Consider the following 57,671-nt stretch of genomic DNA (forward strand, 5'->3'; position numbering starts at 1 on the left):
ATCGGCTGTTAAATTGTTAAAGAGCGTGTTGGCAAAGTAAACCACCCCTGCCGGTCCTACTAAAAACGACTTGATAATGCCGCCTCTGAAACCTGAACCGCTGCCCTAAAAACCGGGGCGCTGTGTTCAGCACAGAAGCGAGATTATGAAGCAGTTTTAAAAGCTTGTCAACTCGGTGTGGGCGCTGGCGAAAACCGAAGTTTTTACCGCTGCCCGCTTCGAACCGTGCCCCGGCGCTACGCACCTGCCAAACACCCTTCAAAGACCGACCTAAACAACTGCTGCAATTTCTACGCAGAGCCAAGAAGTTTAACACAAAATCTTGAACACTGCAACTCGAAGCTGCCATCACCTCACCGAGAACCTGACCCCCTGGCACCGGACTAAACGCCCTAACTGCCTAAGTGGCGGCCCTCACACTGCGGGAAAACCCTAGGTGTTTGTGCTGCGAAGAACGAGACTATAGCAAGCCGTTTTAAACCACGCAAATCGATTTACCCCAAAAACGCCCTGGACTGCCTCTGTAGATCACCTGTTTAACCACCAAGCCCATGAAAGATAAAGGGAATAAATAAATTAGAAATAAATGAAATTAATTGGGAAAAGAATGAAATTTGCGCTCAGGGCGTGGGGTTTACGGGAATATCTTGGGATTTTGAGCTTGTGTAGGATAGGTATTCGCTGGGTGTTCGCTGGGTGTTCGCTGGGTGTTCGCTGGGTATTGGCTGGGTATTGGCTGGGTATTGGCTGGGTATTGGCTAGGTATTGGCTAGGTATTGGCTAGGTATTGGCTGGGTATTGGCTAGGTATTGGCTAGGTATTGGCTAGGTATTGGCTAGGTATCGCCTGGGAATTGCCTAAGTATCGCTGGGGTTTCGTCGGGAATCAGGAGGTAGCACGCGGCAGTAACGCAGATTGTGGGAGTGTCAGAAGTTTTGTGTTTAAGCAGTTAGGTACGCACGACGCACTCACAGGGGCCTCACGGAGCGCCGAGCAGGCACTGACTGGGCATTTGCTAGGCATCCAATAAACATTACATAGCATTCACTAGGATCTTTCTGGGTTTCCTAACGATTCCAGGCGGATTTTAGCGCCTGGCAAGACGTGGAATTGTCGTATTGCATCGTGGGTAGCTCAGGGTTTCAGCCTCAGTGCTTTCTATTTAGGCTGTCAGATTTAGGAAGAGTCTCCACAGAGCCGCATGCAGCGCCTCGTATCAGCGACTACGTATAACCCCAGGCGGTTACACAGAATTATTTACACCCTCGATCGCTATGGTGCTATTCACCTTCGTAGCAACACTATGACAATGAGCACGGCGGGGCCCAGGTGTTTCTGAGCAAGCTCGGCAATTTCGTTTTATATACTCGCCATCAGCAGGATCATCGTCTGCGGTTGGCCTGTTTCTAATCTTTGATTGCTATATATAAGCGCATGAGCTGTATCTAGAGAGCTTCGCCCATACTTATACAGCTTTGCCCGTATTTATAGAACTTCGCCTGTGTCGATATAGCCTCGTCGCCATCTATAGAACTCCGGTTGAGTTTATATCGCTTCGCCCGAACCTATAAAACCCCATCTAGGCCCATATCGCCCCGGCCGCATCGACGGGGCTTCATTTGTAGCCATGGAAGCTTGCCTGTATCTATATAACTTCACTCTTATGTATAGATCAGAATAAAAGACTGTCTGCAATCCAGCGTGGAAACCATCTGAAAGTGGATGAGTCCAAGTGCGGCCTAGCCAGGGCCGAGTAGAACAAGCCTTACACGGGAAAGACTGTTGTCTGTTTTATGTGCTGCAACGCAAAACTGGATCGCATGTCGACAACAGCGGGATGCTGCATCAGCACATCCATGGCGAATGCTGAAAACTGTGTCAGGTCTTTTACCTGCACGCGCAGCAGGTAATCCATATCACCAGACAATGCACAACATTCAATCACTTCCGGCCAGCTCTGCACATCACGTGCGAAATCAGAGACGGTGCCCGGGCTACGATGGGTTTTGTTAAGCCTTATCGATACATAGGCCAGCAGCTTGAGCCCTATTTTTTCAGGATCAACCAGCGCCACATAATTTTTTATATAGCCTTCGTCTTCGAGACGTCGCACGCGCCTGAGGCAGGGGCTGGGCGAAAGTGCCACCTGCTCCGCCAGGTCTTGATTACTAAGACGTCCGTTGGCCTGCAATAGCTCAAGAATGCGCCTATCGGTTCGATCGAGTAGATCTTTTGACATAAAATTAACTCTAACATTAATTTCTAGCAATTAAATAGCGTATAGCACGCATTATCAAGCTATTTTCGCAATCGCCTGCCAGCGGGTTTTATTTAGAATTCAACTATGGGCACGCCACGTGCCGCTAATCTAAATAATCACATCTGGAGACCCACCATGAGTGTCACCTTTGAACCCTGGGACAACCCCATGGGTACGGCTGGATTCGAGTTCGTTGAATACACAGCACCTGATCCAGTCGCACTCGGCAAGGTGTTCGAAACAATGGGGTTCAAGGCCATCGCCCGACATCGAACCAAAAATGTCACGCTGTACCGCCAGGGCGGCATCAACTTTCTGATCAACGCTGAGCCCGACTCGTTCGCCCAGCGTTTTGCGCGACTTCACGGTCCATCTATCTGCGCCATCGCATTTCGTGTCAATGATGCGGCACTCGCATACAAACGCGCCATCGAATTGGGTGCGTGGGGGTTTGACTCTGGTAGCGGGCCGATGGAGTTAAATATTCCGGCCATCAAAGGCATTGGCGACTCTCTTATTTACCTGGTTGATCGCTGGCACGGTAAGCAAGAGCACGGGGGTATCGGCGACATCAGTATTTACGACGTTGACTTCGAGCCGGTTGATCCCTCTTCGGCACGGGCAGATCTAGAGCACAAGGGCGCCGGGCTGACCCTCGTTGACCACCTTACACACAATGTGCACAAGGGTCGCATGGATGAGTGGGCTGAGTTTTATGAACGCCTGTTTAATTTCCGGCAAGTTCGTTACTTTGATATTGAAGGCAAGTTGACCGGTGTGAAATCAAAGGCCATGACGTCGCCTTGCGGGCATATCAGAATCCCGATTAATGAGGAAGGCACCGAAGAAAAGGGTCAGATACAAGAGTACCTGGATCTGTATCGAGGGGAAGGTATACAGCATATCGCACTGGGCACTGATGACATTTATGGAACAGTCGAGGCGTTGCGTGCACGCGGGCTGAAGCTTCTCGATACGCCCGATACGTATTATGAGTTGCTCGACCAACGCCTGCCGGGCCATGGTGAAGATGCAGACCGTCTGCGGCACAATCGCATTTTGCTGGATGGCGCCCCCGACGGCGGGCTGTTGCTGCAAATATTTACAGAAAACCAGATTGGCCCCATTTTCTTTGAGATTATTCAGCGCAAGGGAAATGAGGGGTTTGGCGAAGGCAATTTCAAGGCGCTATTCGAGTCCATTGAGCTCGATCAGATGCGCCGTGGCGTGCTTAAGACGGTCAAGTAGCGCAACAGGTATACCTGCAATGAGCGGCTCGAGTGCCGGCAGCTCTGCGGCACTCAGGCACAGCATTTCATCGGGCCTGATTCGTATCAGTAGATTCTTACGGCGAACGACATGACTGTTCAGTAGATTTCACAAGCAAGTCAGGCTTGTGTCACACTGCAATTGGGCTGTGGCCTGTGTCTCGCGTCCTGTGTAACGTGTCCTGTGATCTGTGATCTGTGATGTAACTCATGATTCGTATCTCTTGTCTCTTGACTCTTGACTCCTAGCGTATAGCTTGGCGGCGCACAGCACTTATAATCGCCCTATTCCCATAAGAAGTGGCCCTGCAAGCTTCAGCAGGCTGTGCTTTCGGCAACAGCCCGTTATCTTCTGCACACGCACCATAACGGGTCACTACACATACATTGCTCCGGAGACAAGATTGTTGACGTATGCCCTCACCCTGCTGCGCCGCAGTTGGCGCATGTTTATTACGATCGCCCGGATCATGCTGCCTGTGATGGTGATCGTGAAAGTGGCACAAGAGTTTGGCCTGGTTGATCTGGTGGGCCGACTCATCACTCCAGCCATGGGTTTGTTGAACCTGCCTCCTGAAGCTGGGCTTATTTGGGCAACCACCGTGCTTATAGGCATGTTTGGCGGCATTGCCACGCTGAGCACGCTCGCTACATCAATAGACATGACGGTTGGGCAAATGAGTGCTCTGGGCGCCATGATGCTGTTTGCGCATAGCCTGCCAGTAGAGCAGGCTATTGTTCGACGCGCCGGGGCGAGTTTCTGGCTAACGGCAGCGCTACGCCTTGGTACGGCTATCGTTTACGGTGCGGCAGTCGGGTGGGCGTGTCATTTTACAGGCGCACTATCAGAGCCCGTCTCTTTTGCATGGCTAAGCGGCTCTTCGTTCACGCAAGGGGCCAGCGGCTATCTCGGTTGGATGCAGGCTACCGCCTACTCACTGGGCATTGCTCTGTTGATTATTATTGTGCTGGTGGCCGTACTTGACGCATTTGAACGCGTGGGCATTACGCGGCGCATTACATCAACAATTACCCCATTACTGCGTATATCAGGGCTTAGTGCGGAAGTGGCGCCAGTAACCACAGTAGGCGTATTGCTGGGTTTGTCGTATGGCGGCGCCTTGATTATCGACGAGTCTGAAAAGAAAAACTTCTCCCGACGCACGCGGTTTCTGGCGTTGTCGTGGCTGTGTTTGTCTCATTCGCTGATCGAAGACACGTTGCTGATCATGGCGCTAGGCGCAAACCTGTGGGTGGTGTTGGTCGGCCGGGTTGCCATCACGCTAGCGATTATCTCGCTGCTGGCGTGGCTGACCGACCGAGGCAACTGGCGCACGGCGGGCATCCAGACCCAGCAGAGCTAATCGATTAGACGACACACTTTACGCAGCGATGAGGCTAGCGTAGCGCTTGCGAAACTTGGCCATCTTGGGTGATATAACCACATGACAATAGCCCTGAGCAGGATTACGCGCGTAGTAATCATGGTGATATTGCTCGGCAGGCCAGAAAGGCTCTTTGCCCAGTAACCGCGTTACGACGGGCTCACTCAGATCAGCCTGTACTTCGTCTATAACTTTTTGCGCAGTGTCTTTTTGCTGTGTGGTCTGACAAAAAATTGCCGACGCATATTGCGACCCCACATCATTGCCCTGGCGATCAAGCGTCGTTGGGTCATGCGTCGCAAAAAATACCTGCAACAGGGTCTCATAGCTGATGACGGTGGGATCAAATGTTACCTGCACCAATTCGATATGCCCGGTGGTTGTCGAGCATACTTGTTCGTAGGTGGGGTTTTGAACATGCCCTCCGGCATAGCCGGGGATCACGGCGGATACGCCGCGCAATGATTTAAATACAGGTTCAAGACACCAGAAGCAACCGCCTCCGAGAATTGCTGTTTCAGACATGACGCACTCCTTTGAATTCAGGACGACAGTTGATGATGGCAACGAGAAGTACATGTACTTGAAGGTCGGCCACCCTGCCCTGCAGTGTATATACCTATTCTTAACGTAAAGCGTTGCTCTGGCCGCTTCGCCGCCCCATGGGCCGCTGTTACTGCTTGGCTTGCTTTGTATCTGGTGAAGTAAGCGACAGAACCCACGCAGCCAGCAATTGCGCGTCAGCCGCGCTTACTTGAGGCTGAGCGGGCATGGGGACTGCTCCCCAGCGCCCGCGGCTACCATTGCGTATGGTGTCGGCAAGATAGGCCTGTGCGCCTTCAGATGTAGCAAACCGCTGCGCAATGGCGGTAAACGGCGGACCAACCCGCTTTTTATCTATTTGGTGGCAAGCCAGACAGCTACTGGCCTTGGCCAGGGCCTCACCGGAAAGCTGCTGGGCCATAGAGGCTGGCACCACAACAAATAGCGCGGCAATTCCTGCCAACGCAAAAGACCAAGTTGAATACATAGTACTGCACTCGATATATTGATTGATGTTGAACCGTGGGACCTTACCCGATAAACAAAGGCCTGCCCCATATCGCGGTATTATCGACGAAATTCAAACAGGATGACACCAAGCATGCTTCAGTACCCCAATATTGACCCCATCGCCTTGCAGATAGGCCCGATTGCCGTCCACTGGTACGGCTTGATGTATCTCATTGGCTTTGCATTGGTATGGCTGCTGGGGCGATGGCGCATTAATCAGGGAAAAACTGATCTCACGCTGCGCGACCTCGAAGACATCATTTTTTACAGCGTTTTGGGTGTGGTCATCGGTGGCCGCCTCGGATACGTATTCTTTTATAAGCCAGACGAGTACCTCGCTCACCCGATTGAAATCCTTTATCTGTGGCAGGGGGGCATGTCTTTTCATGGCGGGCTTATTGGCGTTCTCGTGGTGCTGTTTCTGTTCGCCCGCAAGCGTCAAAAAACCTTTCTGGAAATTGGCGATTTCATAGCGCCTTTGATTCCCTTGGGTCTTGCTGCGGGGCGTATGGGCAACTTCATTAACGGCGAGCTCTGGGGCCGCCCCACTACCTTGCCTTGGGGCATGGTGTTTCCGCAAACCGGTGACGGTATTCCACGACACCCCTCACAGCTTTATGAAATGGGCCTGGAAGGTTTTGCATTGTTCGCCCTGCTGTGGTGGTTCGCGCGCAAACCCCGGCCAATCGGTCAGATCAGTGCCGTGTTTTTGATGGGGTATGGAACGTTCAGGTTCTTGGTGGAATTTACCCGCGCGCCGGATTATTTTCTTGGCCTGCTCGCGGGAGGGCTATCAATGGGGCAGCTGTTGTCGCTGCCCATGATTGCCATTGGCGCTGTTATTTTTTATTGGAGTGCAAAAAAATCGAGCCATGCACCGTCACCGTAATGCGCTCAGTGCCCGGCTCAAGCGGCACTGCGACCTTGCTGTCGGCAGACATAGCCATCATGCGCGGCGCTGACTCAAAGCGAACCCCCGCACCTCCGAGATCAATCTGTTTGATCGCGTAGCTTTGATAGCCGAACGCAGTAACCAAGGCTTGGGCACGATCACGAAATGCCTGCGCGGCCTGTGCTAACAGTGTGTCTTCTTGCTCCGCCCGAAGTTTGGGCGACACTGAGAATGCCAACCCATCGATAGGCATGCGATCGCTCAACTCTGAAGCAAGACGTGAAGCTTCGGCAAAGTCGTTAGATTCAAGGATAATCTCGGCGCGACCACGCCAGTCGCTGATCTTGCCGTCTTTATCGTTCATGGGCCAAACACGGTAATCGCCCGAAAACGCCTTGACCTTGGCATTGCCCTTGGCCTGTTTCATAACCTTGTCGAGTGTCTGGGTAAGCGCCTGCGCCACCGCTGCCTGTGTCGCCTCACTGACTTCTGTCGCCAAGGTAATGCGCACGGTATCGTGAGCAACTTCGCTCGCCGCCTCAGCCTGCAAGGTTGCCTGGGGCCACTTGTGATCGCGGGCATTGTCTGCCGAGGCCGCTTCTTGCGAGCCAGAAGCACTTACGTTCTGCTGCGCGCCGACTGGGGCAGCCACGGCCCAAATACTGGTGGCCAGAACAGCCGATAACACTGCATTACATTTATATCGTGACAGGTACATGTGTGGCTCCTGATCGGGATAAGAGACAGCCATTGTAGACTGCCCCTCAGCACCCGGCACGCGGATCTGCATCGGTTAGCGGCTGATTTCACGGCCAAACCGCTTGAGCGTCGCCTTGGCTTTGAGTGGCACTGCGACCCAAACGACTTAAGCGCGGCTTGGGCTTGACTGGCCCCGCCATGCCGCTGCACTTCACTGCACTGACGGTATTCAACTTGCAGATGGGCTTACTGCCTTAAGGGCGCGCTTAGGTTGAGCCCGCATCGAGAGTAGAGTGAAGAGTTACCCCCTTAGCCCTCTCACACCACTGTACGTGCGGTTCGGGCGAGTAAGGGACTTGCACCCTCTAGTGGGTGCGCCCTGCCGGGCGGACTAATGGAAAAAGCTCGTCCGAAGACGAGCTTTTTAAAAAATGCCCCGCATGTGCCGTCTAGGCCGGCACCCTGGAACCGGAGGTTCACGGTGGTCGCCTTCAGTCAAGCTTCGGGTTCGCCAATTAAGGAGAGCACTCCAGCTTGTCAATCCAGCAACCTTATGCCAAAAGACATTGGTTCAAGGTTTATAAAGCCAAGTCACGAACACTGCAGGGACAATCGGTTAGGTGCTCTGCTTTAGCAGCGCACCCAGAATTTGGTACTGTGCAGGGGATTTTAACGCAGAAGAACTACCTTGGTAGAACTACCGCAGCTGAATTACCGCTGCTGAACGGAATTTATGGAGACCTCATCAAGCGTCGCGTTCATGTCATCAATTCTACGCTTGAAATCGCCAAGTGCAACGCCCCCCAATGGGCCGTCTGGCGCACGCATGGATAAAAGCTCGACCGCAATCTGGATTGCAGCCATGACAGCAATGCGCTCATTACTCGATACTTTACCAGAACCTTTGACGCCTAGCATGCGTTGGTCAACATGGCGTACCGCAGCAAGCAAAGCATCTTTTTGCTCTGGTGGGCAGGCCAGCGAATAATCGCGGCCGAGTATGGAGACGTCGATACGTTCCATGGGTTACTCCTGAGGCGCGCCGGGCAGGCGCACAAGAATGGAATCAATCTGCGTGCGGGCTTTGTCAGCAACCTGGCGCAGCCGGGATGTGTCGGCCTGGCTGGCTTCGAGTTGGCGACGGGCCTCTTCGCAGTCAGCTTTGTACCGTGCCACCTCAGCCTGCAATTGGGCATGGCTGGCCTGGGTTTCGGCCTGCAGCGATTGAATCTGCGCCTCATGCGTGGCATTGCGCTCGGTGACGACGGAGAACTCGTCTTCACGACGCTGCAGCTGTTGGCGAAAGGCTTCGCAGTCTTGCTCCAGCGTTTTCAGACGAGTTTGCATAGCAGCCCGCTCGTCCTGCAACTGGCGAGTGAACTGCACGAGTTGCCCGATACGGGCGGCGAGAGAGTCGAGATCTTGCAACATGGGCGTTATCGTAAACCATCCAACCCTTTCATGGGTAGGGAAAAGTTAAAGCCAGACTATAACCTTTCACGCGTCTTTCCAGAACCTTTCAATTGTCTTTCAATCTGTGTACAAAAGCACACACAACACGCAGAACGTATGTAACAAGGCCAACATTTCGGGGTAAACCCTAGAGATTTACGGGGAAATCAGGGTATCCACAGCGTAAACCGTCCTTTACCATTTCTCACCTTTTTGGGGTGTTTCCAACTTGCTTGCCTGTTCAGGCGAGAAAAATTAGAACCAGCCCCTTTTATCTGCTGTGAGGGAGAAATCATCAACATGCGGCTCAAAAATCGACAGAACTTCTGGTCAGGAATCATGTTCGTCGTCATAGGCGCTGGATTCGCGTTGGGCGCGACCAGCTACTCCATGGGAACAGCAGCCCGCATGGGGCCAGGATACTTTCCATTCTGGCTGGGAGTAATTCTCGCGCTGCTGGGCGCCATCGTAGCCATAAGCGCGCTGTCTGAGAAGGCAGAAGAAACCGAACTGGAACACTTTGACTGGAAGATTGCCATTGTCATCATCGGCTCGGTAGCGCTCAGTGGTGTTCTGCTCAATTACCTTGGCGTGTACATCACCGTATTTCTTCTGGTCGTGCTCAGCAGTTTTGCCAGCCACGAATTCAGCTGGAAGGTTGCCATCCTGACGGGACTGTTCCTCGTTCTGTTCGTATGGCTGGCCTTTATTAAAGGCCTGGGTCTGATCTTCCCGCTCTGGCCCACCTTTTTAGGCAATTGAGGAGCATCGACAATGGAATTATTCGAACATCTTGCGCTGGGCTTCTCTGTTGCACTCACAGCACAAAACATCGCTTACTGCCTTCTGGGCTGCCTGCTGGGCACCCTGATTGGCGTGCTGCCCGGCATTGGGCCTGTGCCCACGATTGCGATGCTGCTGCCTATTACCTATGTACTGCCGCCCGTGGCGGGGCTGATCATGCTGGCGGGTATTTATTACGGTGCCCAGTACGGTGGATCAACGACGGCTATTCTGGTGGCTCTTCCGGGTGAAACATCTGCCGTGGTGACGGTGCTCGACGGGCACCAGATGGCGCGTAATGGTCGTGCCGGTGCGGCACTTGCCATTGCCGCCCTCGGTTCTTTCTTTGCCGGTTGTTTTGCCACAGTGCTGCTTGCCGGCTTCGCTCCTCCTCTTGCCGAGGTCGCCTTCAAGTTTGGGCCGGCGGAGTATTTTTCGCTTATGGTGCTGGGTCTGATCGGCGCGGTGGTGTTGGCGTCGGGCTCACTGCCTAAAGCTGTCTGCATGATCCTGCTTGGTCTGTTGCTGGGCATGGTCGGCACCGACGTAAACTCGGGCGTTGCACGTTACGACTTTGGCATCCCCGAGTTGCAGGATGGCATCGACTTTGCTGCAGTTGCCATGGGTGTGTTTGGTTTTGCTGAAATCATGAGCAATCTAGAACTACGTGATCAGCGCGTCGATATCACTGACAAAGTAGGTTCACTGTATCCAAACAAGCAGGAGTTCAAAGAGGCCTGGCCTGCTTGCGTGCGTGGCACGGCTTTGGGTTCGTGCCTGGGTATTTTGCCGGGTGGTGGCGCGGTGCTTTCTTCGTTTGCGTCGTACACGCTTGAAAAGAAAATATCCAAAAACCCCGAGCGCTTCGGTAAAGGCCATCCTGCAGGTTTGGCCGGCCCCGAGTCAGCCAACAATGCGGCCGCACAGACGTCATTTATTCCTTTGCTGACGCTCGGTATTCCGGGTAACGCTGTCACGGCGCTGATGATCGGTGCGATGATGATTCACAACATCCAGCCTGGCCCACAGGTGATGACTAGTCATCCCGACTTATTCTGGGGCCTGATTGTATCGATGTGGGTGGGCAACCTGATGCTGGTCATTTTGAACCTGCCGCTGGTAGGGTTGTGGGTCAAGTTACTGCGCGTTCCATACCGCATCCTGTTTCCAGCCATTCTCGTATTTTGCACGATTGGTGTGTATTCGCTGAACTACAACGTATTCGACATTTGGATGACTGCCGCGTTTGGCCTCATTGGCTATATCTGGGCCAAGCTCAAATGCGAAGGTGCGCCGTTGCTGCTGGGGCTGGTTCTGGGCCCCATGATGGAAGAAAACTTTCGGCGGGCACTGTTGCTGGCTCGCGGTGATTACACCACGTTTGTCACCCGCCCCCTGTCCATGTCGCTGCTGATTGCAGCGCTGGTGTTGGTGGTTATCGTGGCCCTGCCGTCCATACGCAAGAAACGCAAAGAAACCTTTGTAGAGGAAGAATAACGGTCGTTGGTCAAGAGGCGATAAAAGGCCGCTGAGCCAGAACCACACCCCACGGATTGGACACCCGTCCGATCTGTGGGGGAAGAGGGCTCAATCTTCTGGAAACGAAGTTAAGAGAGAACGTTTAATTTCGCAGGGCTTCAAACTGATTTGGGCCGATCTAACCCAAAGGGGAATGAAGCCTTTTTTCATTGTTGTTGGAGAAGTGACGACGAGCGTGAAGGGCCTGGCAACAACGGCAAAACACATGAGCGAATCGTGTGCTGATGAAGACGCGAGCACATGGGTTAATCTATTACGGCATGCCATAAACCCTGTTTTCAACGGAGTCCAAACCTATGTCTTCCATCAGTGCCAGAAGTTATGAGCCACAAAGCACGACACGCGTCGCATTTCTTGGTCTGGGTGTCATGGGCCTGCCCATGGCAGGTCATTTAGCCGCTGCAGGCCATGAGGTAACGGTCTACAACCGCACATTCAGCAAAGCTGAAGCCTGGGCCAGTGAGTTTGGCGGCAAAGCTGCGCGTACGCCACGCGAGGCAGCTCAAGGCGCTGCCATAGTGTTTTGCTGCGTGGGCAACGACGACGATTTGCGCAGCGTTGTCCTGGGCGAAGACGGCGCCTTGGCTGGTATGCAGCCGGGTACTATTTTTGTAGACCACACAACAGCATCCGCCGAAGTGGCGCGCGAGCTATACCAGCAGGCAAAGGCCAAAGGCATTGGCTTTGTCGATGCTCCTGTATCCGGGGGCCAGGGGGGCGCCGTTAACGGCAAACTCACCGTCATGTGTGGAGGCGAGCAAGCGCATTTTGACGCCATCCGACCGTTGGCGTTGAACTTCGCCCAGGCAGTCACATTGCTGGGCGAATCGGGCGCCGGGCAGCTATGCAAAATGGTCAACCAGATATGCATTGCCGGACTGGTTCAGGGCCTGTCAGAAGCCATTGCCTTCGGCGAAGCCGCCAAGCTCGACATGAAGCAGGTGTTGGCGGTCATCAGCAAAGGGGCGGCCCAAAGCTGGCAAATGGAAAACCGTGGCACAACCATGGTCGAGGGAAAATTTGATCATGGTTTTGCCGTCGACTGGATGCGCAAAGACCTGGGCCTGGTGCTCGACGAAGCAAAACGCAATGGCGCACGGGTACCTGTTACCGCCTTGGTGGATCAGTTTTATGCGGATGTACAGAACATGGGCGGCAGGCGCTGGGACACGTCCAGCCTAATCAAGCGCCTGCGCTAGTAAGGTTTGGCCAGCCAAAGCAGACAGAAACTGGCTAGCCGTGTAGTGCTTTTTACGCTTGCCAGAGCGGCAGCCACAATATGGCACACAGGCCGCAACCGCCATCAGACGAGGCGTCACCGTCACGCAGTTCTATGGTGCCGCGGTTGCGCTCGGCATAGGCCAGGGCAATGGCAAGCCCTAACCCTGATCCTTCGCCGCGATCGGTGGCACTGCCACGGTTAAAACGGGCAAATACGCTATCGCGCAAAGAGCGGTCAAGGCCTACACCGTTATCACGTACGCTGACCCAGGCTCGCCCCCCTTCCACTCCGGCAGACACCGTAATAGAGCTGGCAGTGCCAGCATGGTTAATGGCGTTGTGCACCAGGTTGGCAATAGCTTCATGCAACTCGGCCTCGCTTCCCAGTATGAGTACGGTGGCTGGGCTTTCACTGCTGTCTGCCCAGCCAAGGTCTTGGTTCTTTTCACGCGCAAGTGGCAAATACTGCAGCACAATATCGCGCGCCAGTGCATTCAAATCAACCTTGCCCTGCGGGGCTGCGATTTTGCCGCTGGCATGCGCCAGTGACAACAGTTGCTCTGTGAGACGTGAGGTTTGCCCAAGCTGGCGCACAATTGCATCGAGGCTCTCGCGCACCTGCAGAATATCCGGCTCGCGTCGGGCGTACTGTGCCTGCGTCAACATAATAGCCAGCGGTGTACGCAACTGATGTGAGGCATCTGCCAGAAACTGCGCCTCTTTATCAAGCACCTGTCGATACAACCCAATATGATGGTTCACGGCCGTAACCAGTGGCACGATCTCACGTGGCACCTCGTCGATTTCAAGCGGCATCAGGTTCTCGACTTCACGCGCCCTTATCTCGCGGCGTAAACGCCCCAACGGCTGCAAGGCCCATTCAACACTGAACCAGACCAGTAGCACGGCCACGATTAGCATGCGCGCGTCACGAAACAACCCCTGACGCCATGCCTCTTGTTGCGTAGCTAGCCGCAGGCTGAGGCTCTCGCCTACCAGCACAAGAATTTGCCTGTGCCCGCCGTCGTAATGCAGATCACGCCAGAGGCCGACCATGCGTACTTCGTCGTTGCGATACATACCGTTGTAGTAAACCGGCACACCCTCTTTCTGCGGCAAGGCGTCAGGCTTGGGCAGCCCCTCCATGCCGAGCAAGGTCTTGTTTTCGAGGCCAAGTGCTGAAATACCACCTAGCTTTGGCACGGGCGGATAGATTTCTTCAACCCTAAAATATTTTCGATTGCCCGCCTTTGACTCAAGCATGACCTGAGCATAAAAAGGAGGATCGATGCGCAGCGTGCCATCAGAATTAAACTCAATACTGGTTTCGAGCACCTTGGCTGGCTCAAGCAACGCAGTGTCGTACACCTCTCGGGTAAGCCTGCTGACCACCTGGTAGTCGCTCCAGCTGTCGACGAGCAATAAAATTATGGTGCCAGGGATAAGCAGCACCAGTAACCAGAAATGCATGCTGCCGCGCGGCTGACGGGTGTGCCAGGCCATAGCGCTAGTGGCTACCGTTTATGCTCTCGAGCATGTAGCCCAGACCACGTACGGTGACAATATGCACATCGCTGCCAGCAAGTTTTTTTCGCAGTCGGTGCAGCACAACCTCGATCGCATCAAGGTTTGTCTCACTGTCGTGATCAAAAACGCGTATGAATAACTGGTTTTTTTCAACAGGCGCCCCGCTGCGCGTAATAAGTACCGCTAATGCGGCATGTTCACGCGGCGTAAGATGCAGCAGAACGCTATCCAGCATAAAGGCGCGGCTGTCGCTGTCATAGAGCAGAGACCCACACTGTACACGCTGAGCCTGGCGTCCGCGGCTGCGCCTGACCAGTGCGGCGACCCGAGCTTCGAGCTCTTCAAGTGCAAATGGCTTGGTAAGAAAGTCGTCAGCGCCCAGGTTGAGGCCACGCACCCTATCTTGCAATGCCCCCTGTGCGGTAAGAATCAACACCGGCGTGATGTCGCCACGATTACGCATCTCGCGCAACAAGACCAGCCCGTGTTTGTCGGGCAGGCGCAAGTCCATGATGACAGCATCGTAGTCATTGATCGCAAGCAGACGCTCAGCTGAAGCGGCGTCTGGCGCATGCTCGGGCAAAAACCCGCTTTGCGCCAGCGCACGCTCAAGCCAAGCAGCCATTTCGCGTTCATCTTCAACTAATAGTACGCGCATGCCCTTTTCCGTTAGACTGCCCAAGCGCACGGTGGTTGTGAACGCGCTGACGCAGATAACGCGAATCGTGGCCACGTTTGAACAACACCATGGAAAGCTCGTTGAGCGCCAGGGTGTAGACCTCACGTTTGAACTCGATGACAGCATCAAGCGGAACCCAGTACGGGCTCCAGCGCCAGGCATCGAACTCGGGCTTGTCGGTTGCACGCAAGCTGACGTCACAGTCGCGACCAAGCATACGCAGCAAAAACCATATCTGTTTTTGCCCTTTGTAGTGCCCACGCGAATCACGTCGGATAAAGTTGTTCGGCACGCTATACCGCAGCCAATCGCGGGTCCGGCCTAATATTCGGACGTGTTCGGGCAGCAACCCCACTTCCTCGTGAAGCTCTCGGTACATGGCCTGTACTGGACTTTCGCCGTACTTGATGCCCCCTTGGGGGAATTGCCATGCATGCTCCCGGATACGTTTGCCCCAAAAAACCTCGTTCTTTTGATTTACGAGGATAATGCCGACATTAGGACGGTAGCCTTCACGGTCTAACATAGGCCACCTCAAATCGAATTTACAATTATCATTGATTATACGTATCCGCAGAGATCCTCACCATGTATGCAAGCAAGTACCACATAAACACCCTGAAAGAAGCCCCCTCCGAAGCCGAAGTTGTGAGCCACCAGCTTATGACTCGCGCCGGTATGATCCGCAAGGCCGCGGGCGGCATTTACACCTATATGCCTCTGGGCCTGCGGGTAATCCAAAAAATTGAAGCCATTGTGCGCGACGAGATGAATCGTGCTGGCGCCATAGAATTGCTGATGCCGGTGGTTCAGCCCGCCGAGCTCTGGGTCGAATCGGGTCGATGGGAACAATATGGCCCTGAACTGCTACGCATCAAAGACAGGCATCAGCGCGACTTTGTATTGCAGCCCACCTCTGAAGAGGTCATTACCGATATCGCCCGCAATGAAATTCACAGCTGGCGGCAACTGCCCCTGAACTTCTATCACATTCAGACCAAGTTTCGCGACGAACGCCGACCGCGCTTCGGCCTGATGCGGGGCCGCGAATTTACCATGAAGGATGCTTATTCATTTGACCGTGACGAAGCTTCAGCCCAAGCCAGCTACGACGCCATGTACGACGCCTATATGCGTATTTTTACGCGCATGGGTCTTGAGTTCAGAGCCGTGGCAGCTGACACGGGATCAATTGGCGGCTCGCGCAGCCATGAGTTTCAGGTTATTGCCGATACCGGTGAAGACCTCATCGTATTCAACCCGCAATCGCAATACGCGGCCAACATTGAGCTGGCAGAAGCGCCGTGCCTGGTGGCCACACGCGGGCAGGCAAACGAAACGCTGAACAAAACAGCCACCCCCAATGCGCCCAAATGCGAGCTGGTGGCAGAGCAGCTTCAGCGCCCGCTCACCGACACCGTAAAGTCGGTAGTACTGGCCACTGAAAACGCTGAAGACAAGGCAGTGGTAAAAATCTGGCTGTTGCTGGTGCGTGGTGACCATGACCTGAACGACATCAAAGTGGCCAAACTGCCTGGTCTGGAAGGCTTTCGTCTGGCCAGTGAGGCCGAGATACTCGACACCTTCGGCTGCGTGCCAGGTTATCTGGGGCCTATTAACCCCCTCAAACCCGTTACTGTCATCGCTGACCGCACGGTCGCCAACATGAGCGACTTCATCTGTGGCGCCAACGAAGAGGGCTATCACTATACGGGAGTCAATTGGGGCCGCGACCTGCCTGAGCCTCAGGTTGCCGACCTGCGCAACGTGCGGGCGGGTGACCCTGACCCTAACGGTGGGACATTGGCCATACAACGCGGTATTGAGGTGGGGCATGTGTTCTTCCTGGGCGATAAATACTCCCGGGCGCTCACTGCCACATTTCTCGAAACCGACGGCAAACCCGCCATGCTGCAGATGGGTTGCTATGGCATAGGAATCAGCCGTATTGCCGCTGCCGCCATTGAACAACACCACGATGCAAAAGGTATTGTCTGGCCTCGCGCACTCGCTCCTTATGAGGTGGTAATTTGCCCAATGGGCTGGAATAAAAGTGAAACAGTCCGCAACACAGCCGTCGAGATCTATGAGGCTCTGCGAGGCCACGGCATCGATGTTATTCTCGACGACCGCGATACTCGACCGGGCATCATGTTCGCCGACTGGGAGCTCATCGGTGTGCCATTGCGCATAACCGTGGGCGACCGGGGCCTGAAAGATGGCATTGTCGAAGTGCAACCACGCCGCGCCGAGGCCGCCGACAAGGTTGCGGTGTCGAGCGCAGTCGCGCACGTGCTTCAGCAGCTAGAGTCACTTTAATTAACCGCCAGCGTCGGCTGGTCCGGCCTTCTGCTTACCGAAGGCCGGAAAGATGATGACACACCACTTAACGAAAGTCATGACAAGTGAAACACTCGATACGCCCCACCAGATAGATATTCGCGTATATTACGAAGACACCGACACGGGCGGCGTTGTGTACTATGCCAACTATCTTAAGTTCTTTGAGCGTGCCAGAACCGAATGGCTGCGTCGCCTCGGGGTAAATCAGTCAGAACTTGCCACAAGGGAAAATCTCATATTTGTTGTCAAGGACGTCGAGCTAAACTATCGCAAGCCGGCCAGGCTAGATGATTTGCTCAGAATTAACAGCACTGTCACACGCCTTGGCGCTGCCTCGATGCGTTTCTGGCAAACTGCCATGCGCGACGGGCAACTTTTGTGTGAAAGCAGCATCCAGGTATGCTGCATTGATGGTCGCAGTTACCGCCCTGCGCCCTTTACTCCCGAACTCAAAAACCTATTGGAAAAGGCCAAGAACTAACCATGCAAGCCCCTAGCGACCTATCGTTGCTCTCACTGCTGACAGATGCCAGCATCCCCGTCCAGATCGTCATGCTGGTGCTGCTGGCGATCTCCGTTTTGTCCTGGACATACATCTTCAGCAAGCACATGGCCCTCAAACGCGCCAATGAGCAAACCCGCCGTTTTGAAGACGATTTCTGGGCCGGTGGCGACCTGTCGGTATTGCAACAGGCGGTCAGTACCCGCCGGGCCGAGCACGGTGCGCTGGCACGTGTTTTTGATGCGGGCATGACCGAGTTTTTAAAGGCACGGCGCAACGCCAGCGCCCCCGACGCCATACTTGACGGACCTCGTCGCGCCATGCGGGCAGCCTACCAACGCGAAATGGACAGCCTTGAGTCACGCCTTAACTTCCTGGCCACGGCGGGCTCCGTCAGCCCGTATATCGGCCTGCTCGGCACTGTGTGGGGCATTATGCACGCCTTCATCGGTCTGTCTTCAATGCAGCAAGCTACGCTGTCCGCTGTCGCTCCAGGCATTGCCGAGGCGCTCATCGCGACCGCCATTGGTCTTTTTGCGGCCATTCCTGCGGTCATTGCGTACAACCGCTATACCAACGAAATAGACCGGTTAGCCATACGTTTTGACAGCTTCGTCGACGAATTTCTCAACATTCTTCAACGTCAGGTGCGTTAATGTCACTGCGCAGCAGCCTGCGGCGCGAGCGCCGCTTGAAAAATGAAATCAACGTCGTGCCATATATCGACGTTATGTTAGTGCTGCTGGTTATTTTCATGGTCACGGCCCCCATGATCACGCCAGGTCTGATCGAATTGCCTACCGTGGGGCAAGCATCCGAAGTCCAGGCACAGCCTGTCGAGGTTCAGCTCGACCATAACGGTGATATTTCGCTGCGTGTTCGTGACGCGGGCGCAGAGTTCGAACCCATCAGCCCCGATCGCCTCGTTATTGAAGTCCGTTCACGCATGACGGCCGACACGCCTGTTGTCATTGCCGCAGACGGTCGGGTGCCTTATGAAACAGTTATGAAGGTTATGGATCAACTGCGTACCAGTGGCATCAGCAGGTTAGGCCTGTTGGTTGATCAAAGCGGCGCCGGCGAAGCGGTTTCGACGAGTCCTGACCGCAGCACCACCGCTGGCGCATCTGCCCGGCAAAATGCCGGCACCAATAAGAACTAATCTGACTGCCAGTAGGTGTCGCCCGTAATGCAGCCAGGCTTAAAGACCGAATGAAGCACATAAAGAAAACAGAAGGCACACACTACAGAACTCCGGAGCAGCGGGAAGAGCGCCGGGCGCTGGGCTATGCGTTCGGCATCCATGCGCTGCTCATTGTGTTTATGTTGGTTGGCTTTGTTTCAGCGCCAAAAACACCCAACCCGGTGCAGGTTGAATTATGGGCCGATGGTGTCGCGCCCAACGCCTCGGAGCCCGAAACTGACCCGCAGGCTGACAAGGCAGAAGCGCCGCCCCAGCCACAAGCCGAGCCTGAACCTGCTCCTGAGCCTGAGGCTAAGCCAGAACCAGAACCAGAACCTGAGCCAGAACCCGAGCCGCAGCCTGCGCCGCAGCCCGAACCACAGCCCCAGCCAGAACCAGAGCCACCACCTCCCGCTGTGCAGCCAGACGTCGCAAAGCCGGCACCCGAGATAGATCCTGATATCGCGCTTGAAAAAGCACGCAAAGAACGCGAACAGCAAGAACGCGCTGCGGCGGAAAAGGCGGCAGTAGAAAAGGCGGCTGCTGAGAAAGCTGCAGCCGAGAAGGCGGCCAAGGAAAAAGCTGCGGTCGAGAAGGCGGCAGCTGAAAAGGCAGCCGCCGAGAAAGCCGCTGCTGAGAAAGCGGCCAAGGAAAAAGCAGCCAAGGAAAAAGCCGCTGCTGAAATGGCAGCCGCCGAGAAAGCGGCTGCCGAAAAGGCCGCTAAAGACGAAGCTGCCAAGGAAAAGGCCGCCGCTGAAAAGGCTGCTGCAGATAAGGCCGCTGCCGAGAAAGCAGCCAAAGACAAGGCCGCCAAGGAAAAAGCTGCCGCCGAGAAGGCCGCTGCAGACAAGGCTGCTGCCGAGAAAGCAGCCAAGGACAAGGCTGCCAAGGAAAAAGCCGCCGCTGAAAAGGCCGCTGCAGACAAGGCCGCCAAAGAGGCCGCTGAGAAAAAGGCGGCTGCTGAAAAGGCGGAGAAAGAAGCCGCTGCCAAAAAAGCTGCCGCAGACAAAGCCGCAGCAGCCAAACGTGCCGCGCTACGCGAGGCTATGCGCGGCGACGTGCTTGGCGCAGCTGGCATGCCGGGCGGATCTGCCGATCGCAACCAAGCTGGTGGTGGCGGCGGGGATGGCGGGTACGCATCCAAGGTAAGGTCATGCGTACGCCGAGGGGTTATCTATAACGTGCCGCCTCAGCGCGGATCTCGTAACCCAACAGTACAATACACTGTCCAGCTCAATCCGGATGGTACGCCGAACAATGTAAGCATACGGGGGTCAGGTGACGCACGCTTTGACGAGGCTGTCCGCAAGGGCATCCTGGGTTGCTCGCCTTTCCCCAAACCACCATCAGGCAAGTACCCGTCGTCCATCACGGGTGACTACCGCATGTACGACTAACAGGAGATAGTAGATATGACAGCTGTCACTCCAGTAAAACTCGCTGCGCTAACGCGCGACTGGCGCACATGGGCAAGTGGGCTTCTCGTGGTTATGGCGGGTGCCGCCGTAACGCCGGCCCACGCCCAACTGCGCGTTGACATTTCAGGCGTAGGCGCCACGCAATACCCCATTGCCATTGCCGATTTCGCAGGTGACGCCAAAGGCGATGCAGTTGCCGAAGTTATTCGTGCCGACCTCACCCGCTCGGGCCAGTTTCAACTTGTCAATGCGACAGGCGCTAATCTGGACGTAAACAGCTCTATTGATTACGACCAGTGGCGTAACCGCGGTGCTGACTACCTTGCCTATGGGTCTATCACCCAGTCGGGGGGGCAGTACAGCGTCAGCTACAAACTGGTCGACTCACAGGGCAGGCAACAGATGGACGGTGTTGCATTTTCGGGCACCGAGAAAGAGCTGCGTCGGGTATCGCACCAGATTGCTGACCGCATCTATGAAAAGATCACCGGTGTTCGTGGTGTTTTCTCCACACGTATTGCCTATGTGTTGCAAACAGGCAACACATACGAGTTACAGATTGCTGATGCCGATGGCCAAAATCCACAGGTCATGTTGCGTTCAAAACAGTCAATTATTTCACCTTCGTGGTCACCTGACGGCAAGCGTTTGGCGTACGTAAGTTTCGAGCTAAACAAGCCTGTCGTATACGTACAAACCCTTGCATCGGGCCAGCGGGTGCCGCTCGCCAACTTCAAAGGCAATAACAGCGCGCCTAGCTGGGCACCGAACGGCCAACAACTAGCATTGGTGCTATCTCGCGACGGTATCTCACAAATCTATACCATCAGTGCTGACGGCTCGGGGCTGCGTCGTGTCATGCGGTCTCCACTCATCGACACCGAACCCCAATTCACCCCTGATGGGGGGTCGCTCATTTTCACCAGTGACCGAGGTGGCAACCCACAAATTTACAAAGTGCCGCTTAGCGGTGGAAACGCCCAACGTATAACGTTCAACGGGAGTTACAATATTTCACCGGCCATATCGCCAGACGGTAACAAGCTGGTGTACGTTACAAAAAGAGATGGCGCTTTCCGTATCGCATTACAGGATATGGCTTCAGGATCCGAACAGCTACTTACTAACGGACCCGATGACCAGTCACCCAGTTTTGCGCCCAACGGCATGCAGATCCTCTATAGTTCAGTTCAGGGCGGCCGCAGCGTTTTGGCCGTTACCTCTGTCGATGGCCGGGTGCGTCAAACGCTCTCGGCGCTAAACGGGAAAGTACGTGAACCGACCTGGGGGCCATTTACAAATTAGTTTTTAATGTGACTCTATTTCAAAAGGAACTTAAATGAGCTCGCGTATCGTAAAAAGCTTCACCATCGCAGCCTTTGCAGCCTCTCTGGCCGCCTGCAGCTCAGTCCCTCTGGACGAGTCGGCAAGCGGTACAGGCACAGGTATGGGTAACGAATCGGCCTCTTCGGGCCAGGTCATGGACCCATTCAACCCGCAAAGCCCGCTGGCCCAGCAACGCTCTGTCTATTTTGACTTTGACAGCTACTCTGTTCCAGAACAATACCGCAGCCTCGTTGAAATGCACGCAACGTATCTGACCGGCCACGGGCAACAGAACATCCGTATCGAAGGCAACGCCGATGAACGCGGCGGTGCCGAGTACAACCTGGCACTCGGCCAGCGCCGTTCTGAAGCCGTAGCGCGCATGATGACCGTTCTCGGTGTCAATGCCAACCAGATCGAAGCGATCAGCTTCGGCAAAGAGCGTCCACGCGCTCTTGGCCATACTGATGCCGATTACGCCGAAAACCGTCGTGCGGACATCGTCTATCAGCGGTAATATCCGTTAATGGGTCACAGCTGTGCCGCGGCGGCTCCACCGTCGCGGCTTTTTTTTATTAAACGGAATACTGACTATGAGCGTTTCTTTTTTGCCCCTGCGTACTGTTGTACTCGGCACAGCGGTTGCAATAGCCTCGATCGTGTCATCACCTGCGCAGGCTTTTTCTGACGATGAGGCTAGACGGGCCATTCTGGAATTGCGCGAGCAGTTCAAGCAATTCAGCGATCAAAGCCGCAGCATTCATTTACAGCAATCTGACCGTATCGAGATGCTGCAACAAGAACTAGCCACCCTGCGTGGCCAGGTCGAGCAGCTAAATTGGCAGTCCAACCTGCAACAGCGTGCCAGCCAGGACCAATCAGGTGGGCACACCACGCATGTGGCTGACCCTCAAGAACAGGCCGCGTATGAAGGCCCCATGGGTCTATTCCGTAGCGGTAAATATAAAGAAGCAGCAGGTAGTTTCGGGCAGTTTCTTGACGCCTACCCCAATAGCCAACTGGCCGCCGAAGCACGCTTTTACCAAGGCAGCAGCCTCTATGCCAGCAAAGATTTCAAAGGCTCTGTTCAGGGTCTGCAAGAAATGTTGCGTTTGACACCGAAAGACCCACGCGCCCCCGATGCTTTGCTGGTTATGGCAGCAAGCCAGATCGAGCTTAATGACTTGAACGGTGCCAAAGCCAGCCTGCAACGCATTATTAAAGACTACCCTGACTCATCGGCCGCCGAAACCGCAAAAAGTCGCCTGCAGCTGCTGTAGCCATCACAACATGCAGTTTCCACCGGCTGATCACACGCTCGTCTGCGCGGACCATACCCATCATTTTGCGCAGACGGGCAGTGGCGCAACAACGGTAGTTCTCATTCACGGCTCGCTGTGCGATTATCGCTACTGGCGCTGGCAGCTAAATGGCCTGTCAGACACCTTCCGCGTTATCGCACCCAGCCTTCGTGGGTACTGGCCAAATGCGTTCACACGTGCCGACGCCCAGTTCAGCATCGGCCAGCATGCCTGCGATCTGAGGGTGTTTATCTCAGGTATCAATGCTGGCAGACCCGTTCATCTCGTAGGCCATTCGCGCGGCGCGCAGGTCGCCCTGGAGCTCGCCCTGGCAGCCCCTGATCTGGTGGCCAGCCTCACATTGGCTGACCCGGGCTTCCGACTGGCTGGCGAGGCCGAAGCCCCCCTGCCTCACCGCGACATGGCTGCCCTGCTGCAGGGCGATGATGCCGACGCTGCGCTATCGGGTTTTGTCGACAGGGTAAATGGCGCAGGGACATGGCGACAGATGACGAGCTGGTTCAAAACCATGGTCAGGGACAACGCTGCAACCTTGCTTTCGCAAGCGCAAGAGCCACAGCCAGTGGTTGACCCAGCACACTTTGCTGACCTGCCCTTCCCTTTGCTGCTGCTAGGGGGCGCCAATAGCCCGTCACGCTATCGCACGCGGCTTGAGGCACTGTCACTTGCCTGCCCGCAGGCACATAGGGTGACCATACCGCTCGCGGCACATGGCATGAATCTGGCCAACCCAAGAGCTTTCAACACGGCGCTCAGCTCGTTTGTCGAAAATACAGAAATATACACACGAGTTTAAGCCTGGCACTCTGCACAAGCCCCGTCATTTCAGGACGCGTGAACCGCTTCCACACGCAGAACTCTTAGCGACTGCCAGATTTTCTCAGCCCCATGCTGCGAGGTAAGTGGCGTGCACCCCAGGCGACTTGACGAAGCGCACCCAGGACGACAGCCATGGCCACATCAAGCTGAAACGACAAGGGCTGAACTCTGTGCAACACAGAGCCCAGCCCGATTTCTTGCCCGACCACAGCCTTATAAGGCTGGGTCAGTGCTGACCATACTTAGTTTATACGCGTATTGGCCGGTTTTACTTCACACTGCACACTCGCCTTCTCGCCGTTGTCGAACAACAGGTCAAGATCAACTTTGTCGCCAACCGCTGGGGCTTTTTCGCCCAGTTCGAGCATGGCATGGTAGCCGCCTGGCTTGAATTCAAGCTCACCACCAGCAGCAATGGCGATGTCATGGGTTTCGGACATTTTGCTCATGCCGTCTTTTTGCGTGGTCTGGTGCAGCATGACCATTTTATAGGCCGATGAAGCAGCAGCCTGAAGCTTTACTTCTTTGTCGCCCTTGTTGTGAACCACAAAATAGCCGCCCGACGGTGCTGGCGCGGGTATAGCACGTATCCAGCACCCGCTTACAGAAATAGTGTCGGAGACCTTAGCCTTGGACATATCAGGTGCGTCTTGCTGCGCCATATGATGGCCATGATTGTGCGCCTGAGCAGAAAATGCCAGGCTCGCGCCAAGGGCCAGAGCGGCGACAAGTGTAAATTTTTTCATCAAAAACCCCAGTAAATCGTGCAATATTGCGTGTCGTAATTTGAATTTAAGATCAGAAAACTGCGGACGCAATCGGCGGGGCTCGAGAGCCGACAGGTGGGCCGCGCACAGCTGGAACACGACGTTGAGCCATGGCACGCCATGGCGTGGCCCACTGGGCAAGCACCAGCAAAACCATCAGGACCAGTGCGCCCATGAGCATCGCGAGCGGGCTTACCGAAGCCCCAAATGCGCATAGCAGCATAGGGGGCTCGTTATGAGCGCCAGAGGTATCAAGCGATAGTGCTTGAATCACGGTGGTGGGCAAGCCTGATACACATAGCGTCATGCCCGGCGCGCCCTGCCCCTGACCAGGCATATAGCCGAGCGGGATCAGCGCTCGCAGCAGGAACGCCAGCAATATCAAACGCGCAAGGTTTACATATACCGCTTTCATTGCTTCGCAGTGTACTATGCCAAGGTCATTTGTTTTGTGTCGCAGGACAAACACCATGCCTAGTAATGCCAATGCCCAGACCCCAGCGATTACCGTCGCCGAGTTCGAGCAATTGCTGCAAACCCATCACCCTTTCTCGGCCTTACTTGGCGCTGAAGTTTTGGAAATTGGGGTTGGCACGGCCACTTTGCTGCTACCTGACGACGCAGCGCATAAACGCCTGGGTGGCATAGTTGCTGGCCCTATGCTCATGGGCCTGGCAGATTTGGCCTTGTATGCGGCCATTGTTGGCGCAACCGGCAACGCGGAGGCTGTAACGGCCAGCCTGAGCATAAATTTTTTACGCAAGACCCCGCCTGGGGGCGTGCTGGCTCATGCCCGCGTACTTAAAACCGGGCGAACCTGTGCCGGTGATGTAACGCTGGTGCCGGCCGTTGGTGGCGAGCCCGTAGCCCAGGTAATTAGCACCTGGGGGCTGCCCACCCCACGCAAGGCCTGATTGCTCGGGCTTGCGTCGGCAAACAAAACACTAGCCCCTGGTCACGCAACTATTGCACACTCCACGCCTCCAGGGGCACTTCAATTACTTCGTAGGCATCTTGCTGGCGACGCCCTGCACGTAGTAATTCATTTTATTCAGACCGTTGTCGTCCAGCACGCCCGACTCCAGTTGAACTTTACCCTCATTGTCAGTAATAGGGCCGGCAAAAGGAGCAAAGGTGCCGGCAATGATTTCTGCCTTTTTCTCAAGCACAAGCTGCTTGACGTCATCAGGCAGTGCTGGCCCGAAGCCTTCAATTGCTGCCATGCCTTGCTTCAGACCACCCCAAGTGCTGGATGTTTTCCATGTGCCATCGAGCACAGCCTTGGCTTGCCCCGTAAAGTAGTCACCCCAGTGATGCGTCACTGCGGCAAGCTGGGCGTGGGGGCCGTACTTGGACATGTCTGAATGATAGGCAATGGCATACTTGCCTTGTTCTTCTGCAGCTTGCACCGTGGCGGTTGAGTCAGTGTGATGGCTGACCACATCGGCGCCCTGGCTCATTAACGCAAGCGCTGCATCACGTTCTTTACCCGGATCAAACCAGCTGTTTACCCAAATAACCCGCACCTCAGCCGCAGGGTTGACGCTGCGCATGCCGCGTGTAAATGCATTAATACCTTGCAGCACTTCAGGGATGGGGAACGCACCCACATAGCCTGCCTGGTTGGTTTTGGTCATTTTGCCTGCGATGATGCCGGCAAGATATCGTGCCTCATAGAAACGGGCATTAGTGGTTGCCACGTTGGGAGCCGTTTTATAACCCGTGGAATGCACAAACTTGACATCAGGAAACTGCTTTGCCACCTTAAGGGTGGGGTTCATGTAGCCAAACGATGTCGTGAAAATCAGCTTATTGCCTTGCTCCGCCAAGTCGCGAATAACACGTTCGGCATCAGCACCCTCAGGCACGTTTTCTACGTATTGTGTTTTGATCTTGTCGCCCAGTTCGGCTTCCATTTGTTTGCGGCCGAGATCCTGCTGCCATGTCCATCCGGCATCACCAATTGGGCTGACATACACAAAACCTATTTTCAAAGGCTCATCGGCCGCCAGGGCGCTCGATGAGACGGCAAATGCGGGCAGCAGCACTGCAGCGCAAAGCGCCTTACGGAATAAACGGACTGACATGATTAACCTCCGGTGTTCGGGTTGAAGTTTTTACCAAGCGAAGCAGGCATGTTCAGCCTGATCCAGTTTGCATTTCTTGAAATAAGGACCAGCACCAGAATCGTTGCCAGGTACGGGAGCATGGAGAGCAGTTGCGACGCGATTGGAACACCCCGCGCCTGCATATGATAGGTAAGAATGGTAATGCCGCCAAACAAATAAGCACCAGCCAGCACGCGCAATGGCCGCCATGTGGCAAAGGTGGTGAGGGCCAGAGCGATCCAGCCACGACCAGCCACCATGCCTTCTACCCACATGGGTGTGTAGACCAGTGACATGAATGCACCGGCTAACCCGCAGCAGGCGCCGCCAAACAGCAAGGCGCCCAAGCGTATGCGTCGAACATCATAGCCCAGAGAGTGCGCCGACGAAGGGGATTCTCCTATGGCTTTGAGCACCAGACCCGCGCGTGTACGAGCCAGAAACCAGATGATCAGCCCACACAATGCGATGGCGAAATACACCATGGGATGATGACGGAACAATGCTGTACCGAAAAACGGGAGGTCTTCGAGCCAGGGAATGCCATAGGGCTGCGCCTGCAGTGTTTCGGCAGAATAGTCTATGCCTAGGTAGGCCGAAGCCCCTGCACCAAACAGCGACAGCGCAAGCCCTGTTGCAACCTGATTGGCGCCCAGCCACACGGTTAGCCAGGCAAAAAAGCCCGCCATGCACATGCCAGCCAATGCACCTGTGATGAAACCCAACGCAGGGCTGCCTGACTCGATGGCAGTCGCAAAGCCGATAATCGCCGCGACCAGCATCATGCCTTCAGAACCCAGATTGATGACCCCCGACTTCTCATTGATGAGCAAGCCCAAGGCTGCCAGCATGAGGGGTGTACCGGCAATCATCGCCGAGGCGATAAGCGGAGCGAGGCCGTCCATTATTTCCTCCAGCGCAGGCGGTTATAAATGAGCACGTCACAGGCCAACAATGCAAACAGCAGTATCCCCTGGAAGATGCCGGTGATGGCGCTGGGCATGCCTAGCCGGCTCTGCGAAAGCTCACCGCCTATGTAGAGCAGCGCCATAATGAAACTGGAAAAAATCACGCCTATGGGATGCAGCCGCCCGACAAACGCAACAATAATGGCGGCAAAGCCGTAACCGGGTGATATCGACGGCGTGAGCTGGCCTATGGGGCCCATGATCTCGCAGGCACCCGCCACACCCGCAAGCCCGCCCGACACCAGCATCGTCGTCCACAACGATTTACGTGCAGAAAAACCTGCATACCGAGCTGCCAGCGGCGCCATCCCGCCTACCTGAAGCCTGAACCCCGAAAAGCTGCGCGACAGGAAAAGCCATCCGAGCAAAGACGCCAGAAGCGCCAGCACAATGCCCATGTGCAGTCGCGTACCCGGCAGCACCATAGGCAAAAGAAAACCATCGGAAAACAACCTGGACTGCGGGAAACCAAAGCCGTCGGGATCGCGAAGTACGCCATGCACCAGATAACTGAGCAGCAGCTCTGCCACATACACCAGCATCAGGGAGACCAGAATTTCATTGGCATGATAACGATCACGCAGAAACGCAGTGATAGCGCCCCAGAGCGCTCCGCCAATGGCGCCTGCCAGCAAAGCCAGCGTGATCATCCACCAGCCGCCGTTGGTGTCATCGTCGACATATAGGATGAGTGCGCCAGCCAGAATAGCGCCCACCACAAATTGCCCTTCTGCACCAATATTGAAGACATTGGCACGAAAACACATGGCGAGCCCGACGGAAATAAGTAGCAGCGGCGCCACCTTGACCCCGATCTCAGCCCAATCTTGCGCGCTGTTCAATGGCTCAATAAAAAATACGAACAAGCTGGCAAAAGGGTCTTTGCCAACCACCATAAACAATACAAAACCACAGAGCAGCGTCAGCGCAAACGCGAACAAGGGCGATAACCATGCCATGGTTCTGGAAGGTTGGGCGCGTGGCTCAAGCCTGAACATGGTGCGCCTCTGCCTCAGCGTGAACAACGTCTTGCCACAAGCCACTCATCCACTGACCGAGTTGGTCAAGCGTGGCCTGAGCTCGCGGTATGGCGGGCGACATTTTCCCTTTTGCCATCACAATGAGCGTGTCTGAGATTTCAAGTAGCTCGTCAAGCTCCTCGGAAATGACCAGAATGGCACAGCCCGCGTTGCGCAGGGCCAGCAGTTCAGAGCGAATCTGGGCGGCAGCGCCAACATCAACACCCCATGTAGGTTGAGCGACCAGCAACACACGTGGGTTGCGTGTGACTTCGCGACCGATTATGTATTTTTGCAGGTTACCGCCCGACAGGCTGGCCGCTGCCGCGTTAGGCCCAGCCGCCTTGACACCAAAACGGCTGATGATGCCAGCCGCCAGATCGCGGATGGCACCGTTGCGAATAAAACCGTGACGTACGGTAGTCGGCCCCTGATGCGATAACAACATGTTCTGCGCCAGCGAAAGCTCTGGCACGGCACCACGACCCAGGCGCTCCTCTGGCACTAGCCCCATACCACGAGCACGTCGCCAGGCCGCTGAACGGCCTCCCACAGGCGTGCTATCGAGCAAGATACTGTCGGTGGGCGCACGCGTGTCCTCACCCGACAGCGCGGCCAGTAGTTCTTGTTGGCCATTTCCTGATACGCCGACCACACCGACAATTTCTCCGGCACAAACATTGAAGCTGACGTGCTCCAGAGCGGTAGCGAAGGGATGTGCCTTGGGCAACGAAAGATTGCGTACAGCAAGCATGACAGGGCCAGGCGTGCGCTGAACATGAGCAATGGCGGATGGCTCGGCGCCTATCATAAGGCGCGACAGGCTGGCTGCCGTTTCGTTGCGCGGGTCACAAACACCTGTAACCTGGCCGCCTCGCATCACCGTACAGGTATGACACAGGGCCCTGATTTCATCAAGCTTGTGGCTGATATAAAGAATGCTGCAGCCTTCGGATGCGAGCTTGCGCAATGTATCAAACAAACGTTCCACGGCCTGCGGTGTGAGCACAGATGTGGGTTCGTCCAGAATTAGCAATTGCGGTTTGCCCAGTAATGCGCGCACAATTTCGACGCGCTGGCACTCACCCACCGACAGGGTATGCACATGACGCTGCGGCTCAAGGTCAAGGCCGTATTGGCTTGCCGTTTTGGCAATACGTTGCGACAGTTCGTCCAGGCGCGTGTCTGAAGGCAACCCCAGCGCAATGTTCTCGGTAACTGTCAGCGTGTCGAACAGGGAAAAATGCTGAAACACCATGCCGATGCCAAGTCGACGCGCAGCCGCCGGGCTGGCAATGGATACTTCGGTGCCATTCCAGAGCATACGGCCACTGTCAGGCTTGATTACCCCATAGATGATTTTCATCAGGGTAGACTTGCCTGCGCCGTTTTCGCCCAGCACCGCATGTATTTCGCCAGGCTGCACCGTCAGATCTACCGCGTCGTTTGCAACAACGGCGGGATACTGCTTGGTGATCTGATTTAACGCCAGGCGAAAAGTCATTCTGTTTTTTGCTTATGTGAAGGCCCGAAGACAGGCACAGCTTCGCGCATGCTAGGGGGAAATTCTACCGTCAATCGATGGATAGCCCTGAAGGGGATAACCCCTACTTCGTACACCGGCCCACACGGCATGCTTAGCGGCGGCCGAGGGCTTTTTCGATTTTTTTGTCGGTTTTGTATTGGCTTAATGCGTACACGGCCCAGATGGTGGCCGGCAACCAGCCAACAATTGTGATTTGCAGAATGAGGCAGATAATGCCTGCAATAGGTCGCCCAATGGTAAAGAAGGTAAGCCAGGGTAGCAACAGCGCAATCAATAGTCTCATGTAAGAATCAGTATGAAGTTAGAAAGAGGCCGTTATTCTACCGCGCACATTGCGATCATGGCTTGGCCTGCGACGATGGCCAGCTCTGGCGCTCTTTGCGCTCCGCACGTTTCTGGCGTTCTTCGGCGCTTTCTTTGGCCTGCGTGGAAGAGCCGCCCTTGGCCTCATCTTGCCCCAACGACACGCAACCCGAAGACTCGTTAGTGCCCATATTGAGCAATGGCAGCAATGCAGCAAATGGTGTTGCGATCACGCCCAGTGCAATCGCTGCCCCGGCCCGCAGCGCAAGTGGCCCTTTTTCAACCCCAACATCGGGATGCTTGAGCGTACCTCGTGCATAGAGCGGCGACCGCAGCGTAAAGACGCGCAGCGTTTTGTTGGCTGGAACAATCTTCATATCGATTTTCTCTGTCGCCAGATTGATGGTGCCCGTAATATCGACAATGGTATCGTCGGTTTCGAGCCTGAACGCTTCAGTCTGCATAAGACCGTTCTTGACGTCAAAATCGCTGGCCATGCAATTGAGCACGATCTGGTCGTCACCAAATAACTTCAAAATGATCATGTTGGCAAGATTAAGCCCCGCCGCCTCGAGCAAATACTGGCTGATGGTGCCTCGGCTGACCAGCGCCTGCAGGTGGCCGTTTGAATGCCCCAGTATCTCGGCAATCGAGACGCCTTGCCCCGTCAGTTTTGCATGGCCGTGTAATTCTCCAAAACTGGCATCCATGGACTCCGCCCCCGGAAACAGCTTTTTCAGCTTCAAATGGCGTGCTTCAGTATCAAGCCTGGCAGCTATTTTGCTGCCGCTGCCGTCCAGCACCAGGGTATTGGCAAGTGTGCCGCCCGCCATACCAAAGTTTAGCGGCTCAAGGCTTAACACCTTGTCTTTAAGCACGACATGGGCCTGCACGTTGTCCAGTGGCAGGTCTTTATTTCGCAAAATACGCTTGCCCTTGAACTGAACGTCTGCATCCATGACGCCCCAGGTTTTGGTATTGATGGGCTGGACCGGAAACACCTTATCTGCAGGCTGCCCCTTGGCTGACTCTTTGGCGGCCTTGGACTCTACATCACTGGTGTCGAGGCCTATCAGAGGACCAAGATCTTTCAGACGCAACTGATCTGACGTGACGCTGCCGGTGAGGATGGGCCTGGGCGCCCGACGCGTGTAGACCAGCGAGCCATGCACATCGCTCTTGCCCACTACGCCATCGAAGTCCTCATAGTGCCAGACGTCTTCATTGTCACCTAACGTCGCCGTCAGCCTTCCGGCGGTGTTGTAAGGAGGCGTTTGCGGTAAAGCCACGCCGAACAAAGGCAGCAGATCAGACATGCTGTCACCCGCCAGCTTTAGCTGGACATCAAGGGCAGCCAAAGCCTTAGGTTGGGTTGCTGACCCTTCGACCTCAATGACTGTGGTGCCGATACTAAGCTTTCCCTGCAAGGGAAAGGGTTCCGTGCTTTGCCCAAAGGTCAGGATACTGCCGGCCTTGCCCTCTCCGCTGATTTTGGCATCGTTATAAACGCCGTTCGCTTTCCACGCGAGGCCATAGTGTTGGTCATTATCTACCGTATCAAGCTCAGCGTTCATATCAAGCTTGCTTGATGTATCAACCAGCCTCGCATGCACGCTGTGCAAGGAAAGCGACTGTAGGTTTACCTTCCAGGAAGGCGCTTCGTCTTTGTTGTCTTTTTTACCAAACGTCCAGTTATTTTTACCCTCAGCATTGCGCTCAAGGTACAGGTCAGCGTCTTCTACTTCAAGACTGGCAATTTCAACCGTGTGCGACAGCAGCGCAAGCGGATTGATCACCGCTGATAAGCTGGAAACATCAGCCATGCCGCCGTCATGCTTGCTCCATGGCGCATTGCCCACTTGCACGTTATGGGCGGTAATCTGCGGCCAGGGCACCCAGCCGCGCCAGCCTTCGGCTGCGTCGCCAGGCTGCAACCAATCTATATCGAGATCGCCCTGTATAACCACAGGCCGATCAGCCAGCTGGGAGACCCGCTTGCTCACCCAGGGACGTGCATGGTTCCAGTCAAACGTGGCGAAAACGATGCCGCACAATGCCAGCACCAGAATCAAGCCCAAGACTACCCACAACGCAATTTTGCCAAAACGCCGCATGACTGTCCCCTTCGGTATTCAGGCGCCAACACGCCCTATGACGCGTCTTTATTGTAGAGAGAGACTCTAAACGCATTGCAACGGAATGTACACGCTGTCGAGCCAGTTTCAGCGGAACTGATTGCAACGGCATGGCCCAGGAAGCAAGCCGTGTTCCTGCGTGCTGATAAAGACGGGGCCAGAAGCGCTTTGTATGCACGAAGCGGCGTATGTGGCAGGCGAAAAACCAGCGGTAAGATCGGCAAGAATGAATGTGTCTCTGTTGACGTACTCCATCAGATTCAGGCCGCCAACGAAAAAAGCCGGCGCAGAATGACTGCGCCGACCTGTTTCTACAACACGAATACTGCCTGCCGCGTATTGCCTCTGATCAGGCCGATACGACTTCGTTTGTGACAGAGTCTTCGGTTTCTGTCACCGAGGTGCGGATCAAATGATCAAAGGCGCTAAGTGCTGCCTTGGCACCGTCGCCTGCAGAAATAATAATCTGCTTAAATGGTACGGTGGTGCAGTCACCTGCTGCAAACACGCCTGGTATCGAGGTTTGGCCTCTGGCGTCGATTTCAATTTCACCAAAGCGCGACAGCGCTACGGTATCTTTAAGCCACTCAGTATTAGGCACCAAACCGATCTGGATAAACACGCCGTCAAGATCGATTTGCTTCATTTCATCAGTCAGGCGGTCTTTGTAGCTAAGCCCGGTAACTTTTTTGCCATCACCATGAATTTCGGTGGTTTGCGCCGAAGTGATAATGGTGACGTTTTTCATACTGAGCAGCTTACGCTGCAATACGGCGTCGGCACGCAGCGCGTCACCGAACTCAATGACGGTAACGTGCTTAACCAGACCAGCCAGATCAATGGCAGCCTCAACACCGGAGTTTCCACCGCCAATAACGGCAACATCTTTGCCTTTGAACAGCGGGCCATCACAGTGCGGGCAATATGCCACCCCGGCGTTGCGGTATTGGTCTTCGCCCGGTACGTTAATTTGGCGCCAGCGAGCACCCGTAGACAAAATTACCGTCTTACCTTTGAGTGAGCCGCCGCTTTCAAGTTTGACTTCAATTAGGCCTTCGCCGGGTACCAGTTGCTCGGCGCGCTGCACATTCATAATGTCAACGCCGTAGACATTGACGTGTTGCTCAAGCGCCGCCGCAAATTTGGGGCCGTCGGTTTCTTGCACTGAAATAAAGTTTTCAATAGACATGGTGTCAAGCACCTGCCCGCCAAAACGCTCAGCGACGATACCAGTACGGATGCCTTTGCGAGCAGCATAAATGGCTGCCGCAGCACCTGCAGGCCCGCCACCCACGATAAGTACGTCGTAAGGGTCTTTTTTGCTGAGTTCTTCAGCCTTGCGACTGGCTGCACCGGTGTCTAGCTTGGACAGCAACTCTTCTACGCCAGCACGACCCTGCCAGAATGCTTCACCATTAAGGAACAAGGAGGGTACCGACATGATCTGCCGCGCCTCAACTTCGTTCTGGAACAGTGCCCCATCGATGGCCACGTGGCGGATGCGAGGGTTAATGACCGACATGGTATTGAGTGCCTGCACCACATCGGGGCAGTTCTGGCACGACAACGAGAAAAATGTTTCGAACAGATAGTCGCCATCGAGATTTTTAATTTGTTCGACAACGGATTCATCAAGCTTTATGGGGTGGCCGCCCACCTGCAGCAGCGCCAGCACGAGCGACGTAAATTCGTGGCCCATGGGGATGCCTGCAAAGCACACACTGATATCAGTGCCGCTGCGACGGATATCAAAGGAAGGTGTACGTTCGCTGCCCTCAGGCTGCTCCACCAGGCTGATTTTGTCGGACATCAGTTCGATTTCAGTCAACAGCTCGCGCAGCTCCGCCGACTTGGCGCTGTCGTCGAGATGAGCGATGAGTTCAATAGGCTGAACAATCATCCCCATGTAGGATTTCAACTGCGATTTGATATTTTCGTCCAACATAATTTTGCCTACCTTCAGGATAAGAGGGTTTATGGTGGCCGCGCGGGCTTCTGGCCCATGCGCGGCGCGTTTTATGTACTTACCTGCTTATCGCAAGTGCGGTCGCAAAATTAGATTTTGCCAACCAGATCAAGCGAGGGGGTCAGCGTTTTGGCGCCTTCTTCCCATTTGGCGGGGCACACTTCGCCGGGGTGAGCGGCAATGTACTGTGCAGCCTTTACTTTGCGCAGCAGTTCGGAAGCAACGCGGCCAATGCCGTTATCGTGAACTTCCATTACCTTGATTTCGCCTTCAGGGTTGATGACGAAAGTACCGCGCAGTGCAATGCCTTCTTCTTCGATAAGCACTTCGAAGTTGCGCGACAGTTGCTGGGTTGGGTCAGCAATCATGGGGTACTGCACCTTGCCGATGGCTTCGGATGTGTCGTGCCATGCTTTGTGCGAAAAGTGAGTGTCAGTGGAGATGCTGTACACCTCGACGCCCATTTTCTGGAATTGTTCGTAGTTTTCAGCCAGATCTTCGAGCTCAGTTGGGCAAACAAACGTAAAGTCTGCAGGGTAGAAAACAAAGACCGACCATTTACCGGCGATGCTTTCATTGCTGACTTCTACAAACTTGCCATTGTGAAATGCAGTAGCTTTAAAAGGTTTGATTGTGGTGTTGACCAGAGACATGAAGTTTCCTTTTTGAGAGTTGAACAAAAGAGCATGGAACCAGTATAGGGACAGCCCAGTCATTTGTAAAATTGATTAATTTTATCATCGTAATAGCTAAACACTATTGATATTACGCAATAAAACGAGGCGCGGCCTCGTCTGCCTGGATTATACGTCGTCACCTCGATCCAGTTCAAGGGGGGATACCTTGCGCGCTGGCTGAGCGGTACGGCAGCAACCCCGCATACGCCATGTGCACCCGTTTAGCATATGGCGATGGCATTACTTTGCAGACGATGCTCTGAGTGATCACCCCGCCAGTGTTTCACCCAGCAGCACCTGCGGTTGTCCGGCCAGTGCGCGCGCCAGCTCCATCAGGCGCCGCTGCCTTGCATCATTCCTTGACCATTGCGGGTGTCCTCAAGACCTGCCCGACATTTACAACGAAACACAAACAGGCTTTGTAACTAGGCGTCAATCGCCGCACTGCGCGCCTTGACCAGCTCGGCGCGGCCGGCACCCCAGCCATTGAAGGCAGCGGCCAGACCCAGCGCTCCAAACAGCCACGCTGAAGCCTCATACCCGCCTGACAGACTGTGCAGCACGCCAACCAGCAGCGGGCCCACGGCAGCCAGCACATAGCCCACACCTTGCGCCATGCCCGAAAGATGAGCCGCTACGTGTGAATCAGAAGCGCGCAGCACGATAACCGTCATGGCCATGGCAAACAAACCACCCTGCCCTATGCCTTGCAGCAATGCCCAGAACCATAGCGTCGACACGGGGGCAAACAGCAACATAATCAGTGACAGAGATGCCACCAGCGCCAACAACGCATTGGTCAGGCGTTGGTCGCGAAAACGCACTGCCAGCGGTGGCATGAGCAGACAGGTTGCTACCTGCACCATGACCGACATGGACAGCATGAACCCGGCGTCAATGCCATCCAACCCCCTGCTGCGTAGAATCGGCGCCATCCAGCCCAGCACGCAGTAAGCCAGAGCCGATTGCAGCCCCATAAAAAACGTAACCTGCCAGGCCAAAGGGTCTCGCGTCAGGCCACTGACTGTGCGTCGGCTATGCCGGGGAATGACTGTGGCACGCAGCGCCTGGGGTGCCCAGACAAGCAATACGATGGCAGCCGGAACAGCCCAGACGGCGAGGCCAGCTTCCCAAGAATTACCAAAAAAATGAGCAAACGGTAGCGTAAAGGCCGCCGCCGCTGCGGCGCCCCCGCAAAGCGCCATGGTGTAAACCCCTGTCATAAGTGCCGCGCGATGCGGGAAATCGCGCTTGACCACGCTGGGCAACAAGACATTGCCGGTAGCGATGGCGGCCCCGGCCAGGGCTGAACCCAAGAACAGGGCATACATATCACCCATACCGCGCAAGGCGGTGCCGGCCACAAGAAAAAGCAGAGCCAGCAACAGACTGCGCTCGGGCCCTATCCGTTGAGAAAGCCGTGGCGCCAATGGCGCAAAGATTCCCAGACAAAGAACAGGCAAGGTCGTGAGATAACCAGCGCTGGCCGCTGACAGTGACGTGCGATCGATGAGATCAGGCAAAAGTACGGAGAGACTGGAAAACAAGGGGCGCAGATTGAAAGCAATCAGCATGAGGCTGATACCAAGAAGGATCTGACCGCCAGGGCCTCGGCTTACTGCTGTACCCAAGACGGCGCCTTTGCGCTCATCGACTTCGGCCTCAATGGCTCCGCCTGCACCCTGCTCTGCGACGAACCCACCATCGATTTCTGCTACAGGTTGGACTCCGGCTTCAGTGGCAGCGTCGACACTACGCACGGCGTTGGCAGCGGCGGCAGAGCTGGGGTGGTGGCCGTTGCTGGATTCAGAAGGGTTCATGCGTCGGGTTGCTTTGATCAGGATGTGGATATCTGATCATACTGCGTTGCGATGCCACAAAAACCCTTGACCCCGTGCGACCGTGTTGCCTCGGCAGGTTGAGAGAGGTACGCCCAGGAGCAGGTACCAGCTTTCGCTGATACCTCACTTTACACAATGTCTGTTGTTGCTAGTGCTACGGCAACATGATTCAGAGCCCTGCATTTAGTGCATGTATTTTTAACAAGCAGTGAGCGTCTGAATTTACTGCATGTTTCTTCTACATGTCCTGGGTGCCTGAATTTACTGCGTGTTGCTGCCTGGGCCAGCGACGGCACGTGCAATCGCCATGGCCTGCTCACTGCTGGCAACCGATACAACCATCGCCCCCTGCGTCAGCGGTTCGCTAATACGAGGTACTGCCACCAGGTTATCTGCAATGGTCACCACCATTAACTTGCCCTGATAACGACGGCTCAACTCGGAGAGCTTGCGGGCGCCTTCCTGATTAAACCCAAAGCGCACAAGGGCCTGGCCTTGCTTGGTCTGTAGCGGTTCGACACTAGCCAGATCTGCCCGGCTTAATACGGGTTGAGGCAAGACCCACAGCGAACCATCAGACAACTGCAATTCGCTCAGCCCCTCGGCCGATTCGGTTTGCGCCAGGCGAAAGAACACTTGCGTTGCCTGCGCCTGCTGCGAGGCAGCGGGCTGTGCGGCCGCTACGGTGGCGTTATTGGCAGCGGCGGCCTTTTGTGCAGGCGCCGTTGTTTCGCAGCCAGCCAGCAAAACGGCAGTTGCGATCAGTGCTGGAAAGAATAAAGTGCGTTTCATATGACTCTCTCTAAATAGGAGTAATTGATTCCAGGGGTGCTTAACGGCGCGCTGTAGCGGTGATGTCGACGCGGCGGTTAGGTTGCAGGCAGGCGATCAACTCGGCACGCGGGCCTTCGTTGCAGTGCACGACGGGCTGAGTCTCACCTGCGCCGCGGGCCGTGATCACGTTGGCTGGCACACCGTTGCCCACCAGCGATTCGCGCACCGCTTGTGCACGGCGCTGCGACAGCACCATATTGCTAGTGTCGCTGCCGATGTAGTCGGTGTGACCCACAACCTCAACTGACGACTTGCCAGCGTTGCCCAGCGCCGTTGCTACACGCGCCACCTCGTTCTGACCGGCGGCGGTGAGCGTAGCGCTACCGAATGCAAACAGCACATCACCGTTCAGTGAGAAGGTTTGAGGTTCTGGCTGCCCACCTCCAAGAATCGAGGCGCAGGACTCGGGCTGCCAGAAAAAGCTCTGTGCACGTTTGTCGTTGTCAAAAAGAATTTTGTACTGACACGTGACGTCGCCTTGTGGGGTTCTGAAGTGAAACAGGTAGTCCCACTCGCGCACACCGACCAGGCCTTCTGCAAAATGCGGGCGTCCAAGAAGGTTATACAACTGGTCTTTGGTCATGCCGGGCGCGACAAGGCGCAGGCTATCAAGTGTGGGATATGAACCCACATCGAAGCTGGCCTTTGTCGCATCAGGCCAGACGGGATTGTCGGTCGTGCCGTGTTCGCTGACTTTGCTCAGGCTGCCGCATGCAGCAAGGGTTAGAACGAGCAGTACACCACTCGTACGACGTGTGAAGGTTTTCAGTGATTTGAACATTTGATTTTTTTCCTAGGGTTGCCAACCCCGCCGGCACGCGACCGGCGGGGTGCTCACAGAGTGTTAGGGACGCACGCTTACCACTGGTAGCCCACGCCGACCGAGCCGCCGTAGTCACCACGTGATGAGCTGGTGGCGCTGCCCTTGACGACCCACTTACCGTTGTCAGACACCGTCGACAGACCCATGGCGTAGCCAGTTTCACCGCGCCACGTGCCGCCCGCCACACTGAACATGCTCTTGCCTGGCAGATAAGCCTGAGGCAGGCCTGCCGTAGCCAGAGCCGCCGCAATACCAGCGCTTGCGCGGTTATCTACTTGGTTGACCTTGCCACTCAGGTTGTCGACCCTGCTGTTCAGGTCGCCTGTAGCCTTGTTCAACTGGCTGACGTTGACCGCATCCTGGTCGTCCACCCCGGCGGCAAGATTGGTGATGCGTTTGTCATGCATATCAATGCCGCCCTTGTTGATGGTCGGGCCGTCCTTGATGGCCACTTCCTCGGCAGTTACCTTGGTTGCGGTCACTGACTTGACGGTGATGTCATCGGCAGTGGAAACGATGATGTTCAACCCATCATTTGTAATCTTGATGTTCTGCCCATCTTTGAAGTTGACGGTCTTGCCCGGTGCAACCTTGCTGGCGTCGCCACCGTTGGTCTGCACGTTCCAGCCGGCATTGGCTACATTGCTGACATTTTCGAGATCGGTATTCAGCCCAACGAGTGCGTCGTTGACGTTGTTATAACTGTTACCGCCCACGTTCAGCTCAGTCACCAGCTTGCCACCCACGAACTTCGAATTGCCGCCCAGCGAACCGGCCACTTGCTCACCCATGTCATGCAACTGGCTACCGTTAATGGCCTCCGTACTGTTCTTGGACACTTCGCCCTGAGCCAGATTGGAGATGGTCGTACCACCGGTTTTGCCACCGTCCATCGACTTGGTGCCTTCTAGCGTGATCTGGTTTTTCGGATCACCTGCCTTGCCGTCATACTTCACGGCGCGATCACCCAAGTTGTCCACGTTCTGCTGAACGTCCTTAAGCTGGCTAACGTTGACGGCATCGGTCAGGGCCGTGCCAGCCGCAACGTTGGTGATCTTGTGGCCACCGGCATTAATGCCGCTGATCGACGAGATGATCACGCTGCCTGCTGTCAGGCCCTGGTTGGTCAGAGAGATCGGGCCATTAGGACCGCCGGCAATGGTAATGCCCTCGGTGTTCATGACCGTATTGCCCGTGGTGACCTGGTCGATGCTGATTTCACGCGCCAGATTGAACAAGACTTTATTCGGATCGGTCGCATCTTTCTCGATCACAATGTTCTTGTCGGTATTGGCCAGATCAACTGTGCCACCCGGAGCAACATTGCTTTCGTTTTTGCCATCAGCCTTCAGATTCCAGCCTCGGTTAGCCACTTCGGAAACATCATCCAGCTGGCCGACGTTGACGGCGTCCGTTTTGTCGGTACCGGCGGCAACATTGGTTACCTTGTTGCCGCCCATGTTGATGGTGGCACCGTGCTTGATCATCAGGCTTTTGTTAACCGTCAGATCGTTGGTAACGACGGCCTTGAACTCAGGCGCTTCAGCCATCTGGATGTTGATCGCCCCCGTTACCGGGTCGGTCACCGTCTTGAGGTTGGCACCGCTGTAGGCACCTGCCGTCGTCGCTTCGCCCTGAATGGCAAGCGTGGAGCCCAGGTCGCGATGAACATCAGCGCCTTCGTTGCCTGCAAAATTCAGACCTTTGGTCGTCACTGCGTCATCCAGCTCACCAAGCTGCTCGTACACCACCACGTCGCCGTTGTTTTCAGCTTTGGCCACGTTGGTGATCTTGTTGCCACCCATGTTGATGGTGGTGCCGCCAGCCACGTTGATTGCGCCAGGCGTTACGTAGAACGTATCGCCCAGGTTGGTGTCGCCTTTGACCGTCAGGTTCTTGCTGATGTTGACGGTTCCCAACTCAAGACTGTCAGCCAAGGCAAACTTGATGTCGTGATCGGTGGCCAGCTTCTCGATGACCATATTGCCGTCTGTGGATAAAAGATCAACCTTGCCATCTGGTTTAACGTTGCTGCTGTTGGCCCCAGAAGCCGAAACATGCCAGCCCTTGTTTGCTGTTTCGTCGACTTTGGTGAGCTGGTTGACGTTAACGGCATCCGTGCCCGCTACGCCTGGCGCAACGTTGGTGATGACTTTATTTCCTGCGTTGATGCCTGCCAAAGTGATGCTCGGGCCACCCAGTAGCGTCAAGCCAGTGCCGTTGATCAGCGTATCGCCCATCTGCACACTGCCTGCAACGCCCAGATCCAGGTTTTTCGACAGTGCAATGCTCAGACCATCTGGGTTGGTTGTGGTGGAGATATTGCTGTCTGCGCCCGTGATGGCAACCGTTTCGCCCAGCTTGCGATTCAGATCGGCACCCGCATCAGCCTTGAACGTTAGCGGCTTGTTCGCCAGCGTGTTGAGCTGACTTACGTTGACCGCGTCTGTATCGGCCGTACCCGCATCCACACCATGGACTTTGTTGCCGCCCATGTTGATGTCGGTGTTAGGGCTGACGATCAGCTCTTTGCTGATATGCGCACCGCCACTCAACGAAGCCAGACCAGTGACGTTAAGCGCACCGCCTACGTTGGCGTTGTTGGTGACCGTCAGGTTGTTGGCAATGGTGACGTTGTCCGCCAGACCAAAACGTACCTGGTGCGGATCGGTAGCCGGGCCTTTGCTGACAACAATGTTGTTGTCGGTGGCGTTGGTCAGATCAACCTTGTCGGAAGGCTTGACGTTGGTCGAATCCGCACCATTGGCTGTCAGATGCCAGCCTGCGTTGGCTACATCAGACACATCATCTAATTGCCCCAGGTTAACGGCGTCCGTCTTGTCGGTACCGGCTGCAACATTAGTTACTTTGTTGCCGCCCATGTTGATCGTGGCACCGTTCTTGACTGTCAAGTTTTGGTTGACTGTCAGACCTTCGGTGGTAACCGCATCGAACACAGGTGCCTTAGCCATCCGGATATTGATCGCACCTGTTGCTGGATCAGTCACCGTCTTGATGTTGGCCCCGCTGTAGCCACCTGCTGTCGAAGCTACACCTTTAATGGCAAGCGTGGTACCCAGATCGCGATGCACATCAGCACCTTTGTTACCGGCAAAGTTCATCCCTTTTTTCGTCAGCGTGTCGTCCAGCTCACCAAGCTGTTCGTAGACCACAACCTCACCGTTGTTCTCGGCTTTGGCCACGTTGGTGATCTTGTTGCCACCCATGTTGATGGTGGTAGCAGGTGCCACATTGATTGCGCCAGGCGTCACGTAGAACGTATCGCCCAGGTTGGTGTCGCCTTTAACTGTCAGGTTTTTGTTGACATTGACGGTACCCAAATTCAGGTCATCAGCCAGCGCAAACTTGATGTCGTTATCAGTGGCCACCTTCGTAATGACGATGTTGCCGTCTGTCGGCGACAAGTCAACCTTGCCATCAGGCTTAACGTTGCTGCTGTTGGCGCCCGTAGCCGTCAAATGCCAGCCTTTGTTTGCCGTTTCGTCGACTTTTTTGAGCTGACCGAAGTTGACCGCGTCCAACTTGTTAGTACCCGCTTTGACATTGGTGATCTTGTTGCCACCCATGTCGATTTTGGCACCCTTCTTGACTGTCAGATTTTGGTTAACTGTCAGATCTTCGGTGGTAACCGCATCGAACACAGGGGCCTTGGCCATCAGAATGTTGATCGCACCTGATGCCGGGTCGGTCACCGTTCTGATATTGGCACCCGTGTAGGCACCCGCTGTCGAAGCTACACCTTTAATGGCAAGCGTGGTACCCAGATCGCGATGCACATCGGCACCTCTGTTACCGGAAAAGTTCATGCCTTTTTTCGTCAGCGTGTCGTCCAGCTCACCAAGCTGCTCGTAGACCACAACTTCGCCGTTGTTCTCGGCTTTGGCCACGTTGGTGATCTTGTTGCCACCCATGTTGATGGTGGTAGCAGGTGCCACATTGATCGCGCCAGGCGTCACGTAGAACGTATCGCCCAGGTTGGTGTCGCCCTTGACCGTCAGGTTTTTGTTGACATTGACGGTACCCAGATTCAGGTCGTCAGCCAGCGCAAACTTGATGTCGTTATCAGTGGCCACCTTCGTAATGACGATATTGCCGTCTGTGGGGGACAGGTCTACCTTGCCATCAGGCTTGACGTTACTGCTGTTGGCGCCCGTAGCCGTCAGATGCCAGCCTTTATTGGCTGTCGCGTCGACGTCCTTGAGCTGGTTGACGTTAACGCCGTCAGTGCCCGCTACGCCTGGCGCAACGTTGCTGATGACTTTACCGCCCGCGTTCACACCTCCTGTCAACGTGACACTCGGCCCGCCTGCAATGGTCAACCCATTGTTATCGACCAGCGTATTGCCCATCTGCACGCTGCCCGTTGGCCCAAGATTCAGATTTTTCGCCAGTGCAATGTTCACGCCATCTGGCGTGGTAGCCGTGGAGATATTGCTGTCTGCACCCTTGATGGCAACTGTTTCGCCCAGCTTACGGTCGAGATCAGCCCCTGCATCAGCCTTGAATGTCAGCGGTTTGTTGGCCAGCGTATTGAGTTGGCTTACGTTGACCCCGTCAGTGTCGGCAGTACCTGCAGCCACGCCATGGACTTTGTTGCCACCCATGTTGATGTCGGTGTTAGGGCTAACGATTAGCTTTTCGCTGATGGTTGCCCCGCCCGCAAGATGGCTCGCTCCGGCCACACTCATGGCGCCCGCAATGCTTGCGCTGCCACCGATTGAGGTGTTACCGCCAATCGTTGCATTGCCGGCAACTTCCGAGTTGCCGCCCACTTTCAGGTTATTGGCAATGGTGACGTTATCTGCCAAGCCAAAGCGCACCTGGTGGGGGTTGGTCTCCGTACCCTTGCTGACAACAATGTTGTTGTCGGTGGCGTTGGTGAGGTCAACCGTCTCGGTAGGCTTCACGTTAGTGGACGATGCGCCATTGGCGGTCAGATGCCAGCCTGCGTTGGCCACATCCGATACATCATCCAATTGCCCCAGGTTGACGGCGTCTGTCTTGTCGGTGCCGGCTGCAACATTGGTGATCTTGTTGTGGCCCATGTTGATGGTGGCACCGTTCTTAACTGACAGGTTGTTGTTGACCGTCAGGTCGTTGGTGGTGACAGCCTTGAACTCAGGTGCTTCAGCCATCTGGATGTTGATCGCTCCATTGGCTGGGTCAGTTACCGTCTTGAGGTTAGCACCGCTGTATGTGTCCGCTGTAGTGGCATCACCCTTGATGGCAAGCGTGGTACCCAGATCACGATGAACATCGACACCTGTGTTACCGGCAAAATCCAGACCCTTGGTCGTCAGGGCCGTATCCTGATTTTTGAGCTGGCTTACGTTAACCGCGTCAGTATCGGCAACGCCTGCAGTCACGTTAGTGATCTTTTTATCGCCGGCGTTAATACCCGTTGCCGCCGACACGACTACCGTGCCCGCTTTCAGGCCATCATTGGTCAAGGTGATAGGACCGTTGGCACCGCCATTAACCGTAATACCACCGGTGTTCATCACCGTATTGCCTGTGGTCACTGAAGTGACAGCCAAATCCGGGTTCAACTTAACCTGGAGTGCAGCATCATCGTCTGCACCAGTTTGGGCGATTGTGACGTTGCTGTCACCACGGAAATCAACTTTGCCATTGGGGCCGATGTTGTTCGTCGTGGTACCGCTATTGGAACTTACATTCCAGCCCGCGTTGGCTACATCAGAGACATTATCCAATTGCCCCACGTTAACGGCGTCTGTCTTGTCGGTACCGGCGGCGACATTGGTAATCTTGTTGCCACCCATGTTAATGGTGGCACCGTTTTTGACCGACAGGTTGTTGTTAACCGTCAGATCGTTGGTGGTGACAGCCTTGAACTCAGGTGCTTCAGCCATCTGGATGTTGATGGCACCGTTGGCTGGGTCAGTCACGGTCTTGAGGTTAGCACCGCTGTACGTGCTCGCTGTGGTGGCATCACCCTTGATGGCAAGCTTGGTACCCAGATCACGATGAACATCGGCACCTGTGTTACCGGAAAAATCCAGACCCTTGGTCGTCAGGGCCGTATCCTGATCTGTGAGCTGGCTCACGTTGACCGCGTCGGTCGGAGCTGTACCTGCAGTCACGTTGGTGATTTTCTTATCACCCGCGTGAATTCCGCCCACCGTTACGCTTGGCCCGCCCGTAATGGTCAGCCCTGCGTTATTGACCAGGGTATTGCCCATGGTCACACTGCCCGCAGGCCCAAGCTTCAAGTCTTTCGCCAGAGCAATATCCACACCCTCTGGCGTGGTGGTCGTGGAGATATTGCTGTCTGCACCATTGATGGCAACCGAGTCACCAAGCCTGCGTTCGAGATCAGCCCCCGCGTCAGCCTTGAACGTCAGCGGTTTGTTGGCCAGCGTGTTGAGCTGACTTACGTTGACCCCATCAGTGTCGGCAGTACCCGCCGCCACATTGGTGATCTTGTTGCCGCCGAAGTTCACATTGGTATTCGGGTTGACCGTCAGGCTATTGCTGATGGTTGCGCCGCCGTTCATATTGGTCATGCCGGCGATAGTGGTGTCACCACCTACCGTCAGATCATTTTTCACCTTCACGTCATCGGCCAGGTTAAACTGAACATTCCCACCTGCCTGGGCAATCTTAATATTGCCATCGGTATTCGCCAGGTCAACCTTGCCACCAGGCGCCACATTGCTAGCGACCCCGTTGTTGGTGGAAAGATCCCAGCCCTTGTTGGCCACGTCGCTCACTTCAGTCAGCTGATCAACGTTGACCGCGTCCGTGCCGTCTGTGCCCTTGGCAAGGTTGGTGATCTTTTTGCCGCCCATGTTGATGCCGGTGTTGTTGATTACCGGACCACCGTTATTGATGCTCAGGCTGTCAGCCGTCAGGTTTTTGGCCAGCAAAATTTCCATATCGCCCGCCGCATTGACCTGCGTGCGAATGTTGTCCGACGAGGCAGCGGCGGTGTTGGCCAGCGATCCGCGTATGATCTGAGTTTCGCCCAACTTGCGGTCGACGCTGCCCGCGTTACCGGCAAACGTGATGGGTGTGTTCTTCACCGTGTTGAGCTGGCTTACATTGACCGCGTCAGTGTCGGCAGTACCCGCCGCCACATTGGTGATCTTGTTGCCGCCGAAGTTCACATTGGTATTCGGGTTAACCGACAGACTGTTGCTGATGGTTGCACCGCCGTTCAGTTTGGTCATGCCGGCGATGGTGGTGTTGCCAGTAATAGCCGTGTCACCACCTACCGTCAGATCATTTTTTACCTTCACGTCATCGGCCAGATTGAACTGAACATTCCCACCTGCCTGGGCAATCTTAATATTGCCATCGGTATTCGCCAGGTCAACATCGCCACCAGGCGCTACAGTGCTAGCGACTCCGCTGTTGGTGGAAAGATTCCAGCCTTGCGCTGCGTACTGGATGGCGTCGTGAACATTGTCTTCACCGGTGTTACCAATATTGGTCATGGTCAGGCTGCCGTTCGGGGTCAGCTTCGCGTTGCCACCCAAAATCCCTTTCGTTGTATTGGCAACATTCCCCAGCACGGAATTTGTGGCGTAAAGCTGACTACCATTTATGGCATCGGTACTTGTGCCGCTGATCCTGCCAGCAGCAACATTGGTGATGGTGCGTTTCTCGCCTGCCGTTCCAACACTGACCGTAGCAATGGGCGCAGTACCTGCGAAGTTGCCATAGGTTAGATTGTTAAGGGTTGCATTTGTAGTGCCTACTGGACCATCTGTTGCAGCACCGTCACCCAGAGCGACCGAACGTCCATTTTCTGCAGTTGCGCCCCGCCCGATTGCAACCGCACCGGCGGCAGTGCTATGTGCACCTGCACCCATCGCAACAGCGTCGGCAGCGGTGCTCTGTGCCCCTGTACCCATCGCCATAGCACTGGCAGCGGTACTCTGTGCGCCTGTACCCATCGCAATAGCTTGCTGCCCCAGAGCAAGGGCACTACTGCCTTGTGCAATTGACTCCACTCCGCTGGCTTGAGCCTTGTACCCAAGAGCTTGAGCAAAATTAGCAGTCGCTCTGGCTTCTCTGCCTGTAGCTATGCTGCTATTCATCTCAGCGACCGAATCCGACCCAATCGCAATGGAATCACGATTACTGCCCAGATCACCCACGTTAGGGTTCTCCTGACCTGACCGGGCCTTGGCCCCCAACGCGATACCACGTTCCGCGTAACTGCCTGCACCCGTGCCACTTGCTTGCGAATCTACACCCGCCCCACGCGCACCAGTACCGAATGCCATCGCATTCGCTGCTGTCGCATGTGCCGCACTACCTTGCGCAATACCTCTGTCAGCATTAACAACGGAATCTTTTCCGATGACGATACCTTCAACCGCCGTCGAGGAAGACTGAGTACCGATAACAATGGAGTTTTTAACCGATGGACCGTTGTCCTGACGGTCTGTATACGAGTCTCTACCAATAACGATGGAATTTTCATCGCGACTTATCACATGTGTGCCGATAGCTACGCCGCTTTCGTGGCGCGCTTCTGACTGCGAATTACCGACCGTGGTGGAGTTCTTACCCAGCCCTTTGATATTGTGGCCAAGCACCACAGCAGAATCACCTTCAGCGCCAGCCATATGCCCGATAGCAATTGCGTCGCGATTCTTCGTGGTTGCGTCTGGGCCTATAGCGATCGAGTCAGTCGCGACCGCGCCATTGTTGTTTTTGTTGCCCTTGTCTGTGCCGCCATCGTTGATGCTGACATATTGCTGCATATTCTGATCGATTTGAGTCTGCAGGTTATTGATTACACCCCCGGCAAAATCAATATCGCTCAGATCGATTCCCGACACCGCTTGTTGCAACTGTCGAACGTTTACCGCATCCGTTTCATTTGCGCCATCTTCTACATTGACAATACGCCGCGTAAACTCGCCTCCTGCGGCGCTACTACCTACAGAAACGGCACTGCCCGAAAACGGACGATTGGTGAACTTACTGCTTCCGGAGACGTCAGCCTGACTGGCCCGAGAGTTCAAACCTAAAGCTACGTAACCGCTATCCGCATGGGCGTTAGGGCCAACTGCAGTTCCTGTTCCTAGCGCCGTTGTCTGACGCCCCAATGCAACCCCCGTATTACCGGCGGAAGCCAAATACCCAATCGCGACGCCTTCGGTCTCCGACTTGGAATCTTCCCCGATACTGACAGCTCGGTTCGCTGTGCGACCGGTATTCGCATTAGTGCCGATACTGACGTTTGCGTCGCCGTCTACGCCGACACCAGCCTTGCGTCCAAAAGCAATATTTTCGTTGCCCTCAACGCCATTGCCAGCCTGGTCGCCCATCGCGACGTTAAACTGGCCATCGACATGTTGTCCTGACTGAGCACCAATGGCAATATTGTGCGACCGATCATTTGGAAGGTTGGGGTTCGTGCTCAGACCTGCGGCGCTACCGATTGAAATATTATTCTCAGCCGCTGCTACCGCCCCCTTACCCATGGCAATTCCGTTGGCACCACTTGCTGTTGCGCTTGTTCCAAACGCAAGGGTGTTACCACCCGAAGCACTTGCTTGATGACCAATAGCTGTACTGCCTGCACCGCTACTTACACTGTCTTTCCCAATAGCGATCGCAGCAACCGGGTCGCTGCCGCTTGTTGGCGTTAACGCTTTAGCGCCATCACCCACTGCAACCGAGCTCGCGCCTTCGGCGATGGCCCCTGCACCAATGGCTGCAGCATTACCACCGCTGGCTTTGGCGCCAGTGCCTGCGGCCAATGCCCCTGTAGCGCTAGCATCAGAATCAGCCCCCACTGCCACCGCATTGTTAGCGCCAGTGCGTGCATTGTGACCGGCCGCAAAACTACTAGTGCCACCCGACACGGAGTCAGGACCGATCGCGATGGAATCCACACCCGTCGCGTGAGCATCAGGCTTGGTGGAATTGGCACGGAAATACTTGATGCCTTTGCCTTCTTCATTCAGCAAGTGATAAACCTGCCCCGCATTTATGGCGTCAGTGCTTCCGGCGGCAACGTTTCCGTTGCCCACGTTGGTGATCTGATTACCGGCTACGTCAAGGCCGCCATTCAGTGTCGTCTGGCCCGTAACACTAAGTGGGCCGCCTACCGTTGTGGCTCCCATACTCGTCACGGTATTAGCCGTCACTGCACCCAATGCTGAAGATCCGTTGACGGTTAACCCAGCAAGTGTCGTAGCACCAGTGACATTGAGCCCGGCCAATTGTGTAGTACCACCCGTGACGGTCAGCCCCGACAATGTGGTTGTGCCCGCAGTCAGCGCACCCAGCGTACTTTGCCCCGCAACACTCAAGGTCCCAGCAAGCGTCGTAGCACCGGTAACACCCAGGTTCTGGGCCGTGACAGACTGCAACGAAGTTGCTCCTGCAACCGTGAGCTTCTTCTTTACATCCAGATCATCTTCCAACGTGGACTTACCATCGACGGTCAGATCACCACCAACGTCGGCATCACCCGTTACTGCCAAGCTGCTACCCGTCAATGCCTGCGCAAAAGCCACCTGCCCACTACCTAGCAGGCCAGCTCCCATTAGAGCGAGCGCACACAACGTAAGTGTCCATGCGCCCGCAGGTGCGGCGCCTCTGGCGCCAGTGCCTACTGAAGAGCCCGATCGCTTGCCGCGTGACTTGGCAATCTCTGGAACTGCAACATAAGTTCCCGTTTGTTCATTCCATAACGTTCTGTAAATTCGATTCACAATACTCTCCGTCCGTGCAAAAGTGAGCCCTGCCGACGTCACGTACCAGGTGATCAAATTCGGTATGGGCAGCTGTTCAAGGTTTTGTTACCAATCGTGGTGCTTTGGTGACACTTTGCGCGATATTGAGAGGTGTGACTTTTGATTTCTGCGCAAAAACTTTTGTTTCTTCGTTAATCTTTTGTGACAAACGTCAAGAATCGACAAAGAATGTAAATCAGCAGGCGGAGCGTGAATTCATAAGAAAAGGACGCGAAAAGCGTCCTTTGGCTGCTACCGATTTCCGGTCATTCAGGTAAAAGCATTCAAAACATATCACCCTGTATAACGTGGATAATCTCGTGATAAGGGCTCTGTCGAAATGACCATGGGTTCACCCCCACGTAGTCATGAAACGCGACAGCAAACTCAGAGGTATGCTCAAAACCTACCGCTGCAGAAATCTCATTTAAGGTGAGCGAACTTTGAACTAAAAGCCGCTGAGCCGCAAGAAAGCGCGTTTCAGCCAGTAATGAGGCGACGTTTTTCCCGCACACTTTTTGTACGGCACAATCGAGAAGCGCTGGATCTGTGCGCAGCAAAGCTGCCAGATCCGACAGGGATTGAAGCTTTCCGTAGTGCTGCTCAATACAGTTACGGGCATATCTTGCAAGCAACAAATCGCCTTTGGAATTGTGGTTGGCGCTGTTAGTTGTAGTTGTTTCTTGTGTAGTCATTTTTATTCTTAATCACAGCACGCCGCGGACAGATAAATCGATCCTTTTTATGTTTCACAATGATGCACTTAAGCCAGACATATTCAGATCGAAAGCTCGTCACACTAAATTCTCAAATTGATTCTATTTGATACATATTGAGCTATTGCCTGGGCATCTTCTTTTGAAAACAGCACGAATTCTTTTGATTTCGGCGTTTTGAGCTTACGTCTGTCAAATTTATTCAAATCTCTTCAGCTACTGTGCAGTCACGCTATGTTCCACTCAGCTTTGCTGTTTTGCGAAACTCAGACGGAGACTTTCCGGCATATTCTCTGAATGCCGTAGAAAAATTCGCCGCACTTGACACCCCGATCTCGTCAGCAATGGCCACCATACTCAACGACGAATTCAACAGTAAGTGTTCTGCGTGCAACATGCGTCGCTGACGGATATAGTCGGCCATGGTCATATTCAGGCGCAGCTCAAAAGCCCGCAACAAACGGCGCTCTGAAACGCCCAGTTGTTTGGCTATGTCGGGCGACCGAGGTGGATCAATGAGCTGTTCGTGAATAATCTGGGTGGCTGCACGCAGCAGAACACGGTCGCGTTCAAGGTTTATGGCGTCTTGCGCTGATTTAAACCCACCGGCCTTGCCACCGGTGGCTGCAGCAAGCTGGCTCTCAGTCAAGATCGAATCCGCTTCTGCGATGTCTGTAAACGCAGGCAAGCTGCCACCATCCTGGCTGTTCGTTGCATCATTTGGGTCGGCTAGCCCACCGGAAGCGCGGCTGACCGCCGCACGTTGCGCCAGATCTAAGTGGATCTTGACACGCTCCGTCACTTCCTCCGCCTGATAAGGCTTGACGATGTAATCGACAGCGCCACTGCGTAAACCGAGCAATCTCTGCTCCAGTTCGACACTCGAAGTCAGAATAAGTATCGGAATGTGCTGCGTTTTAGGGTCTGCCTTTAAAAGTCGGGCAACGGCAAAGCCGTCCATTTTAGGCATACGAATGTCGAGCAAAATCAAGTCGGGCAGGCTTGCCTGAGCGCGTGCATACCCCTGTGCGCCGTCGAAGGCCACGCTAATGCGGTAGTCATTCTGGCGTAGCATTTCTACCAGAATTCGAAGCTGCTCGGGGTTGTCATCAACTGCCAGAATATGGGCGCGAGACCGATTTTGTACATTCATAGACAATAAATACCTTTGGTAACGTTTGCCACGTTACTAGCACCTATCTAGTTCGTCTATGTTTAAGGCTGAACTTTTCCAATTGTTGACATATAGCGTTGTATTTAGACTTTTAACGGTCATTAAAACTGTCTAACCATTGTTTTTCAGATACCGGCTGCGGTTTTTACCAACACAGTTATGGCGACCAGTGCACAAACCGTAGCAAAACCTAGTTGCAGTAATCGCGGCGAAAGACGGGGCGACGCCACTCTGCCGACCAACATGCCGACCAGGGCAAAAACAACAAAGGCAGTCATGTTTGCGGGCCATTGAAACTGTGTGGACAACAGGGCGTTGCCGACGGTAGCACCTGAAATAAGTGCGATAACCATGAGCGACGTAGCAACGACACTGTGTATGCCAACATTACTGAATTTTTGCAGGGCGGGCACGATGATGAAGCCTCCACCCACGCCCAGCATGCCGGTAAACAGCCCTGAGGTCGCGCCAATTGCGCCGATCGTGGCCGCAACGCGCGGGCTCCAGACAAAGCGTCCTGTTTCAGGCGAAACCATACAGGGCTTGATTGGGTTTTCGGTGACTATTGTGGAGCTTCGCGGTAGGGCCTTTTGGTAGCTTCTAAACGACACGAAGGCCATGATGCATGCAAACATGACCATGAGCCATGCAGAGGGCAGGTGTCTGGCAATCATTACACCTAAGGGTGCCGTTACGGCCCCCATGCTGGACATGAGTGCGGCAGCCTTGTACCGAACCCAGCCTCTGCGCAAGCCGTCGATAGCGCCCAAAATACCCGCCAGGCTCACCGCGACCAAGGTGACCGGTGCAGCCACCTTGATGTCGGTGCCAAGCACAAGCACGAGCGCAGGCACGGCAAGTATGCCGCCCCCCGCGCCGGTGAGCCCCATGATGAGCCCCACCACCATGCCCAATATGCTTTCGATAATCATGCATTGATTATATAAGCAGAAACGATATGCTTATTTCCGTAAGAAATAAAGAGCATTGAGGGAACGGCTAGAACTCATGATCCATACTCAAAAAAGCCACATCTTATAGACTGTCAGCGTGAGGTTTTTAAAGAGGAGGTAGCCGGCCTTCAGTGGCAGGCAGAAGCACGTATGCATATGCAGACGCATCGAGGTTTTGGCCCCCCGTCTCAGCCATGACTTGCCGCTTGCTGGCAGCGTAAAAGAAAACCCACCGCGCTCAGAAACCATGGTTTCAGGCCATTGCGGTGGGTTTGTGCTGCCCGTGGCAAAACTGCCCCGCCTTAAACTGCGGGGCCAGTCTCACACTGGTTTGTGGGCTAACCGCGCCTTAAAGCCCTATGCACAGATACTTGACCACAAGATAGTCGTCCAGCCCGTACTTGGAGCCTTCACGCCCCAGGCCAGATTGCTTCACGCCGCCAAAAGGTGCAGCTTCATTGGACACGATGCCGGTATTAATGCCGACCATGCCGTATTCAAGCGCCTCGCCCACGCGCCAGACTCGGCCGATGTCGCGACTGTAGAAGTACGCAGCCAGACCAAACTCGGTGTCATTGGCGAGTTTGATGACTTCTTCGTCTGTTTTGAAGCGGAACAGGGGTGCCAGCGGGCCAAAGGTTTCTTCTTTGGCTACTTTCATGGCTGGCGTGATGTCAGTCATGATGGTCGGCTCGAAAAAAGTACCGCCCAAGGCATGAGCCTTGCCGCCTGTAAGCACTTTTCCGCCTTTTTCCAGCGCATCAGCGATGTGCTCTTCGATTTTACGCACGGCATTTTCGTCAATAAGAGGGCCTTGTGTAACGCCTTCTTCGAGCCCGTTGCCAATCTTTAGCTTGCTGACGGCCGCAACCAGCTTTTGCGCAAAAGCATCGTACACCGCTTCGTGAACATAGATTCGGTTGGCACAAACACATGTTTGCCCGGTATTGCGGTACTTGCTCGCCATGGCCCCTTCGATCGCGGCATCTAGGTCAGCATCATCAAAAACGATAAAGGGCGCATTGCCCCCGAGCTCCATAGACACTTTCTTAATGGTGCTGGCGGTTTGCTCCATGAGTTTTCGACCCACTTCAGTGGACCCGGTAAACGTCATTTTGCGCACAATAGGGTTGCTGGTCATTTCGCCGCCAATCGCGCTGGCCGACCCGGTCAAAATGGAGAAAACGCCAGGTGGCACGCCCGCCTCTTCGGCAAGCACGGCCAATGCCAACGCAGAGTATGGCGTTGCTGTTGCTGGCTTGACCACGAAGGGGCAGCCTGCCCCTAATGCTGCGCCCGCTTTGCGGGTAATCATGGATGAGGGGAAGTTCCAGGGGGTAATGGCGGCGCATACGCCTATAGGCTCTTTGATCACGACCACACGGCGGTCGGGCGATGGGCCCGGAATGGTATCACCGTAAGCGCGTTTGCCCTCTTCGCCATACCATTCAAAATAGGAGGCCCCATAGGCGATCTCGCCCTTGGATTCAGCCAGTGGCTTGCCCTGCTCGACCGTCATGATGGTGGCAAGGTCGTCGGCATTGGCCATCATCAGGTCAAACCAGCGGCGCAATATGTTTGCACGCTCTTTGGCCGTTTTGCTGCGCCAGCCTGCCCAGGCTGCATCGGCCGCCTCAATGGCACGCCGGGTTTCGGTTGCACCCATTTTGGGTATGGTGCCTATGACTTCACCCGTGGCGGGGTTAGTTACGTTTATGGTTTCGCCACTGTCTGCGTCGCACCATTTGCCATTGATATAGCACTGTTGCCGAAATAAACCCGGGTTTTTCAAATTAAGCATTTTGCCCTCCTCTCTGATTGTGCAATGACTGTTCTGATTTGCGTATAGAGCAAGCCTCAGCGCCATACAAGCAAAGCTTAACTGTACGCTTTTTTCAAATAACTTACCTATGGTGGCACCGTGTTCCGCCTGTGGCACGGCCGTTCTGCCCGCAAACGAAAAACCTGCCTGCTAGTACTGCGCACGACATCAGTGCGTATCACGCCCCGTCGATCAAGACGGCGGCATCCTCACTCCAGTCGCGAGCTCGTGAAAACCGCTTGAGCCCGGTGTTCACGTTTATGCCGAAAGGTGCCAGCGTCTCTGCCAAATGACCCGCGTTGCGAGCAAGGGACTGATCGTCAGGCAGATCCCCCCGGGTGGCGATGATCACGCGATTGCCTTCGCGCAGGTTAAAGAAATTACCGAATACAGCCGCATAGGTCGCAGACTCTTGCTCGTACATGTGGCTATTGGTAAAGGTGTTGGCCACCAGAACACCATCCGGACTGAGGATAGTGCGCACCACATGCAGGAACTCAACCGTAAGCAGGTGGGCTGGAATGTAATCCACGTCAAATGCGTCCAGCATCACCATGTCGTACTTGCGGCCTTCCCGGCTGGCACGCTCCACAAAATCGCGGCCATCCTCGATAAAGACACGTTGTTGTGGGCCCTGCTCGTACCCGAAAAAGCGTTCTGCCACGCGGACGACGGCGGGATCAATTTCAACGGAGTCAATAATCGCGTCTGGAAGTATTTTGGCAAAGGCACGCGGGATGGTCGCCCCGCCAAGACCCACAATTAATATGTTCTGCGGGTTTGGCCTCACAAATAAAGCGGTGGTCATCATGCGCGTATAGGCGAACACCATTTTATCGGGGTCAGCCAGGTCAAAACAGGTTTGACGACCATCGTCTTGTGTCTGCTCGAAGTTCATGCATCGTTCCCCGTCTTCCTCAAAGACCAGAACGGCCGCAAAGTCAGACGGCTCGACATGAATGACATGCGTGTCCGGGCCGGTAAACAGGGCATAAGTAATGAGTACAGGTGCCAAAACGGCCAGAACGCCGCCGAACACGGCGATGAATGGTAGTTGGCGACGGGAAAGTTGCATGAAGGTGGAAGCCCTGGTTGACGAGACGGCGGACGTGGCAGATAACGCCGAGCGAGATCATCCGCCACTACATTGAACAACTGCAAACCCCGCGCTGACCGCACCCAAAGGGTACCGTGCTGTGCTGCGCTGTGCCGTGCTGCGAGACTGATACTGCCATTAAATTGCAACACCCTGCGAGGCTTTATACCTGCAGGGTGTGTTTAGGCTTTTGACACGGAGTCAGCCTGTCGCTTTATATCTCGATGGGCCGTCATGGTAGCGGCCCAATTAAAACGATACTGTCAGGCGTAAGAGACGAGGCCTTTGATCTTGGCGGCATCGTAGCCCGACCATGTGTCCTGATCGGTCTCGACGACTGGCGCGCTGCGAAAGCCCAGGCTGCTCAGACGCTCGAGGTGGTCTTGCTGCTGCGTGATGTCGATGGTTTCATATTCGATTCCCAGAATATCCATGTCACGCTTGGTGAGATCGCATTGTGGGCAGTTGGGTTTGGAGTAGACGGTTACAGCCATGGTGAAGTCCTTGTTTTAGTTTATGGGGGCCGACAGGGTTTAGAAATCTACTTCGAAGACTTGGTCCTGATCGTCGCGCCGCATGACGCCGACTTTGTACTGGGCTGTGTCCTCTTCCTGGTTGGATGCCTGGATTTTGCTCATGTTCAACCAGCTTTCCATGTATTTCAGGGGGTTCTCTTCGATGATGGGAAAGGGCATCTCGTCCTCAATGCCAAAGAACCGAGCTACGTCAGTAGAGCTGAAATGTACCCAGTCTTTCATCATCTGGCAGGTCACGCCGGTAAGCTCACGGCCTTCAGAGAAGGCGTAATCTGTCCATTCGATTTCGCTGGCAGTTACCTCGGAGACCATGGCGATGATCTTTTCGCGGCATTGTTCGAAGGCAGTGCGACCGCGTTCGGTCTTGAACATGGCACGCAGAACCTCTTTGCCGTACTGCACATGAATCTCGAACTCATCCTGGGCAATTTTTTGAACGGCTTTGCCGATAGGCTGGAATAGACCCGTACCGTCGCAGATGCCGAAGGTTACGGCAAACGATGCCATAAACTGTATACGCTCCATGCACAGCAAGCCAACGATAAACATGTAGACATCGTTGTAGGTTTCTTGATTGTTTTCGCGCTTACCGCGCGCATAATCGTAGCTGGTTTCGAAGGCCTTGTTAAAGACGTTGCTCACCACATGAAGCCGGCTCATGGCCTCTTTGACAGACAAAATCTCGCTGAGGATGTCGTCCGGGTTGTCAAAGCTGTTGCGCACGATCTCAGAATACGTCGCTGCATGGACGATCTCGTTTCTGGTAATTTCTACCCAGCCGGCCCAGCCTTCCGCACTGGTACAAACCGGTGCCAGCACGGCAGCAATTGAACGAGACGCAACGCTATCAGCTTCCCACTGCCAGGCTAGCGTTTTTACCATCATGTCATAGGTGTGCTTGTCGCAGGTTTTAAACTGCACATTGCACGTCGAATAGTCGAACTCGTTTTCATCCCAGTCTTGGTTCTTCAGCGTCTTGTAGAGCTTCCAGAGTTCTGGGTACGACTTGTTGATGGTGTCGAACAGGCCCAGGTCTTGTCCGAGAATGATTTCCGGAAACTCATAATCGGATTTTTCGGTATTGAAGATTTTGCTTGGTAGTGTGGTGGTCATGTAATTGTTCGTGTAAAAGCGATTAAATGTCTGCAAAGATGCGAATGCGATTGCCGCAACCGGGCCACCAAAAAAGGGGGCTGGCTGCGCTGCGGCGGGTCACTACATCGTGCAACCTTCGCACGCCGCGTCTTCCAGGTCTTGAAGACTGCCAGCATTGTCCAGGCCCTTATCGGACGCCACATTTGAGTTGTAGTAATAGCGGGTTTTCATCCCGTACTTCACCATTGCGAAGTAGTGGCTAAGCAACTCTTTACTGCCGATAAGGTCGTCGTCCTTGATCCGGCGCCACAAATCGGCGGAGATGGCCTGATCTGTAAACTTTTGAAATACCGCATAGGCCTTGATCATGTTTACCTCGGAGATGTCCCAGGCAGACTGATATTTCCAGTTGGCATCGTCGCTGTTGGGTGCAGCCCAGCGGATGGTGACGGAACCGTCTGTTTTGTTGAGCGTGGTGTCTCTGACGGGGTAGATGGAATTGGGCTTGCCCAACGCCTTGGAGGATGACTCACCTGGCATGTAGGCAACCAGGCAAGAATGCCCGATACCACCGTTCTGGATAATCTCGGTGCGCAGCGCTTCCCAGTCGTAGCGGTATTCGAAGTCACCCAACTCGTCTACGTTGCGATTGTATGTGTCGATAGGCAACCAGCCCTCGGGCCATTTGGTCTTGTGCATCCAGCGCGGCAAACCTCTTTCTTTGCTGATGCGCAACGAGGCCCGGATTGCATGATACATATGGCGCTCGGCAACCCGATGCAATTCTTCGCGGCCTTCTTTGGAGTCGTATGTCAGACCTTTTCTGGCCATATGCGCGGCCACGCCCATCAAGCCCACACCCGCGTTCATGCGCGC

47 protein-coding genes and 1 other RNA gene (1 of these 48 running past the window's edge) are annotated in these 57,671 nt (G+C 54.9%); 16 read left to right on the top strand and 32 right to left on the bottom strand.

All coding sequences use genetic code 11. The features are described from left to right. Positions 1-1,765: 1,765 nt before the first annotated feature. The gene (locus FQ179_RS12805) at positions 1,766-2,239 is read right to left on the bottom strand and encodes an Lrp/AsnC family transcriptional regulator (protein WP_149397725.1); all 474 of its coding nucleotides are present in this window, start codon (positions 2,237-2,239) and stop codon (positions 1,766-1,768) included. A 156-nt stretch (positions 2,240-2,395) separates the two neighbouring features. Between FQ179_RS12805 and hppD the strand changes: the two genes are divergently transcribed. Continuing rightward, complete coding sequence (gene hppD, locus FQ179_RS12810) at positions 2,396-3,508, top strand: 4-hydroxyphenylpyruvate dioxygenase (protein WP_149397726.1); 1,113 nt, start codon at positions 2,396-2,398, stop codon at positions 3,506-3,508. Positions 3,509-3,932: 424 nt separating this feature from the next. After that, complete coding sequence (locus FQ179_RS12815) at positions 3,933-4,892, top strand: nucleoside recognition domain-containing protein (protein ID WP_255474985.1); 960 nt, start codon at positions 3,933-3,935, stop codon at positions 4,890-4,892. Positions 4,893-4,910: 18 nt separating this feature from the next. Here the strand turns inward: FQ179_RS12815 and msrA are convergent, their stop codons facing one another. Both msrA and FQ179_RS12825 read right to left on the bottom strand, forming a co-directional pair. Next, a complete protein-coding gene (gene msrA / locus FQ179_RS12820; RefSeq protein WP_149397727.1) occupies positions 4,911-5,438 on the bottom strand; it encodes a peptide-methionine (S)-S-oxide reductase MsrA in 528 nt (175 codons plus the stop codon). 148 nt (positions 5,439-5,586) lie between these two features. Continuing rightward, positions 5,587-5,943, bottom strand: coding sequence for a c-type cytochrome (locus tag FQ179_RS12825; protein ID WP_149397728.1), 357 nt, complete (start codon positions 5,941-5,943; stop codon positions 5,587-5,589). Between the two features lie 114 nt (positions 5,944-6,057). Between FQ179_RS12825 and lgt the strand changes: the two genes are divergently transcribed. Then, a complete protein-coding gene (gene lgt, locus FQ179_RS12830) occupies positions 6,058-6,855 on the top strand; it encodes a prolipoprotein diacylglyceryl transferase (RefSeq protein WP_149397729.1) in 798 nt (265 codons plus the stop codon). On the opposite strand, the gene FQ179_RS12835 is transcribed toward lgt, so the two are convergent. The 4 genes from FQ179_RS12835 to FQ179_RS12850 form a co-directional block, all read right to left on the bottom strand. Beyond that, complete coding sequence (locus FQ179_RS12835) at positions 6,806-7,576, bottom strand: SIMPL domain-containing protein (RefSeq protein WP_149397730.1); 771 nt, start codon at positions 7,574-7,576, stop codon at positions 6,806-6,808. The two genes, lgt and FQ179_RS12835, sit on opposite strands and share 50 nt — an antisense overlap. 410 nt (positions 7,577-7,986) lie before the next feature. Beyond that, a non-coding RNA gene (ssrS, locus tag FQ179_RS12840) (6S RNA) lies at positions 7,987-8,169 on the bottom strand. 99 nt (positions 8,170-8,268) lie between these two features. Then, positions 8,269-8,580, bottom strand: a complete 312-nt coding sequence (locus tag FQ179_RS12845) for a cell division protein ZapA (protein WP_149397731.1) — start codon at positions 8,578-8,580, stop codon at positions 8,269-8,271. Between the two features lie 3 nt (positions 8,581-8,583). Beyond that, a complete protein-coding gene (locus FQ179_RS12850; protein WP_149397732.1) occupies positions 8,584-8,988 on the bottom strand; it encodes a hypothetical protein in 405 nt (134 codons plus the stop codon). Positions 8,989-9,309: 321 nt separating this feature from the next. On the opposite strand from FQ179_RS12850, the gene FQ179_RS12855 reads away from it, so the two are divergent. The 3 genes from FQ179_RS12855 (at position 9,310) to FQ179_RS12865 (ending at position 12,530) form a co-directional block, all read left to right on the top strand. Further along, positions 9,310-9,771, top strand: coding sequence for a tripartite tricarboxylate transporter TctB family protein (locus tag FQ179_RS12855; protein WP_149397733.1), 462 nt, complete (start codon positions 9,310-9,312; stop codon positions 9,769-9,771). A 12-nt stretch (positions 9,772-9,783) separates the two neighbouring features. Further along, the gene (locus tag FQ179_RS12860) at positions 9,784-11,289 is read left to right on the top strand and encodes a tripartite tricarboxylate transporter permease (protein ID WP_149397734.1); all 1,506 of its coding nucleotides are present in this window, start codon (positions 9,784-9,786) and stop codon (positions 11,287-11,289) included. 338 nt (positions 11,290-11,627) lie between these two features. Continuing rightward, the gene (locus FQ179_RS12865) at positions 11,628-12,530 is read left to right on the top strand and encodes an NAD(P)-dependent oxidoreductase (RefSeq protein ID WP_149397735.1); all 903 of its coding nucleotides are present in this window, start codon (positions 11,628-11,630) and stop codon (positions 12,528-12,530) included. Between the two features lie 52 nt (positions 12,531-12,582). Here the strand turns inward: FQ179_RS12865 and FQ179_RS12870 are convergent, their stop codons facing one another. The 3 genes from FQ179_RS12870 to FQ179_RS12880 are packed head-to-tail and all read right to left on the bottom strand — an operon-like array spanning position 12,583 to position 15,284. Beyond that, entirely contained in the window at positions 12,583-14,055 is a 1,473-nt protein-coding gene (locus FQ179_RS12870; protein ID WP_149397736.1) for a sensor histidine kinase, read from the bottom strand. A gap of 4 nt (positions 14,056-14,059) precedes the next feature. Beyond that, complete coding sequence (locus FQ179_RS12875; RefSeq protein ID WP_149397737.1) at positions 14,060-14,737, bottom strand: response regulator; 678 nt, start codon at positions 14,735-14,737, stop codon at positions 14,060-14,062. Then, positions 14,718-15,284: an RNA pyrophosphohydrolase gene (locus tag FQ179_RS12880; protein ID WP_149397738.1), complete on the bottom strand. Its 567-nt coding sequence runs from the start codon at positions 15,282-15,284 to the stop codon at positions 14,718-14,720. The genes FQ179_RS12875 and FQ179_RS12880 overlap by 20 nt, the downstream gene beginning before the upstream one ends. A 62-nt stretch (positions 15,285-15,346) precedes the next feature. On the opposite strand from FQ179_RS12880, the gene FQ179_RS12885 reads away from it, so the two are divergent. From FQ179_RS12885 to FQ179_RS12925, 9 genes are all read left to right on the top strand, one after another. Then, a complete protein-coding gene (locus tag FQ179_RS12885; RefSeq protein WP_149397739.1) occupies positions 15,347-17,077 on the top strand; it encodes a proline--tRNA ligase in 1,731 nt (576 codons plus the stop codon). A gap of 79 nt (positions 17,078-17,156) precedes the next feature. Beyond that, on the top strand, positions 17,157-17,582 hold the full coding sequence (gene ybgC / locus FQ179_RS12890; RefSeq protein WP_304654104.1) for a tol-pal system-associated acyl-CoA thioesterase: 426 nt from the start codon (positions 17,157-17,159) through the stop codon (positions 17,580-17,582). Between the two features lie 2 nt (positions 17,583-17,584). After that, a complete protein-coding gene (tolQ, locus tag FQ179_RS12895) occupies positions 17,585-18,259 on the top strand; it encodes a protein TolQ (protein WP_149397740.1) in 675 nt (224 codons plus the stop codon). Continuing rightward, complete coding sequence (locus tag FQ179_RS12900; protein WP_149397741.1) at positions 18,259-18,765, top strand: ExbD/TolR family protein; 507 nt, start codon at positions 18,259-18,261, stop codon at positions 18,763-18,765. Before tolQ ends, FQ179_RS12900 begins: the two co-directional genes overlap by 1 nt. Before the next feature lie 50 nt (positions 18,766-18,815). Beyond that, on the top strand, positions 18,816-20,183 hold the full coding sequence (gene tolA / locus FQ179_RS12905) for a cell envelope integrity protein TolA (protein ID WP_149397742.1): 1,368 nt from the start codon (positions 18,816-18,818) through the stop codon (positions 20,181-20,183). A gap of 15 nt (positions 20,184-20,198) precedes the next feature. Then, positions 20,199-21,509 carry a Tol-Pal system beta propeller repeat protein TolB gene (tolB, locus tag FQ179_RS12910; RefSeq protein WP_149397743.1) on the top strand — a complete coding sequence of 437 codons (1,311 nt, stop codon included), beginning with the start codon at positions 20,199-20,201 and terminating at the stop codon, positions 21,507-21,509. Between the two features lie 34 nt (positions 21,510-21,543). Next, positions 21,544-22,047: a peptidoglycan-associated lipoprotein Pal gene (gene pal / locus FQ179_RS12915; protein WP_149397744.1), complete on the top strand. Its 504-nt coding sequence runs from the start codon at positions 21,544-21,546 to the stop codon at positions 22,045-22,047. A 76-nt stretch (positions 22,048-22,123) separates the two neighbouring features. Beyond that, positions 22,124-22,810, top strand: a complete 687-nt coding sequence (gene ybgF, locus FQ179_RS12920) for a tol-pal system protein YbgF (protein WP_149397745.1) — start codon at positions 22,124-22,126, stop codon at positions 22,808-22,810. 10 nt (positions 22,811-22,820) lie between these two features. Further along, on the top strand, positions 22,821-23,648 hold the full coding sequence (locus FQ179_RS12925) for an alpha/beta fold hydrolase (protein WP_149397746.1): 828 nt from the start codon (positions 22,821-22,823) through the stop codon (positions 23,646-23,648). A gap of 265 nt (positions 23,649-23,913) precedes the next feature. Here the strand turns inward: FQ179_RS12925 and FQ179_RS12930 are convergent, their stop codons facing one another. Then, positions 23,914-24,417 (bottom strand): copper chaperone PCu(A)C, encoded by a 504-nt coding sequence (locus FQ179_RS12930; RefSeq protein WP_149397747.1) that lies wholly within the window; start codon positions 24,415-24,417, stop codon positions 23,914-23,916. A gap of 52 nt (positions 24,418-24,469) precedes the next feature. Continuing rightward, the gene (locus FQ179_RS12935; RefSeq protein ID WP_149397748.1) at positions 24,470-24,853 is read right to left on the bottom strand and encodes a hypothetical protein; all 384 of its coding nucleotides are present in this window, start codon (positions 24,851-24,853) and stop codon (positions 24,470-24,472) included. Between the two features lie 55 nt (positions 24,854-24,908). On the opposite strand from FQ179_RS12935, the gene FQ179_RS12940 reads away from it, so the two are divergent. After that, entirely contained in the window at positions 24,909-25,352 is a 444-nt protein-coding gene (locus tag FQ179_RS12940) for a PaaI family thioesterase (RefSeq protein ID WP_149397749.1), read from the top strand. Positions 25,353-25,436: 84 nt separating this feature from the next. Here the strand turns inward: FQ179_RS12940 and FQ179_RS12945 are convergent, their stop codons facing one another. From FQ179_RS12945 to FQ179_RS13040, 20 genes are all read right to left on the bottom strand, one after another. Further along, complete coding sequence (locus tag FQ179_RS12945) at positions 25,437-26,525, bottom strand: BMP family ABC transporter substrate-binding protein (protein ID WP_149397750.1); 1,089 nt, start codon at positions 26,523-26,525, stop codon at positions 25,437-25,439. A 2-nt stretch (positions 26,526-26,527) separates the two neighbouring features. Next, positions 26,528-27,451: an ABC transporter permease gene (locus FQ179_RS12950; protein WP_149397751.1), complete on the bottom strand. Its 924-nt coding sequence runs from the start codon at positions 27,449-27,451 to the stop codon at positions 26,528-26,530. After that, on the bottom strand, positions 27,451-28,512 hold the full coding sequence (locus tag FQ179_RS12955; protein WP_149397752.1) for an ABC transporter permease: 1,062 nt from the start codon (positions 28,510-28,512) through the stop codon (positions 27,451-27,453). The genes FQ179_RS12950 and FQ179_RS12955 overlap by 1 nt, the downstream gene beginning before the upstream one ends. Beyond that, positions 28,499-30,037, bottom strand: coding sequence for an ABC transporter ATP-binding protein (locus FQ179_RS12960; RefSeq protein WP_149397753.1), 1,539 nt, complete (start codon positions 30,035-30,037; stop codon positions 28,499-28,501). The genes FQ179_RS12955 and FQ179_RS12960 overlap by 14 nt, the downstream gene beginning before the upstream one ends. 133 nt (positions 30,038-30,170) lie before the next feature. Then, positions 30,171-30,362 (bottom strand): YqaE/Pmp3 family membrane protein, encoded by a 192-nt coding sequence (locus FQ179_RS12965; RefSeq protein WP_149397754.1) that lies wholly within the window; start codon positions 30,360-30,362, stop codon positions 30,171-30,173. A 55-nt stretch (positions 30,363-30,417) separates the two neighbouring features. Further along, the gene (locus tag FQ179_RS12970) at positions 30,418-32,496 is read right to left on the bottom strand and encodes an AsmA family protein (protein WP_149397755.1); all 2,079 of its coding nucleotides are present in this window, start codon (positions 32,494-32,496) and stop codon (positions 30,418-30,420) included. Between the two features lie 370 nt (positions 32,497-32,866). Then, a complete protein-coding gene (gene ahpF / locus FQ179_RS12975) occupies positions 32,867-34,462 on the bottom strand; it encodes an alkyl hydroperoxide reductase subunit F (protein ID WP_149397756.1) in 1,596 nt (531 codons plus the stop codon). Between the two features lie 110 nt (positions 34,463-34,572). Further along, on the bottom strand, positions 34,573-35,136 hold the full coding sequence (gene ahpC / locus FQ179_RS12980) for an alkyl hydroperoxide reductase subunit C (RefSeq protein ID WP_149397757.1): 564 nt from the start codon (positions 35,134-35,136) through the stop codon (positions 34,573-34,575). 449 nt (positions 35,137-35,585) lie between these two features. Then, positions 35,586-36,980, bottom strand: coding sequence for an MFS transporter (locus tag FQ179_RS12985; RefSeq protein WP_149397758.1), 1,395 nt, complete (start codon positions 36,978-36,980; stop codon positions 35,586-35,588). A 282-nt stretch (positions 36,981-37,262) separates the two neighbouring features. Further along, on the bottom strand, positions 37,263-37,793 hold the full coding sequence (locus tag FQ179_RS12990) for a preprotein translocase subunit SecD (RefSeq protein ID WP_149397759.1): 531 nt from the start codon (positions 37,791-37,793) through the stop codon (positions 37,263-37,265). A gap of 40 nt (positions 37,794-37,833) precedes the next feature. Then, entirely contained in the window at positions 37,834-38,616 is a 783-nt protein-coding gene (locus FQ179_RS12995; RefSeq protein WP_149397760.1) for an OmpA family protein, read from the bottom strand. 77 nt (positions 38,617-38,693) lie between these two features. Next, on the bottom strand, positions 38,694-49,382 hold the full coding sequence (locus FQ179_RS13000) for a YadA-like family protein (protein ID WP_149397761.1): 10,689 nt from the start codon (positions 49,380-49,382) through the stop codon (positions 38,694-38,696). 305 nt (positions 49,383-49,687) lie between these two features. Continuing rightward, positions 49,688-50,098: an AraC family transcriptional regulator gene (locus tag FQ179_RS13005; protein ID WP_149397762.1), complete on the bottom strand. Its 411-nt coding sequence runs from the start codon at positions 50,096-50,098 to the stop codon at positions 49,688-49,690. A 253-nt stretch (positions 50,099-50,351) separates the two neighbouring features. Next, on the bottom strand, positions 50,352-51,272 hold the full coding sequence (locus tag FQ179_RS13010) for a response regulator (RefSeq protein ID WP_149397763.1): 921 nt from the start codon (positions 51,270-51,272) through the stop codon (positions 50,352-50,354). Positions 51,273-51,418: 146 nt separating this feature from the next. After that, positions 51,419-52,225, bottom strand: a complete 807-nt coding sequence (locus tag FQ179_RS13015) for a sulfite exporter TauE/SafE family protein (protein ID WP_149397764.1) — start codon at positions 52,223-52,225, stop codon at positions 51,419-51,421. 370 nt (positions 52,226-52,595) lie between these two features. Continuing rightward, entirely contained in the window at positions 52,596-54,047 is a 1,452-nt protein-coding gene (gabD, locus tag FQ179_RS13020; protein WP_149397765.1) for an NADP-dependent succinate-semialdehyde dehydrogenase, read from the bottom strand. Between the two features lie 199 nt (positions 54,048-54,246). Continuing rightward, positions 54,247-55,143, bottom strand: a complete 897-nt coding sequence (locus FQ179_RS13025; protein WP_149397766.1) for a spermidine synthase — start codon at positions 55,141-55,143, stop codon at positions 54,247-54,249. Positions 55,144-55,427: 284 nt separating this feature from the next. Next, positions 55,428-55,658, bottom strand: coding sequence for a glutaredoxin domain-containing protein (locus tag FQ179_RS13030; RefSeq protein WP_149397767.1), 231 nt, complete (start codon positions 55,656-55,658; stop codon positions 55,428-55,430). Between the two features lie 39 nt (positions 55,659-55,697). Continuing rightward, positions 55,698-56,813, bottom strand: coding sequence for a ribonucleotide-diphosphate reductase subunit beta (locus FQ179_RS13035; RefSeq protein WP_149397768.1), 1,116 nt, complete (start codon positions 56,811-56,813; stop codon positions 55,698-55,700). A gap of 102 nt (positions 56,814-56,915) precedes the next feature. Further along, positions 56,916-57,671: the 3' end of a ribonucleoside-diphosphate reductase subunit alpha gene (locus FQ179_RS13040; RefSeq protein ID WP_149397769.1), read on the bottom strand. 1,698 nt of this gene lie beyond the right edge of the window; only the last 756 of its 2,454 coding nucleotides appear in the window; the start codon falls outside the window, past its right edge; the stop codon is at positions 56,916-56,918.

This window comes from Pusillimonas sp. ANT_WB101 (genome assembly GCF_008369125.1).
Taxonomy (GTDB): Bacteria; Pseudomonadota; Gammaproteobacteria; order Burkholderiales; family Burkholderiaceae_B; genus Allopusillimonas.

Bases quoted from the DNA above. Each gene is read 5' to 3' on its own strand.
- FQ179_RS12870 (WP_149397736.1), bottom strand. From the start codon at position 14,055: ATGGCCTGGCACACCCGTCAGCCGCGCGGCAGCATGCATTTCTGGTTA.
- FQ179_RS12935 (WP_149397748.1), bottom strand. From the start codon at position 24,853: ATGAAAGCGGTATATGTAAACCTTGCGCGTTTGATATTGCTGGCGTTC.
- FQ179_RS12995 (WP_149397760.1), bottom strand. From the start codon at position 38,616: ATGTTCAAATCACTGAAAACCTTCACACGTCGTACGAGTGGTGTACTG.
- ahpF (WP_149397756.1), bottom strand. From the start codon at position 34,462: ATGTTGGACGAAAATATCAAATCGCAGTTGAAATCCTACATGGGGATG.
- FQ179_RS12865 (WP_149397735.1), top strand. From the start codon at position 11,628: ATGTCTTCCATCAGTGCCAGAAGTTATGAGCCACAAAGCACGACACGC.
- FQ179_RS12850 (WP_149397732.1), bottom strand. From the start codon at position 8,988: ATGTTGCAAGATCTCGACTCTCTCGCCGCCCGTATCGGGCAACTCGTG.
- FQ179_RS12885 (WP_149397739.1), top strand. From the start codon at position 15,347: ATGTATGCAAGCAAGTACCACATAAACACCCTGAAAGAAGCCCCCTCC.
- FQ179_RS13005 (WP_149397762.1), bottom strand. From the start codon at position 50,098: ATGACTACACAAGAAACAACTACAACTAACAGCGCCAACCACAATTCC.
- FQ179_RS13025 (WP_149397766.1), bottom strand. From the start codon at position 55,143: ATGCAACTTTCCCGTCGCCAACTACCATTCATCGCCGTGTTCGGCGGC.
- lgt (WP_149397729.1), top strand. From the start codon at position 6,058: ATGCTTCAGTACCCCAATATTGACCCCATCGCCTTGCAGATAGGCCCG.
- FQ179_RS12950 (WP_149397751.1), bottom strand. From the start codon at position 27,451: ATGGACGGCCTCGCTCCGCTTATCGCCTCGGCGATGATTGCCGGTACA.
- ybgC (WP_304654104.1), top strand. From the start codon at position 17,157: ATGACAAGTGAAACACTCGATACGCCCCACCAGATAGATATTCGCGTA.
- FQ179_RS12945 (WP_149397750.1), bottom strand. From the start codon at position 26,525: ATGTCAGTCCGTTTATTCCGTAAGGCGCTTTGCGCTGCAGTGCTGCTG.
- FQ179_RS13010 (WP_149397763.1), bottom strand. From the start codon at position 51,272: ATGAATGTACAAAATCGGTCTCGCGCCCATATTCTGGCAGTTGATGAC.
- FQ179_RS12875 (WP_149397737.1), bottom strand. From the start codon at position 14,737: ATGCGCGTACTATTAGTTGAAGATGAACGCGAAATGGCTGCTTGGCTT.
- ybgF (WP_149397745.1), top strand. From the start codon at position 22,124: ATGAGCGTTTCTTTTTTGCCCCTGCGTACTGTTGTACTCGGCACAGCG.
- tolA (WP_149397742.1), top strand. From the start codon at position 18,816: ATGAAGCACATAAAGAAAACAGAAGGCACACACTACAGAACTCCGGAG.
- ahpC (WP_149397757.1), bottom strand. From the start codon at position 35,136: ATGTCTCTGGTCAACACCACAATCAAACCTTTTAAAGCTACTGCATTT.
- tolB (WP_149397743.1), top strand. From the start codon at position 20,199: ATGACAGCTGTCACTCCAGTAAAACTCGCTGCGCTAACGCGCGACTGG.
- FQ179_RS12845 (WP_149397731.1), bottom strand. From the start codon at position 8,580: ATGGAACGTATCGACGTCTCCATACTCGGCCGCGATTATTCGCTGGCC.
- FQ179_RS12965 (WP_149397754.1), bottom strand. From the start codon at position 30,362: ATGAGACTATTGATTGCGCTGTTGCTACCCTGGCTTACCTTCTTTACC.
- FQ179_RS12880 (WP_149397738.1), bottom strand. From the start codon at position 15,284: ATGTTAGACCGTGAAGGCTACCGTCCTAATGTCGGCATTATCCTCGTA.
- FQ179_RS13030 (WP_149397767.1), bottom strand. From the start codon at position 55,658: ATGGCTGTAACCGTCTACTCCAAACCCAACTGCCCACAATGCGATCTC.
- FQ179_RS12900 (WP_149397741.1), top strand. From the start codon at position 18,259: ATGTCACTGCGCAGCAGCCTGCGGCGCGAGCGCCGCTTGAAAAATGAA.
- FQ179_RS12855 (WP_149397733.1), top strand. From the start codon at position 9,310: ATGCGGCTCAAAAATCGACAGAACTTCTGGTCAGGAATCATGTTCGTC.
- pal (WP_149397744.1), top strand. From the start codon at position 21,544: ATGAGCTCGCGTATCGTAAAAAGCTTCACCATCGCAGCCTTTGCAGCC.
- FQ179_RS12985 (WP_149397758.1), bottom strand. From the start codon at position 36,980: ATGAACCCTTCTGAATCCAGCAACGGCCACCACCCCAGCTCTGCCGCC.
- FQ179_RS12960 (WP_149397753.1), bottom strand. From the start codon at position 30,037: ATGACTTTTCGCCTGGCGTTAAATCAGATCACCAAGCAGTATCCCGCC.
- msrA (WP_149397727.1), bottom strand. From the start codon at position 5,438: ATGTCTGAAACAGCAATTCTCGGAGGCGGTTGCTTCTGGTGTCTTGAA.
- FQ179_RS12990 (WP_149397759.1), bottom strand. From the start codon at position 37,793: ATGAAACGCACTTTATTCTTTCCAGCACTGATCGCAACTGCCGTTTTG.
- FQ179_RS12930 (WP_149397747.1), bottom strand. From the start codon at position 24,417: ATGAAAAAATTTACACTTGTCGCCGCTCTGGCCCTTGGCGCGAGCCTG.
- FQ179_RS13015 (WP_149397764.1), bottom strand. From the start codon at position 52,225: ATGATTATCGAAAGCATATTGGGCATGGTGGTGGGGCTCATCATGGGG.
- gabD (WP_149397765.1), bottom strand. From the start codon at position 54,047: ATGCTTAATTTGAAAAACCCGGGTTTATTTCGGCAACAGTGCTATATC.
- FQ179_RS13035 (WP_149397768.1), bottom strand. From the start codon at position 56,813: ATGACCACCACACTACCAAGCAAAATCTTCAATACCGAAAAATCCGAT.
- FQ179_RS12940 (WP_149397749.1), top strand. From the start codon at position 24,909: ATGCCTAGTAATGCCAATGCCCAGACCCCAGCGATTACCGTCGCCGAG.
- FQ179_RS12925 (WP_149397746.1), top strand. From the start codon at position 22,821: ATGCAGTTTCCACCGGCTGATCACACGCTCGTCTGCGCGGACCATACC.
- FQ179_RS12860 (WP_149397734.1), top strand. From the start codon at position 9,784: ATGGAATTATTCGAACATCTTGCGCTGGGCTTCTCTGTTGCACTCACA.
- FQ179_RS12825 (WP_149397728.1), bottom strand. From the start codon at position 5,943: ATGTATTCAACTTGGTCTTTTGCGTTGGCAGGAATTGCCGCGCTATTT.
- FQ179_RS12955 (WP_149397752.1), bottom strand. From the start codon at position 28,512: ATGTTCAGGCTTGAGCCACGCGCCCAACCTTCCAGAACCATGGCATGG.
- FQ179_RS12805 (WP_149397725.1), bottom strand. From the start codon at position 2,239: ATGTCAAAAGATCTACTCGATCGAACCGATAGGCGCATTCTTGAGCTA.
- hppD (WP_149397726.1), top strand. From the start codon at position 2,396: ATGAGTGTCACCTTTGAACCCTGGGACAACCCCATGGGTACGGCTGGA.
- tolQ (WP_149397740.1), top strand. From the start codon at position 17,585: ATGCAAGCCCCTAGCGACCTATCGTTGCTCTCACTGCTGACAGATGCC.
- FQ179_RS12970 (WP_149397755.1), bottom strand. From the start codon at position 32,496: ATGCGGCGTTTTGGCAAAATTGCGTTGTGGGTAGTCTTGGGCTTGATT.
- FQ179_RS12835 (WP_149397730.1), bottom strand. From the start codon at position 7,576: ATGTACCTGTCACGATATAAATGTAATGCAGTGTTATCGGCTGTTCTG.